Source organism: Wolbachia pipientis, assembly GCF_001752665.1.
Classification (GTDB): Bacteria; Pseudomonadota; Alphaproteobacteria; order Rickettsiales; family Anaplasmataceae; genus Wolbachia; species Wolbachia pipientis_A.
In genome coordinates this window covers 1-55159 of record NZ_MJMG01000007.1, presented here as the reverse complement: position 1 = coordinate 55159, position 55159 = coordinate 1, and the positions used below count along the sequence as shown (strand labels likewise).

At 31.6% G+C, this 55159-nt stretch carries 52 protein-coding genes, 3 tRNA genes and 11 pseudogenes; 32 read left to right on the top strand and 34 right to left on the bottom strand.

All coding sequences use genetic code 11. The features are described 5' to 3' along the window. From BIY23_RS03285 to BIY23_RS05520, 6 genes and pseudogenes are all read right to left on the bottom strand, one after another. Positions 1-1673: pseudogene (locus BIY23_RS03285) on the bottom strand (sigma-70 family RNA polymerase sigma factor); the annotation flags it as partial. An 85-nt stretch (positions 1674-1758) separates the two neighbouring features. Next, complete coding sequence (locus BIY23_RS03280) at positions 1759-2076, bottom strand: cation:proton antiporter subunit C (RefSeq protein WP_070065148.1); 318 nt, start codon at positions 2074-2076, stop codon at positions 1759-1761. Beyond that, positions 2063-2476 (bottom strand): Na(+)/H(+) antiporter subunit B, encoded by a 414-nt coding sequence (locus BIY23_RS03275; RefSeq protein WP_070065118.1) that lies wholly within the window; start codon positions 2474-2476, stop codon positions 2063-2065. The genes BIY23_RS03280 and BIY23_RS03275 overlap by 14 nt, the downstream gene beginning before the upstream one ends. An 89-nt stretch (positions 2477-2565) precedes the next feature. Then, positions 2566-3090, bottom strand: coding sequence for a DUF4040 domain-containing protein (locus BIY23_RS03270; protein ID WP_070065117.1), 525 nt, complete (start codon positions 3088-3090; stop codon positions 2566-2568). Continuing rightward, positions 3083-3361, bottom strand: a complete 279-nt coding sequence (mnhG, locus tag BIY23_RS03265) for a monovalent cation/H(+) antiporter subunit G (RefSeq protein WP_070065116.1) — start codon at positions 3359-3361, stop codon at positions 3083-3085. The genes BIY23_RS03270 and mnhG overlap by 8 nt, the downstream gene beginning before the upstream one ends. Beyond that, positions 3358-3480, bottom strand: coding sequence for a monovalent cation/H+ antiporter complex subunit F (locus BIY23_RS05520; protein ID WP_261722516.1), 123 nt, complete (start codon positions 3478-3480; stop codon positions 3358-3360). The genes mnhG and BIY23_RS05520 overlap by 4 nt, the downstream gene beginning before the upstream one ends. Here BIY23_RS05520 and BIY23_RS05515 point away from each other — a divergent pair. Continuing rightward, positions 3425-3586, top strand: coding sequence for a hypothetical protein (locus BIY23_RS05515; protein WP_261722517.1), 162 nt, complete (start codon positions 3425-3427; stop codon positions 3584-3586). The genes BIY23_RS05520 and BIY23_RS05515 overlap by 56 nt on opposite strands. Positions 3587-3611: 25 nt before the next feature. Here the strand turns inward: BIY23_RS05515 and BIY23_RS05680 are convergent. Both BIY23_RS05680 and BIY23_RS05125 read right to left on the bottom strand, forming a co-directional pair. Next, positions 3612-4477, bottom strand: a pseudogene (locus BIY23_RS05680) (ParB/RepB/Spo0J family partition protein). Further along, positions 4456-5158, bottom strand: a pseudogene (locus BIY23_RS05125) (ParA family protein). Before BIY23_RS05125 ends, BIY23_RS05680 begins: the two co-directional pseudogenes overlap by 22 nt. Before the next feature lie 272 nt (positions 5159-5430). On the opposite strand from BIY23_RS05125, the pseudogene glyA reads away from it, so the two are divergent. The 4 genes and pseudogenes from glyA to BIY23_RS03235 form a co-directional block, all read left to right on the top strand. Continuing rightward, a pseudogene (gene glyA, locus BIY23_RS03245) lies at positions 5431-5877 on the top strand (serine hydroxymethyltransferase); the annotation flags it as partial. A gap of 66 nt (positions 5878-5943) precedes the next feature. After that, the gene (locus BIY23_RS05500) at positions 5944-6069 is read left to right on the top strand and encodes a hypothetical protein (RefSeq protein WP_261722510.1); all 126 of its coding nucleotides are present in this window, start codon (positions 5944-5946) and stop codon (positions 6067-6069) included. Between the two features lie 64 nt (positions 6070-6133). Continuing rightward, positions 6134-6400, top strand: a complete 267-nt coding sequence (locus BIY23_RS03240; RefSeq protein ID WP_070065113.1) for a hypothetical protein — start codon at positions 6134-6136, stop codon at positions 6398-6400. A 511-nt stretch (positions 6401-6911) separates the two neighbouring features. Continuing rightward, positions 6912-7538: a protocatechuate 3,4-dioxygenase gene (locus BIY23_RS03235; protein ID WP_070065112.1), complete on the top strand. Its 627-nt coding sequence runs from the start codon at positions 6912-6914 to the stop codon at positions 7536-7538. Between the two features lie 340 nt (positions 7539-7878). Here the strand turns inward: BIY23_RS03235 and BIY23_RS05270 are convergent, their stop codons facing one another. Both BIY23_RS05270 and BIY23_RS03230 read right to left on the bottom strand, forming a co-directional pair. After that, positions 7879-8028, bottom strand: coding sequence for a hypothetical protein (locus BIY23_RS05270; RefSeq protein WP_222523873.1), 150 nt, complete (start codon positions 8026-8028; stop codon positions 7879-7881). 118 nt (positions 8029-8146) lie between these two features. Continuing rightward, entirely contained in the window at positions 8147-8746 is a 600-nt protein-coding gene (locus tag BIY23_RS03230) for a CvpA family protein (protein WP_070065111.1), read from the bottom strand. A gap of 118 nt (positions 8747-8864) precedes the next feature. On the opposite strand from BIY23_RS03230, the pseudogene BIY23_RS05495 reads away from it, so the two are divergent. Further along, positions 8865-9224 (top strand): annotated as a pseudogene (locus BIY23_RS05495) (transposase family protein); the annotation flags it as partial. 898 nt (positions 9225-10122) lie between these two features. Here BIY23_RS05495 and hslU read toward each other — a convergent pair. Beyond that, the gene (hslU, locus tag BIY23_RS03225) at positions 10123-11580 is read right to left on the bottom strand and encodes an ATP-dependent protease ATPase subunit HslU (protein WP_070065110.1); all 1458 of its coding nucleotides are present in this window, start codon (positions 11578-11580) and stop codon (positions 10123-10125) included. A 1-nt stretch (position 11581) separates the two neighbouring features. Next, entirely contained in the window at positions 11582-12151 is a 570-nt protein-coding gene (gene hslV, locus BIY23_RS03220) for an ATP-dependent protease subunit HslV (protein ID WP_070065109.1), read from the bottom strand. An 82-nt stretch (positions 12152-12233) separates the two neighbouring features. Between hslV and BIY23_RS03215 the strand changes: the two genes are divergently transcribed. Then, complete coding sequence (locus tag BIY23_RS03215; RefSeq protein WP_070065108.1) at positions 12234-12437, top strand: glutamate--cysteine ligase; 204 nt, start codon at positions 12234-12236, stop codon at positions 12435-12437. A gap of 34 nt (positions 12438-12471) precedes the next feature. On the opposite strand, the gene BIY23_RS03210 is transcribed toward BIY23_RS03215, so the two are convergent. From BIY23_RS03210 to BIY23_RS03190, 5 genes are read right to left on the bottom strand one after another with little or no spacing between them, the layout of a single operon-like run. Then, positions 12472-13881 (bottom strand): NADH-quinone oxidoreductase subunit N, encoded by a 1410-nt coding sequence (locus BIY23_RS03210; RefSeq protein ID WP_070065107.1) that lies wholly within the window; start codon positions 13879-13881, stop codon positions 12472-12474. Next, on the bottom strand, positions 13881-15257 hold the full coding sequence (locus BIY23_RS03205) for a complex I subunit 4 family protein (protein WP_070065106.1): 1377 nt from the start codon (positions 15255-15257) through the stop codon (positions 13881-13883). The genes BIY23_RS03210 and BIY23_RS03205 overlap by 1 nt, the downstream gene beginning before the upstream one ends. Positions 15258-15259: 2 nt before the next feature. After that, a complete protein-coding gene (gene nuoL / locus BIY23_RS03200; protein WP_070065105.1) occupies positions 15260-17062 on the bottom strand; it encodes an NADH-quinone oxidoreductase subunit L in 1803 nt (600 codons plus the stop codon). Between the two features lie 2 nt (positions 17063-17064). Next, on the bottom strand, positions 17065-17373 hold the full coding sequence (gene nuoK, locus BIY23_RS03195; RefSeq protein ID WP_070065104.1) for an NADH-quinone oxidoreductase subunit NuoK: 309 nt from the start codon (positions 17371-17373) through the stop codon (positions 17065-17067). Further along, positions 17364-17918 (bottom strand): NADH-quinone oxidoreductase subunit J, encoded by a 555-nt coding sequence (locus BIY23_RS03190; RefSeq protein WP_070065103.1) that lies wholly within the window; start codon positions 17916-17918, stop codon positions 17364-17366. The genes nuoK and BIY23_RS03190 overlap by 10 nt, the downstream gene beginning before the upstream one ends. A 376-nt stretch (positions 17919-18294) precedes the next feature. Here BIY23_RS03190 and BIY23_RS03185 point away from each other — a divergent pair, with 376 nt between their 5' ends. The 3 genes from BIY23_RS03185 to BIY23_RS03175 are packed head-to-tail and all read left to right on the top strand — an operon-like array spanning position 18295 to position 21354. Further along, positions 18295-19488, top strand: a complete 1194-nt coding sequence (locus BIY23_RS03185; protein ID WP_070065102.1) for a lipoprotein-releasing ABC transporter permease subunit — start codon at positions 18295-18297, stop codon at positions 19486-19488. Further along, complete coding sequence (locus BIY23_RS03180; RefSeq protein ID WP_070065101.1) at positions 19481-20173, top strand: hypothetical protein; 693 nt, start codon at positions 19481-19483, stop codon at positions 20171-20173. Before BIY23_RS03185 ends, BIY23_RS03180 begins: the two co-directional genes overlap by 8 nt. Beyond that, on the top strand, positions 20170-21354 hold the full coding sequence (locus tag BIY23_RS03175; RefSeq protein WP_070065100.1) for a hypothetical protein: 1185 nt from the start codon (positions 20170-20172) through the stop codon (positions 21352-21354). The genes BIY23_RS03180 and BIY23_RS03175 overlap by 4 nt, the downstream gene beginning before the upstream one ends. Positions 21355-21393: 39 nt before the next feature. Here BIY23_RS03175 and BIY23_RS05265 read toward each other — a convergent pair whose 3' ends face one another. After that, entirely contained in the window at positions 21394-21567 is a 174-nt protein-coding gene (locus BIY23_RS05265; protein ID WP_186820153.1) for a hypothetical protein, read from the bottom strand. A 163-nt stretch (positions 21568-21730) separates the two neighbouring features. On the opposite strand from BIY23_RS05265, the pseudogene rpsI reads away from it, so the two are divergent. Both rpsI and BIY23_RS03170 read left to right on the top strand, forming a co-directional pair. Next, a pseudogene (gene rpsI, locus BIY23_RS04955) lies at positions 21731-21901 on the top strand (30S ribosomal protein S9); the annotation flags it as partial. A 492-nt stretch (positions 21902-22393) separates the two neighbouring features. Further along, positions 22394-22469 (top strand) — tRNA-Ala (locus tag BIY23_RS03170). Between the two features lie 472 nt (positions 22470-22941). Here the strand turns inward: BIY23_RS03170 and BIY23_RS03165 are convergent. Then, positions 22942-23893, bottom strand: a pseudogene (locus BIY23_RS03165) (Rpn family recombination-promoting nuclease/putative transposase). Positions 23894-24012: 119 nt separating this feature from the next. Here BIY23_RS03165 and polA point away from each other — a divergent pair. From polA to BIY23_RS05490, 5 genes are all read left to right on the top strand, one after another. After that, positions 24013-26511 (top strand): DNA polymerase I, encoded by a 2499-nt coding sequence (polA, locus tag BIY23_RS03160; RefSeq protein WP_070065099.1) that lies wholly within the window; start codon positions 24013-24015, stop codon positions 26509-26511. Between the two features lie 68 nt (positions 26512-26579). Next, positions 26580-27623: a hypothetical protein gene (locus BIY23_RS03155; RefSeq protein ID WP_070065098.1), complete on the top strand. Its 1044-nt coding sequence runs from the start codon at positions 26580-26582 to the stop codon at positions 27621-27623. A 122-nt stretch (positions 27624-27745) separates the two neighbouring features. Further along, complete coding sequence (locus tag BIY23_RS03150) at positions 27746-28387, top strand: polysaccharide deacetylase family protein (RefSeq protein WP_261722509.1); 642 nt, start codon at positions 27746-27748, stop codon at positions 28385-28387. Next, positions 28359-29369, top strand: coding sequence for a penicillin-binding transpeptidase domain-containing protein (locus BIY23_RS03145; protein ID WP_261722508.1), 1011 nt, complete (start codon positions 28359-28361; stop codon positions 29367-29369). Before BIY23_RS03150 ends, BIY23_RS03145 begins: the two co-directional genes overlap by 29 nt. Beyond that, a complete protein-coding gene (locus BIY23_RS05490) occupies positions 29356-29682 on the top strand; it encodes a hypothetical protein (RefSeq protein WP_261722514.1) in 327 nt (108 codons plus the stop codon). The genes BIY23_RS03145 and BIY23_RS05490 overlap by 14 nt, the downstream gene beginning before the upstream one ends. 306 nt (positions 29683-29988) lie before the next feature. Here the strand turns inward: BIY23_RS05490 and BIY23_RS05330 are convergent, their stop codons facing one another. Both BIY23_RS05330 and tldD read right to left on the bottom strand, forming a co-directional pair. Then, complete coding sequence (locus BIY23_RS05330) at positions 29989-30162, bottom strand: hypothetical protein (protein WP_222523871.1); 174 nt, start codon at positions 30160-30162, stop codon at positions 29989-29991. Positions 30163-30257: 95 nt separating this feature from the next. Then, complete coding sequence (gene tldD, locus BIY23_RS03140; RefSeq protein ID WP_070065096.1) at positions 30258-31682, bottom strand: metalloprotease TldD; 1425 nt, start codon at positions 31680-31682, stop codon at positions 30258-30260. Positions 31683-31735: 53 nt separating this feature from the next. Between tldD and BIY23_RS03135 the strand changes: the two genes are divergently transcribed. The 8 genes and pseudogenes from BIY23_RS03135 (at position 31736) to hisS (ending at position 38339) form a co-directional block, all read left to right on the top strand. Continuing rightward, a tRNA-Leu gene (locus BIY23_RS03135) sits at positions 31736-31820 on the top strand. 78 nt (positions 31821-31898) lie between these two features. Next, positions 31899-32252 carry a hypothetical protein gene (locus BIY23_RS03130; protein WP_070065095.1) on the top strand — a complete coding sequence of 118 codons (354 nt, stop codon included), beginning with the start codon at positions 31899-31901 and terminating at the stop codon, positions 32250-32252. 806 nt (positions 32253-33058) lie between these two features. Further along, positions 33059-34015, top strand: coding sequence for a phospho-N-acetylmuramoyl-pentapeptide-transferase (mraY, locus tag BIY23_RS03125; protein WP_070065094.1), 957 nt, complete (start codon positions 33059-33061; stop codon positions 34013-34015). 1 nt (position 34016) lies between these two features. Beyond that, entirely contained in the window at positions 34017-34628 is a 612-nt protein-coding gene (locus BIY23_RS03120; RefSeq protein ID WP_070065093.1) for a ribonuclease HII, read from the top strand. A gap of 377 nt (positions 34629-35005) precedes the next feature. Further along, positions 35006-35508 (top strand): annotated as a pseudogene (locus BIY23_RS05120) (c-type cytochrome). Between the two features lie 84 nt (positions 35509-35592). Then, complete coding sequence (locus BIY23_RS05115) at positions 35593-36249, top strand: alpha/beta hydrolase (protein ID WP_148115221.1); 657 nt, start codon at positions 35593-35595, stop codon at positions 36247-36249. Between the two features lie 279 nt (positions 36250-36528). After that, on the top strand, positions 36529-37086 hold the full coding sequence (locus BIY23_RS03105; protein WP_070065092.1) for a NifU family protein: 558 nt from the start codon (positions 36529-36531) through the stop codon (positions 37084-37086). After that, on the top strand, positions 37086-38339 hold the full coding sequence (gene hisS, locus BIY23_RS03100; RefSeq protein ID WP_070065091.1) for a histidine--tRNA ligase: 1254 nt from the start codon (positions 37086-37088) through the stop codon (positions 38337-38339). The genes BIY23_RS03105 and hisS overlap by 1 nt, the downstream gene beginning before the upstream one ends. 659 nt (positions 38340-38998) lie before the next feature. On the opposite strand, the gene BIY23_RS03095 is transcribed toward hisS, so the two are convergent. Continuing rightward, a complete protein-coding gene (locus tag BIY23_RS03095; RefSeq protein WP_070065090.1) occupies positions 38999-39553 on the bottom strand; it encodes a hypothetical protein in 555 nt (184 codons plus the stop codon). A gap of 94 nt (positions 39554-39647) precedes the next feature. Here BIY23_RS03095 and BIY23_RS05675 point away from each other — a divergent pair. Then, a pseudogene (locus BIY23_RS05675) lies at positions 39648-39963 on the top strand (NifU family protein); the annotation flags it as partial. 59 nt (positions 39964-40022) lie between these two features. On the opposite strand, the gene BIY23_RS03090 reads toward BIY23_RS05675, so the two are convergent. Together BIY23_RS03090 and BIY23_RS03085 are read right to left on the bottom strand one after the other, a co-directional pair. Further along, complete coding sequence (locus BIY23_RS03090; RefSeq protein WP_070065089.1) at positions 40023-40247, bottom strand: hypothetical protein; 225 nt, start codon at positions 40245-40247, stop codon at positions 40023-40025. A gap of 10 nt (positions 40248-40257) precedes the next feature. Then, positions 40258-40851, bottom strand: coding sequence for a hypothetical protein (locus BIY23_RS03085; protein ID WP_070065088.1), 594 nt, complete (start codon positions 40849-40851; stop codon positions 40258-40260). Between the two features lie 378 nt (positions 40852-41229). On the opposite strand from BIY23_RS03085, the gene rimM reads away from it, so the two are divergent. The 3 genes from rimM (at position 41230) to BIY23_RS03070 (ending at position 43064) form a co-directional block, all read left to right on the top strand. Then, positions 41230-41742, top strand: coding sequence for a ribosome maturation factor RimM (gene rimM / locus BIY23_RS03080; RefSeq protein WP_070065087.1), 513 nt, complete (start codon positions 41230-41232; stop codon positions 41740-41742). A 61-nt stretch (positions 41743-41803) separates the two neighbouring features. Further along, the gene (gene efp / locus BIY23_RS03075; protein WP_070065147.1) at positions 41804-42370 is read left to right on the top strand and encodes an elongation factor P; all 567 of its coding nucleotides are present in this window, start codon (positions 41804-41806) and stop codon (positions 42368-42370) included. Between the two features lies 1 nt (position 42371). Continuing rightward, a complete protein-coding gene (locus tag BIY23_RS03070; protein WP_070065086.1) occupies positions 42372-43064 on the top strand; it encodes an inositol monophosphatase family protein in 693 nt (230 codons plus the stop codon). Here the strand turns inward: BIY23_RS03070 and BIY23_RS03065 are convergent. Together BIY23_RS03065 and mtaB are read right to left on the bottom strand one after the other, a co-directional pair. Continuing rightward, complete coding sequence (locus BIY23_RS03065; protein WP_148115219.1) at positions 43061-43891, bottom strand: outer membrane protein; 831 nt, start codon at positions 43889-43891, stop codon at positions 43061-43063. The two genes, BIY23_RS03070 and BIY23_RS03065, sit on opposite strands and share 4 nt — an antisense overlap. 46 nt (positions 43892-43937) lie before the next feature. Then, positions 43938-45158 carry a tRNA (N(6)-L-threonylcarbamoyladenosine(37)-C(2))-methylthiotransferase MtaB gene (mtaB, locus tag BIY23_RS03060; RefSeq protein ID WP_070065084.1) on the bottom strand — a complete coding sequence of 407 codons (1221 nt, stop codon included), beginning with the start codon at positions 45156-45158 and terminating at the stop codon, positions 43938-43940. Positions 45159-45476: 318 nt separating this feature from the next. Here mtaB and BIY23_RS03055 point away from each other — a divergent pair, with 318 nt between their 5' ends. After that, on the top strand, positions 45477-45968 hold the full coding sequence (locus BIY23_RS03055; RefSeq protein ID WP_070065083.1) for an ankyrin repeat domain-containing protein: 492 nt from the start codon (positions 45477-45479) through the stop codon (positions 45966-45968). On the opposite strand, the gene BIY23_RS03050 is transcribed toward BIY23_RS03055, so the two are convergent. The 7 genes and pseudogenes from BIY23_RS03050 to BIY23_RS05320 all read right to left on the bottom strand — a co-directional run. Further along, positions 45954-46631, bottom strand: a complete 678-nt coding sequence (locus BIY23_RS03050) for a VirB8/TrbF family protein (RefSeq protein ID WP_070065082.1) — start codon at positions 46629-46631, stop codon at positions 45954-45956. The two genes, BIY23_RS03055 and BIY23_RS03050, sit on opposite strands and share 15 nt — an antisense overlap. Before the next feature lie 12 nt (positions 46632-46643). Beyond that, positions 46644-47750, bottom strand: a complete 1107-nt coding sequence (gene mnmA / locus BIY23_RS03045; RefSeq protein WP_070065081.1) for a tRNA 2-thiouridine(34) synthase MnmA — start codon at positions 47748-47750, stop codon at positions 46644-46646. Positions 47751-47914: 164 nt separating this feature from the next. Beyond that, positions 47915-48508: an orotate phosphoribosyltransferase gene (gene pyrE / locus BIY23_RS03040; protein WP_070065080.1), complete on the bottom strand. Its 594-nt coding sequence runs from the start codon at positions 48506-48508 to the stop codon at positions 47915-47917. Further along, entirely contained in the window at positions 48505-49671 is a 1167-nt protein-coding gene (locus BIY23_RS03035) for a dicarboxylate/amino acid:cation symporter (protein WP_070065079.1), read from the bottom strand. The genes pyrE and BIY23_RS03035 overlap by 4 nt, the downstream gene beginning before the upstream one ends. A gap of 288 nt (positions 49672-49959) precedes the next feature. Beyond that, a complete protein-coding gene (locus BIY23_RS03030) occupies positions 49960-51198 on the bottom strand; it encodes a Tol-Pal system protein TolB (RefSeq protein ID WP_070065078.1) in 1239 nt (412 codons plus the stop codon). After that, positions 51199-52833, bottom strand: coding sequence for a ribonuclease J (locus BIY23_RS03025; protein ID WP_070065077.1), 1635 nt, complete (start codon positions 52831-52833; stop codon positions 51199-51201). A gap of 320 nt (positions 52834-53153) precedes the next feature. Then, a pseudogene (locus tag BIY23_RS05320) lies at positions 53154-53319 on the bottom strand (transposase); the annotation flags it as partial. Positions 53320-53513: 194 nt separating this feature from the next. On the opposite strand from BIY23_RS05320, the pseudogene icd reads away from it, so the two are divergent. After that, a pseudogene (gene icd, locus BIY23_RS03020) lies at positions 53514-54737 on the top strand (isocitrate dehydrogenase); the annotation flags it as partial. On the opposite strand, the gene BIY23_RS03015 reads toward icd, so the two are convergent. Further along, a tRNA-Arg gene (locus BIY23_RS03015) sits at positions 54736-54809 on the bottom strand. The pseudogene icd and the gene BIY23_RS03015 overlap by 2 nt on opposite strands. Before the next feature lie 60 nt (positions 54810-54869). Here BIY23_RS03015 and BIY23_RS03010 point away from each other — a divergent pair. Continuing rightward, a partial coding sequence (locus BIY23_RS03010; RefSeq protein WP_390903700.1) for a ribulose-phosphate 3-epimerase occupies positions 54870-55159 on the top strand: 290 nt, incomplete at its 3' end.

Here is a 55159-nt window from a genome sequence, read left to right as displayed (position 1 = left end):
TTGCCCACTTCTTCTAATGTATGTTCTTTACCGTTTTTACCTAAGCCAAAACGCATTCTTAAAATTCTTTCTTCTTTTGGCGTTAGAGTAGCAAGAATGTTTGTGGTAATGCCGCGTAGATCAGCAAGTATTGCAGCATCTTCTGGTTTAGAAACTCTTTTATCTTCTATACAGTCACCAAATGTGCTACTATCATCTTTTCCTGTTGGGGCTTCAAGACTCACAGGATCTTTTGCTATTTTCATAACCTTGCGTATTCTATCTATTGGCATCATTAATTCTACACTTAATTCTTCCAAAGTAGGTTCTCTACCCATATCATGTGACATTTTCCTCAATGCTTTATTAATTTTATTAATGATTTCCACCATATGAACTGGTATCCTTACTACCTTAGATTGCTCTGGTATAGCTCTTGTTATTGATTGTCTCACCCACCATGTACCATAAGTTGAAAATTTATATCCACGTTTATAATCAAATTTATCTACAGCTTTCATTAGACCAATATTTCCCTCTTGTATTAAATCTAACAGTGGTAGACCTCTACCTGAGTATTTTTTTGCAATAGAAACAACCAGCCTTAGATTTGCTTTAATCATTTCTTGTTTTGCTATTGCTATATCTTGCTCATGTTTACGTATTCTTTTGATAAGTTCTTTAAATTCTTGTACATCACTTTCTTTTACTTGTTGATGAATGTTACCTATACTTTCAAGAATATTACCTTCTATAAATTTTTGGAATTTATTTTGTGTCAAAGTTGCTATTGAATCTTGTTTTAAAAGAGCATCGTAAATTTCGTAAAACTCTTCTCTACTAATGCCATATTTTTTTGCCTCAGAAATGAGACTGGCTTCTTCAAGTGTAATATACTTATTTACATTATAAAGTTCTTGTGTGATTTGAGAGATTGCAGTATTACTGAGCTTGATTTGTAGCGTTATAGACCAAATTTGATTGTATAATTCTTCGCATTTTGATTGATTTGTAAGGACATTTTCTTTAAGCCTCGATATGTTGCCTGATAAAGTAATTATATCATCTAATGCTGCTATAACTTTTGGTAACAGGTCATTTTCCATCTCAAGTATAGAAACGTTAAGGCTTGCAGAATTTATTTCATCTTGTTCATCGTCTGTGTAATATCCTTCAACTTCTTCTTTAAGTATAACATTAAAATCAGAGTTATAGATGGCATCTAAGTCTATAATATCTCGCAATAAAAGATTTCCACTGTTAAGACTATCACGCCACATATTAATTATCTTAAATGTGATTGGTGACTCAATAATAGCACGTAGCATATTATGTTTTTCTGATTCTATTTTCTGCGCGATCTTGATTTCATCGCCTCTTGATAAGAGTTTTACAGAGCTCATATCTCGTAAATATATTCTTACTGGATCGTCGTTCTGTACTAGAGTATCTGTAACATCTCTATCATCAGGTTTATTATTATCATCAGTTGTTGAATCCTCATCTTCGCTACTTTCTAGTACATCGATTCCAAAATCTTGCAGTACAGAAATTGTGTGATCTATAAAATCAGACGAACAATCTTCATCTGATAACGTATCATTTAAATCATCAAAGGTAATAAAACCACCTTTTTTTATGCTCTTTGTTACAAGATCTTTAATAATTTTTTTTTCATCGTGAAGTTCTGCCATTGTTACCCTATAAATTTATTAACAAATGAACTTACATTNCATTCTCTGTTTACCTCATATTATTTAAAATACTATTAATGTGCATCTAATCCTGTTCGATCGTTCCATATTGAGCTTCTATACGTGCTGCTATAGACAATCCAACCGAGAATGTTGCTATACCAACAACTATAGCTGTTAGCATTAATACATGAGGTATTGGATTACTATATAAAGCGGAACCTTCAACTAGTATTGGAGGTAATGAATTCCTAATATATCCTAACGATATGTAAAACAGTAAAACGGAAGTTTGAAAAATACCTATCCCTATCATTTTTTTAATTAAATTTTTATCATTTATAACAATATATAACCCTAATATCATTAATATAATCACTATTATATAATTATATAAGTTTATCATTACTTTTTTTTCTAGTAAAACTAATATACATAGTAAGCATAGAAGAGCAAACAGTAAACATAACCCCAAATTCTACCAAAAATATACCTGCTTTTTGACCAATTATATCATAAGATAAAAAATTCTGTCCAAGTAGCATTGCTAGGATTCCTGTTCCTCCGTATAAAAAAATACCTAGTGCATTTATAAACTTGATATAGGAATATGGAATTGCTTTCAAAGTAGTAGGTATGCCAAACAACATTGCATATAATATTATACCAGAGGCAATAATAATCCCAGCTTGAAATCCCCCTCCAGGAGTATAATCTCCGTGAAATTGTATATATAAACCAAATAAGATTATAAAAGGTAGCATTAACAATGCTACTACACTCAATACTGTATCCTTAACCATACATTTTTTTTAAATATGTTCTATAATTTTTTGCATTGAAAGCGGTAAACTGAAAAAGAAGAAATGAAAGGAAACTATTTATTTCAGATTTAATCATCCCTTTCTCCTTTTAATATCAAAGATGTGCATAGTGCTGCAGTAAAAATTACTATGGTTTCCACAAATGTATCATAGCCACGAAAGCTTGCTAAAATCACTGTTACTATATTAGGAATACCTGCTACTATTGCAGTATTATTTATATAATATGGAGCCACATGATGATGAATAGGAGCGCCATAGTTGCCAAACTCTGGTAATTTATAAATAAAATATGATAAAAATGTAGCAAAAATCAACATTAAACAAAATATTGTAAAACTATGTGATGAATTCGTCTTATGATTTTTTATCAAGGATAAAGCTGCAAATGTAAAAATTGTGCTTAACCCTGCACCTACAGAGGCCTCAGTGATTGCAACATCTGGTGCATTCATATTTAAATATATGACCGCCATAAGTGAACTGAATGTGCACATTAAAATTGCAATATTAACTAGATTTTTTGAGAATGCTATAGAAAGTGCAACTATGAACAGTAATGAAAGTAACACGAGATTTAATATTTCAAACATTTTTATTGTTTGTCTTATAATACGTACGTGCTAGAACATAGCTGTTAGTTGAGTTTGCAACCCATATTATAACAATGAGCAATATTATTTTTAATGTATTGAATGAAAACTGACTGTGTAAAGCTAAACCTATCAATAACAGTGTTGCTCCACTAGAATCTGTAACACCTGCTGCATGAAGCCTTGTGTAAAAGTCTGGAAATCTTATTATCCCTATATTTGAAATTAATATAAAAAATATACCTGATAATATAAACACAGACCCTATCATAATAGCATTAACTTCATTAGTGCTATAGTTGAAATAAAACTAATGCTAGCATATAACAATGCTATGTCAATCAAAAAAAAATTATTTGTAGTTACAGAGATTATAGTTATTAATAACACCACTTGTGTTGAGAAATTATTGAATGCTATGACTTTGTCATATATGCTACATGCTGTGAAGACAATACGATATAGCATGATAGTCATGCCACATAATAATATATAGATAGCAATATAGATCATTTTAAAATTTATAAATGCAATTTTAAGTTGGTTAAAGTTTGTATTATCATTTCAAATTCTGCAAAACTATTATATTTTATGATTACGTTACCTTTATAATTACTATTATTTATAATTACTATCATTAATTTTTATATCAAGACCAAGTTTTGAAGAGATATTATCTTCTATTATTGATATATCATGGTTTTTATATCGTTTATTCTGTTTTTTTTGATCATGTAAATCTCTTATAAGTTTTTCAGTTTGTCTGACATTTAAATCGTGTAAAAATATTTTTCTTGCGATATCTTCTGCTTTTGTAACATTAACTAATGTTCTTGCATGACTCATAGATAGTTTTTTTCATTAATCATTGTTTTAACGTTATCAGAAGAGATAACAGTCTCATTATATTACTGATATAACTACGACTTTTTCCTGCAATTAAAGCTATTTCTTTGTGAGTATAAGAGAACTCATCAATTAACTTTTTATATGCTTCTCCTTCATCTATAGGACTAATATTTGCTCGTTGTATATTTTCAATAATTAATATTTCAAGGCATTTTTTGTCATCTAAATCTCTGATAATTACAGGTACACTATTCAAACCTGCAATTTTGCTTGCTTGCCATCTACGTTCTCCTGCTATTATTTCGTATTTACTATCGTCTGTGTTTTTACGTACTATTATGGGTTGTATAATGCCATTTTTTTCTATTGAGCTTGCAAGTTCTTTTAGTGATTCTTCAGAGAAATATATACGTGGTTGAAATTTGCCTGGGTATAATGATGAAATAGGCAAGAACTCTTGCTGATTATCTATAATATTAACAGTATTTCTAGCTATCAGGCCAGATAAACCTTGTCCTAGTCTATTATTGTTTTGCATGCTGCAAACTGCTTTTCTATAATCTCTTTTGCTAAATATATATGCCTGTGCGCCATGGCACTTCATATCATATATACTTGCCGGTTTGCCATAAGACGGAGCCTCTGATAATCGTACATTACGTGGTATAATTGTCTCATATACTTTGTCACTTAAATGTTTGCAAATTTCTATTTTGACCTGTTCACTTAGCCTATTGCGTTTATCATACATTGTTAATACTATTCCTTCTATTTTAAGAGATGGGTTCAGATGTTTTTGTATCAGTTCTATAATTTTGATCAAGTGGCTTAAGCCATCTAAAGCAAAAAATTCGCATTGCAGAGGAATAATAAATGTTCTTTTATTACTTTTAATACATTTTTTAATGTATGTTCCCTATTTTCAAATTGTGAAAGCCCGACTTCTGCTGCTGATAGATCTACATTAGATGTAATGAGTGATAAATTGGGTATGTCTGTATTCAAAATCGCTGATGATATAGGCTCATTATTTATGAGAATACTATATATATTTTTTGTACGGCTGCGATATGAGAAACCCAGGCCTGTGCTTGCATTACCTTGAGGATCAAGGTCAATTAGCAGTATTTACTGCAGCAAATGTTGTAGATAAGTTAATGCTGGTTGTGGTTTTACCTACTCCTCCTTTCTGGTTTACTATTGCAAGAATTTTACTCAAAGCTTATCTTGTGACGTATATCTATATATACAAACTTATATTATAATATACAAAAAACTTTTGCATCAGTTTCCTTTTTCAAGGTTAATTTTCTCGATTTCACCATGTGTAAGGCCTGTACTGCTGGCTATTATGTCAATTGCAACCTTTAAGTCAAGAAGCTTTTTTGCTATTCTTATTTGTTCTGCTTTGCCTCCTTCCGCTCTTCCTTTTTCCTCACCAATTTTTATTCCTTCTTCTTGTCCAATTTTTATTCCTTTTGCAGTTGCANTGCTAAAGCCATTGCATTTAAAGAAGCTTTAGATCCACAATTTAAAGTATATAGTAAAAAAGTCATAGAAAACGCTAGAATATTTGCTCAAGAGTTACAGACTTATGGATTTAATATTGTCACTGGAGGCACTGATTCTCATATAGTTCTAGTAGATTTAAGACCACAAAAGTTAACTGGTAAGGATGTAGTAAATAGCCTTGAAAGAGCAGGAATAATATGCAACAAGAATACTATACCATTTGACACAGAAAAGCCTACCGTTACTTCTGGATTACGTTTCGGTACAGCAGCAGAAACCACTCGCGGCCTTGAAGCAGAAGATTTTAAAAAGATAGCTAGCTTTATAAATGAAATAATAAATAGTTTGATTAATGGAAATAGCACAGATATTGAAAAAACAATCTCAGATAAAGTTAAAGAAATGTGCCTTAAGTTTCCAACGTAACTTTTTGTTGCAAAAGTGAGATCAATCTTAGTGTAATAATAAACGTAATTAAAAAATGTAGTAAATATGTTAAATTCAGGTCATGCCAATAGGACTAATGATGGGAGCTCAAATCGTACAGTTGAAGTTAATTGTTACCAGGTGTTGTATGTTTCAGCTGGAGTAGCTGCACTTGTACTTGGGGAGTATTGACATACCGTGGATTTATACTGCAGACAGATGCACGTCTACTGCTTACGATAGGCGGCGCTGATGCATGTTGTGTTGTCTCATTATTCTTGCAATCTTGGGCTATAAAAAGTATGATCAATATAATACAGTCAAAATGCTGTCTACACGCGACCGAGCAGTAAACAATAGCATCATCTCAAATATAAAGCATGTATATGAACAAGATGAGAGAGAAATGAGCACAAATGTAGCAAGTAATGAACTATTGACTGCAGGTACAGAGTTACATGCTACTACATTAGCTGCTGCTATAGATCAAGTCACAAGAAGAGGAGATAGCATGAAGCTTTAGGGCTAGCATAAGAAAGTTAGCTATTAAGTTTTGATCTATCAATTCAGCCCTTATGTCAATAGGTACAAAAAAGTGCCTATTTATCAATCGCATAGCGTAGACCTTTTGCGCAATTAATGCTCAGAAGATTTTCTGGGGTCCAAAAAACTATTAAGTTGGATAGCCTTTAAAACAAGAAAAATTTTATCAAAAAGATACATTTTTTACGCTTTTGCAATAATTTTCTGTTTCGCAAAAGGCTAATCATATATCTCATCAACAAGCTACTACACGGTTGAAAAACCCGGTGATCATAGCAAAAATCATCATAAAAGGTTTGTACCTTTTCAAGAAATGCCATATAAATAGCCATAAATTTTGTGATAACACATTCTTCATATTTTAGATAGTCTCTTTAATAGAAGAAGGGTATATAAAAATATGAGCAATTTCCATACAAAAATTTTGCATACCCTTTTATATTTGATAAGCAAAAAATTCTGCTATAATTTTAATAAAGATCGTAACAAATATGAAAAAATATTTTCTATTGCTATTACTAGCAGTGCTAATCTCTAATCTACAGACATTTGCCAATGATCCTATATTACTCAACTGTATAGAAACTCCATCAGTATATAGCCTTGATACATGTCCTAACAAACTTGGTTACTCAAATAATTTAAGAAGAAGGCCAGGGTCCTCAGATGTTGCATCTGGAGAATTAATTCACATAGTAGGTAGAGTAACCGATATAAACTGCTTACCAATACAAAATGCTGTGGTGCATATATGGCATGCAGATGCATGTGGATATAATGAAAATATGGAACAAAACGCAGAACCACATGATCCGAATTTTGCAGAATCAGGAAGATTTATTACAAATAACCTTGGTTATTACCATTTCATCACAATAATGCCTGGTACAAATGGTGAGAGGGCACCACACGTAAATTTTCTTGTACAACATCCAGACTTTCCAGAATTTACCACACAAATGTTTTTCGCTGACCTTAATTATACTGACCCCATCCTTACAAATCTACCTAAAGCACACCTTCTAATAGCAACATTCTCTTATAACAAGAAGAATATCAAAACTTATACATTCAATATTACACTTGGAGGATATAACAAGTTTTCTAGCACAAGGTAAGTAGTATATTTTGAAATTTTGGAGTTATTAACGTAAGACAGATAATTTAAGAGTAAAAATAAGGGATTGATAACTTAAGCTTAAGAGCAAAAATAGAGAGAAGACCTTTTGCGAAATTAATGCTCAAAAGATGGGGTCCAAAAAACTATTAGGTTAGCTCTGTAACAGCTTTTAAAACAAGAAAATTTTATCAAAAAGACACATTTTTTACGCTTTTGCAATAATTTCTGTTTTGCAAAAGGTCTGCTGCTTGAAAAAACACTTTAACTTCCACGCCTAAAATTGAGTATACACCGTTTTTCATGGCGGAAAATCATAGGGTAAATGGCACCAGGAACAATCAATCTGCAATAAATAAAAATAGCATTCCCATTTTCCCGTACCTAGGCTTCCGTCCTCGTCTATTTAGCTTGTTTTTTGTTAAAGGCTTGATACGCTTACATTTTTCACCACTCAGATCATCTAGATAGGCATTTCTTTCCTCCTGCATTTTTGTTTCCCATACAAAATTAACCAAGCTTACAGTCTATCATTTCTTATCCTGATTTTCAAGACACCCTATAAATATAAAAAATGTGTTAAAATTAAAAATTTAACCAGTTTACTGGCTATACCTTGTCTTCCGATTTAACAAATTTTTGACCTATCTTTTTTATTTTTAATATTAATGAATCTGGTATATAGCTGTTAACCGAATCATCCATTTTAGAAAATAGAATTTGGTAAGAGTATGAATGTGCTATTACATCAGGTAACACTTCTTTTCTGGTGATTTCTTTTGTTGTAATTTTCTTTTCATCGTCAGATGAGTCTTCTTTTTCTGGGTAAATAATATAACAATATAAGTTTATTACAGAAAATAACATATAAGATAACAACACTCCCTTTAATGTACCAACTACAACTCCTGTTAGTCTATCCATTAACCCTAACCTGATAGGTAATAATATATACATTATCCAGTTGTTTAGGGTTATGAATATTAAATTAAGTAGTATAAACACAGAAATTGTAGAAAGTATGTTAACTTTATTTCTAGAACTAAAATATTGACTATAATTTATATTAAAGAAATCATAGTAATCCACTGTTAGGCAAAACGATAAAAATAGTAACATTAAAGCACATAATTCTTTTATAAACCCACGTGTAATGGCAATTATAATGCATAACACAATAATAAAAATCACTATACTATCAAAAAGCATTTTTTATATTATTTTTAATGTAATAATAATGACAAATGACAGAGTTGTAAAATTTTTAGTGATTAGCTGATCAAGAAAATTCCATAATTTCTCGTAAACACAGTTTTTAAAGAATTGGAAGAAGAAAAAGAAGAGTTATTCTGGAAAAAAGAAAGCGCACACAGTAAAAACCGAGATTCTTATGGAAAGAAATGGAAAAAGTATCCAAGTCATATGCATGAAGCACACATGACTTTAAGCAAGAGCAGTTTTTATCTAAAAATAGTATAAAGTATGCAGATTCTGGATATCAAGGATGGTAAAAGTTACAGAGTAAAGTTGTTATTCCTTATAAAAGGTATCGTAAGAAACCTTGAACACCAGAGCAGAAAAAACATAATAAAAAATTTAAGATTAGGCAAATAAAGATTTTCAAAATTATGTACATATTTACCGTAATTTTCAGAAGAAACACAATATGAGATTCAATATCATTGCTGAACCTTCAATACTCTTTCTTATTCTTGCACTCATCTCATCCTTATTTCTTCTTCTGACATTTCGCAATGGGTCTAATATTTCACACTTGAGTCGGGTAATAAAGCAGTTAAATTTCCAGATGATGATATCATTGAACAAGTAAACAATCGTTTAAAATCATAGAAAGAATCACAATTAAGCATATTTCGCATAAATGATATGCAAAAGGCAAATAGTCTTTTAAAAGATATAATCTCTCATGGTGAGTTAAAAATCCACCTTACAACGTATAATAAAGGAAGGGGTAACAGATACAGGTGATATAATCATGGAATGTGTAACTGCTATAAATAAAGTGAGAGAAAGCTATAAATACAGCACTGAGGAAAAGCCTGTTAATGCAAATGTATAAGACATGGAAATAGAGGAAATAACACAGAAAATGAAAAAAAGCGTATAACAAAACTAGAAAATTAAAACTATTGTCTCATAAAAAAATAAAAAATGTGGAAGAAAAGAGGAAGCTAGGTACAATTATTAATGCTTTCCATGATCAGTTGTAGCACATTTCATAATAGTGCGAATAGATTATAAAAAAGCAGTATAACCTCCATTTCCTAGCTTTTTTGAATTGAAATCTACTGTTTCTTTCCTTCTTTGCTACCATTCCCATAAAGTAGCTTTTCCTATTTTAAACTTCTTTGCTACCATCCCCTGCTTTCTTCTGCATCCAAAACTTTCATTGCTTCTTCCTTACTATATGTTTCTGACATCTAATCCTCCTAAATACACATTTTATCATTTTCGGGCTATTCAGGAAAGGGCTATAAATCGTCACTATATACTGCTAGCATCTAACCTGCGCCTAAATACACATTTTATCATCTTCTTCAGGATATTAAGGAAAATGCTATATCTTATAATATAAATTTAGATAAATCTAGCTGTTTAGAAATTGATTCAAGTTTATTCTTAACATATTTACTATCTATAATGAATGTCTCGTGTTTCTTTTCAGAAGCAATAAAGCTTATTTCATCTAAAAGCTTTTCCATAATAGTATGTAATCTTCTTGCACCTATATTTTCCACTTCTATATTTACCGTATACGCTATTTCAGCTATTGTTTCTATACTATCGTCTGTAAATTCAAGTATTACGTTCTCTGTTTTCATTAAAGCTATGTATTGTTTCAATAGGCTTGATTCAGGTTCTTTTAATATTCTCACCAAATCCCGTTGAGTTAATGGCTGCAGTTCTACTCTAATTGGCAACCTACCTTGTAATTCTGGTAATAAATCCGAAGGCTTAGATAGATGAAAAGCTCCAGATGCAATAAACAGTATATGGTCGGTTGTTACAGGGCCATATTTCGTTGAAACAGTTGTTCCTTCCAGCAGTGGCAACAAATCACGCTGTACACCTTCCCTATTTACTTCACCCTTCACTTCGGTGCGTGCTGCAATTTTATCTATTTCATCTAAAAATACTATGCCATCATTGCCGGCAAGTCTAATAGCTTCTTTTATTATTTTATCTTCATCCATTAACTTTTCACTTTCTTCGTTAATTAATATTTCACGTGCCTCTTGTATCTTTACTGTAATAGTTTTTGTTCTTTTGCTTCCACCAAACATTTTACCTACTAATTCTGTCATATTCATAACACCAATTTGCCCGCCTGGCATACCAGGAATGTCAAAAGCAGGCAACATATTCTTATTTTCTCTTACATCAATTGAAATTTCACTGTCTTCCAGTTCTTTATTGTTTAACCTCTGCTTAAAGACTGTTCTACTTTCCTCAGTTGCATCTTCACCAACCAAAGCATCAATTATTATTTTTTCAGCCAAATATGAAGCTTTTTTTGCTAAAGCTTTACGTGCCTTTTCCTTCACTAACACTATTGCTGCATCAACCAGATCACGTATTATAGAATCAACATCACGTCCAACATATCCTATCTCTGTGAATTTTGTTGCTTCAACTTTTATAAATGGTGCACCTGCAAGTTTTGCTAGACGGCGTGCTATTTCAGTTTTACCAATCCCTGTATGCCCTATCATTAATATGTTCTTAGGTATAATCTCCTCACGTAAAGGAAGAGGTACCTTATTACGACGCCAACGATTTCTTAATGCAATTGCAACAGCACGTTTTGCATCATTCTGTCCTATTATAAATCTATCAAGTTCATGAACTGTTTTTTGTGGTGACATATCATCTAATAGTACACATATATTATCATGATAATCTTGAGTATCTTGTGCGACCTCAGAGCAGAAAGATTTTTCAGAGTCATGGTAAAAATTCTCTTTAGTATAATAGCAAATGTTCTTTCGTCTTTTTGCAAAATCTATAACTTGACTACCCATATTACTCCTTTTTCTCTTTCTCAGATATTTTTTCAATCACTACATTATGGTTTGTGTAAACACATATATCAGCAGCTATTTTCATAGCCTTTCTAGCAATTTTTTCTAGTGATATTCCCTTGACATCAATTAAAGCTTTCGCTGCAGATAAAGCGAAATTCCCTCCAGAGCCAATAGCTGCAATTCCGTCCTCAGGTTCAAGAACATCACCAGTTCCTGTTATCACTAAAGAGATGGACTTATCTGCAACAATCATCATAGCTTCCAATTTTCTTAAAAATTTATCCATTCTCCAGTCTTTTGCAAGCTCAACACATGCTCTCATCAACTGTCCAGGATGTTTATCTAGTTTCGATTCTAATCTTTCAAAGAGTGTAAATGCGTCTGCTGTTGCTCCAGCAAATCCAGCAATTACAGAATCATTAGAAAGACGCCTAACTTTTTTTGCTCCAGATTTAATGACAGTATGACCCAACGAAACTTGCCCATCACCTATTATTATTACATTGTTATTTTTTCTGATCGACAATATAGTAGTACCATACATTTTATCATGATGTTGATGAACCATATTCTGCACTTAAATGAAAAAATCTATTATACTGTAATTTTTAGTTAAATTCACCAAATATCTAACATGATTTCCTTATAAAATGCAAAACATAATTAACTTAAAATCAACAAAGAATTTAGATGACTGGTTTGCAGATAAGTTCAACAACTTTACGTTGCCATTTTATAGCTCTATAGATTTAAGAAATGCCCATTATAAGATTGCTCCAGTAGATGCTCACTTATTTCCTGTAGGAATATTTAAGCACCGCATCTCAAGCGTTGCCAGACCTTTTGCAAAATAGAAAATTATTGTATAATATTAGTAGCAATAAAACGTTAATCAGTACAGCCGAAATTACAATAAATGATATAAACTAATACTGGTGGCAATAAAACATTAATTAATACAGCTGAAATTATAATAAATGATAATCCTTTACCAGGATTAATAAGTTTATTATAGCCTGCTTTATCAAAATATATAACTTTTATTATACTTAAATAATAATAACATGATATAACGCTTGCTGCTATCATAATTAAAGGGACTACAATAAACTCAGAGGCTATTAAAAGCGTATATATAAAAATTTTTGTGAAAAAGCCTGCAAGTGGTGGTATGCCTGACATTGAAAATAATAAAATAGAAAGACCGAATGCTAAAACCGGTTGTATTTTACCAATACCAGATAAACTTTCAATTGTACAATCATCATCATCCATTACTATCAAATATGCAAATAGACCTATGCTTGTGGCTATATATATTACTAGATATACAAAAACACTTATTACTACTCCTAGCATGTATGTATCATAACCAATAGAAAGTACAGCAAACATGTGCCCTATATGACCTATTGAGCTATAGGCAAGTAACCTTTTCAAATTTCGTTGGCGTAATGCACATAAAGCTGAAATTAACACGGATAATGCTGACATGCATAGCATTGTGTATTGCCATACTAAATTAGATGTAACAAGATGTACAAATTTCATAAATAATGCTATAAGCACAGCTTTTGGTGTCGTAGAAAGAAAAGCAGTCACTATGGTAGGGGCACCTTGGTATACATCTGGAGCCCACATATGAAATGGAGCAATAGCTAATTTAAAACATAAACTGATAAAAATGCAGATTAACCCAAAAATCATTCCATCAGTCACCTTATAACCTTGCAAAACTTCACTCAATTTTGTAAAATCAGTTTCTCCTGTATACCCATACAATAGAGATATCCCATACAGCATAATACAAGAAGACAATGAACCAAGCGTGAAATATTTCACGCCAGCCTCACAGGCATAACGTGAATTTTGGTTGAAACATGCAAGTACATATAGCGGAATACTCATCAACTCAAATGCCAAATAAAATGAGATTAAGTTATTTGTTGATATTAGAGCTAACATAGCAAATAACGCAAAGGCAATAAGTATAGAAAACTCATATTTGTATTGCTGCTTTGAAAAATTAAGTAGCAATAACACTGCAATGCCTGAAGTAAGGACAAACACTTGCACTAATTCAACGTATATATCAAGTCTAAGTAGTGAATTAAAAAGAGTCAGATCAAGGTGTTTACGTCCTAACAATGTCTTAATTATTAACAAAACTAGCGTTATAACTGCACAGACAAGTACGAGTAAATGAATAATACGTGGCTTAACTACAATTCCCAACAATAATAATACTAACAAAGAAACAATAAAAAACGTTTCAGGAAATATATGTATATAATCCATCATAGCTTCAGCACAAATGTAGGATAGAATCCGAGGAATATTACCAATGCTGCAAGTAAAGTTAAAGTTAACAACTCTGCTGCATTTAAATCTTCCATTAATACGTTAGAATGATTTATTCCCCATATCATTTTTTTACACAAGTTTAACATATAGAGTGCACTTAAAATAGTACCAAGTGCAATGAATCCTGTAGCAAGTTTTATACTTTCAAATATTCCAAGCATAGATAAAAATTCACCTATAAAACCAGATGTACCTGGTAATCCTATAGAAGCCATTGAAAATAAAACAAACATGAAACTAAATTTTGGCATTATATTGACTATACCGTTATATTTTTTAATTTCTAGAGTTCCTGTTCTCGTGTACAGCATACCCACACATAAAAACAGCGCTGCAGAAATTAAACCATGACTAATCATGTGAAATATGGCACCTAGTGTACCTTTTTCGTTAAAGGAAAATAATCCTGCAGTCACCACACCCATATGGGCTATTGAAGAATATGCTATTAATTTTTTGATATCATCCTGAGCAAAAGCAACCAATGAAGCATATATTACTGCAATAATGCTTAATACCATAACCAGACTAGCAAAATATTCACTAGCAGCAGGAAACATTGGAATAGAAAACCTTAAGAACCCATATCCTCCCATTTTTATTAGTATGCCAGCTAAAATCACAGATCCTGAAGTTGGAGACTGAACATGTGCATCAGGCAGCCAAGTGTGAAAAGGGAACATTGGAATCTTGATTGCAAATGAAATAAAAAATGCAAGCCATAGCAGTATCTGCACTTTGAAATCTAAGGTTGGTGTTAATGCAGTTAATACATGTATATTGGATGTACCAAAAGTATTACAGATATATATTAACCCAAGCAAAAATAATAGTGATCCAGCAAGTGTGTAGAGAAAGAATTTAAATGCAGCATATACTCTGTCCTTGCCACCCCAGATTCCGATAATAAAAAACATTGGGACTAATACAGCTTCAAAAAATATGTAAAAACTAATAGCATCAAGCGAGACAAAAAAACCAACTATAAAGCTTTCCAGCAATAAAAATAATGCCATGTATACCCTGGCATTTACATAGTTTGTCGTACAGTCATAAATTATACAAATAACAAATAAAAAGGTTGTAAGTAAAAGGAAAGGTAACGATACCTTATCTATCCCTATACTCATTCCCATAAAATATTCAGCAGTCGTCAATGCTGAACATCCATAAAATTCTGACACAACCAGAATACTTAGAAAGAATGTTAATATCGAAAAAATTAAGGAAATAAATTTATGATAAACTCTTACTATAGATAACACTAGAGCTCCTATTAAAGGGAGCAAAAATATACTCAGTAACAACACTTTTACTTTATTCCAACAATATATAAAGAAGCGATTATTAACATAACCAGCATTACAAATACATAATCAAATATATAACCAGTTTGCAGTTTTACTGAACTTTTTGAACACATATTAACTAACCCGGCAATACCGTTTGGTCCCAAAAAATCAATCACTTTAATATCATATTTCAACAAAAGATTAGACAAAAACTTTACTGGCACAATTATAATGAATTCATATATTTCGTCAAAGTACCATTTGTTTTGTAGAAATTTTATGGGAAATTTTTGATTTATTAGCTTAAAGTGATAAACTAGATACGCACATAGTATCCCACTTACACTCATTAGTGTTGGTAAAAATGCTATAAAATGGCTAGTCTGTAGGTGTTTTTCTTGCATTACTAAACTTGCTTTCCAAAATGCATCACTCGTGATATTTAAAATATCTATTCCCCATATTCCTGATAAGAATGAGCCTAAAGCAAGAATAATTAATGGTATCAACATAATTTTTGGCACATCATGTACATTATAACTGGTACGTTCTTTGTTATGAAAAGCTAGCAGAATCAATCTCCATGAGTAAAACGCAGTAAGTAATGCAACAATTAAGCTCACTATAAAGGCAAATTTATTTACATCGTAAGTATGTTCAATGATTAAATCCTTTGAATAAAAACCTGCAAATGGAAATATCCCAGATAATGCAAGGCACCCTATCCACATAAATGTATAAGTACATGGCATTTTATTCCAGCAATTTCCCATTTTATGAATATTCTGCTCATGATCCATAGCATGTATTACATTACCTGCACAGAGAAATAACAAAGCTTTAAAAAAGGCATGTGTCATCAAGTGAAATATAGCTGCATGATAAGCGGAAATACCACATGCTATAAACATGTAACCTAGCTGGCTACATGTTGAGTATGCAATTATTTTTTTTATATCATTTTGAGTAGTTGCAACTGTCGCTGCAAAAAAAGCAGTTAACGTGCCAATAATTACCACTAATGCTCTTGCTATATCAGATAATTCAAATAATGGAGAACATCTAGCTATTAGGAAAACTCCAGCAGTCACCATAGTTGCTGCATGAATTAACGCAGATGCTGGAGTGGGACCTTCCATCGCATCTGGTAACCATATATGTAATCCAAGTTGAGCAGACTTTCCGATGCAGCCTATGAAAAGTAATACACATATAAGATTAAATTTACTATAATAAGTAATTTTACTAAATATCTCTGTGAATTCTAATGAATCAAATGTATAGTAAACTAAAAAAATTCCAAGAAGAAGAAAAAAGTCTCCGATTCTATTTACAATAAAAGCCTTGAGAGCTGCATTATTTGCAGAATATTTTTTAAACCAAAATCCTATCAACAGATAAGAGCATAACCCCACTCCTTCCCAGCCAAAAAAGAGTTGAACAAAATTATCACTGACTACTAATACAATCATACAAAATGTAAAAAGTGATAAATAAGAAAAGAATCTCGGTATTGCATTTTTCATATATCCGATAGAATATATATGTACTACCAATGAAACAGTAGTAACAACAATTAGCATGGTCGCCGAAAGCATATCTATACTGATGGCCCAATTTGCCTTTATAGCTTCTAAGGAGAAGATTGGCAGTATGTTTAGGTGATAATTTTCGGAAAAAGTTAAAAATAGATACCAAGATAACATTGCGGATATCCCGATTCCTACAGTTGTCACTAATTGACTAAATCTATCTTTTTTGACAATAGCAGAAAACAAAGAACCAAGTAATGGTAGTAATACTATCAAACTTGGTACACCCATTTTTATTCCTTCATTAAATTTGCTTGCACAACATTTATATTACCACGTTTTTTATAGTATATTACCATTATTGCAAGCCCTATACCAGATTCTGCAGCAGCCACTGTGAGCACAAACATCACAAAAATTTGCCCTATTATATCATTAATAAAAACAGAAAAAGCAACTAAGTTTATATTAACTGCTAGCAGCATTATTTCTATCGATAGCAAGATGTGAATTATACTCTTACGGTTAATACAAACACCACATATCCCGATTGTAAATAGAATAGCAGCTACTATTAAGAAATGATTTAATCCTATTTCCATTCTATACCTTTTCTAAACTCTCCTTTAACTAGTTTTACAAATGAAGATGATGATTTTTTGACGATTTTTTTCTTTTCTGGTAAAGTGAGAGCTATTGCACCAACCATTGCAACTAATAACAAGATGCCAGATATGTGGAAAGCATACATGTAATTAGTATACAACAAATCACCAATTGCTCTTATATTATTAATTTCATACTGGTTCGCAGTCATTGGCAAAGATGAGTTATAAATTATGAAACTCATCGCAAGAAAAAATATGCCGCAAAGTAATATAGTAAATACATAATGCTTTGCAAACCCTTGTTCTAACTTGAAATCAAGCATCATAACCATAAAGAGAAATAATACTGCCACTGCACCTATATATACTATCAATATCATCATTGCGATAAATTCTGCTCCAATCATGATAAATAATGCAGATGTACTAATAAAAGTAAGAATTAAAGATAAAACAGAATGTACTGGATTTTTTGTACTTATTACACAAACGGAAGACAAAATTGTAAAAATTGCAAAACAGTAAAAGAAAAAAACCATTATATCTTAGCAACAATAGTTATTAATTAAAATAAATGTGGGTATAAAGTCAATAACCAATTTTACGTAGGCTTACACAAACCTTTAAGTTTTATGCTGACTGCTTTTCCTAAGAACCCTATTCATAATCTTTTGAGAAGTAAAACAGCAAAAGATTATGAATAGGTTCTAAGAGCAGATAATACCTCACCTCGTGCACTATTATACTCTTCTTGACTTAAAGTTTTCATATTTATACCTCATTATTTTTTAATATAACATTACTTCGTGTTATCCGCAATCTCTTATAAAGCAAGTTATTTTCGCATAAAAAGTCTAGTTTTCAAAATAAAAAGGCCTTATGATAAAATATTTATATTAAGTATTCTAATCACTAATGTCTATTTATTTTGAACTAACAATGGCTCTGCATTATTTGCGAGCTAAAAATATAAGATTTTGCTCTGTAATGACACTGTTTTCTGTAATGGGCATTGCTTTAGGCGTTGCAACATTAATAGTAGTCATGTCCGTAATGAATGGTTTTCAAGAAGAATTACTTAATTTTATACTGGGCACTAATGGTCATATAAAAGTATTTCTCGACAAGAATATTAATCCAAATTATAAAGAAGTGGCAGAGTCAATTGAGAAAATACCTGGTATTGCAAAAGCTATACCTGTTACTAGTGACCAAATTATTATTGAAGCGAGTGGTAGTGTTACAGCTGCTATAGTTAAAGGTGTAGAAAAACCCATGATTCAAGATAATATTATTGCTGGTAATTTACAAAATTTTGATAATGGAATAATTATAGGAACACATCTAGCAGAACTTTTAAATGTTTACTGTGGTGATAAAATTACATTTATCTCACCTGAGGTAGTTCTAGGAGAAATTCCAAAAATGCAACAATATGAAATCATAGGAATATTCGATGCTGGTAAATTTGAGGATTATAACATTCTAATCTATATGCCTTTAAAGATGGCTCAAGATTTTTTGGATTATACAGACAGCATAAGAAATATAGAAGTATTTGTGGATAATATTGATAAATCTGACCGACTAGCAGAAATTATAGAGCAAACAACACAAATGAAAAGTGAGAGTTGGCAATCACACCATCGCGATTATTTTAATACCATTACAACCGAAAAAAATGTAATGCTTTTAATTCTTACTTTAATTATAGTAGTAGCTGCATTTAACATTATATCAAATTTAATGATAATAGTTCAGACAAAAAAATCTGCAATTGCAATCATGCGTACATTTGGAGCTACAAGCTGGAGCATAATACGTATATTTTGTATTTGTGGTTTGATGATCGGTTTTGTAGGCACGTGTTTTGGCTGTATTATTGGTGTCACTTTTGCTCTGAATATTGAAAATATTAAAACACTTTGTGAAAATATTCAGTTTTCTACCTCAATAACTCACTTTTTCTCTAATTTGCCGGTAATATTAGTGACTTATGATGTTATATACGTGGCTATATTGGCATTGTCTTTATCATTCTTGGCTACAATTATCCCTGCATTACAAGCAGTCAGACAAGATCCTGCTGAGATATTACGTTATGAATGATAATCAGAAAAATTATATAGCTTGGTTTGTAATTATACTTCTAGCATTCAGCTGCAATTTTCTTAAAATAAACAATCAAAACGATACAAAAGCATTATTCGATAAAATTGAAATATTGATTAAGAACAATCAGGTAAAACTAGAAAGAAAAATAGCTGAGTTTAGGCGTAGTCTACCTACTGAACCAAAAGAGATAAAGTGTAAAAATCTAGCTAAGTCTCTCCTATTAATAGTGCAAATGAATAACAAGTTATTAAATGATGTGAAGTTTAGTGACTTTCGTAACTATGTAAATGAAATAAAATTACTAACGTTAGAATGTGACAGCACAGAGATAGAAAATGCACTGCATATACTAGAGAATATAGAAGAGATAGATACTTTAAACGAAGTAAAATTATCATTTGAGCATGCCATAGATAGAGTACATAATAATGAATATTCTCTATTTAAGAAAATTGTTTCAAACTGGATAAAAATACATCATAAAAATGATTCTATGAGAACTCAGTGGATAGAGATTGAAAAGTTGATTAACATTGGAAATTGGCAAGATGTAGATATTATAATTAAAAATTTTACTAATCCAGAATTTAAACCGTGGGTCAGAAAAATATGTAATCTTATTATAGTTTTGGAAAATATTTCAATAGTGTATAATAGCTTGTTACAATATATACCATGATTTATTTTCTAATATTTGTTTTGTCATTTCTACTCGGTACTTGGATAAAAATAAACGGTGAAACAATCAGGCTAGAATCAGAAAATTATACCATAGTTATTAATTTATATTTTATCATTATCGCTTGTGTAATTGTGTTATTTTTTTTGATTATTACACTAAACTTTTTTTCTTATATATCATCAATATTTGTCAACATAAATCATAGAAGAAAGAAAAGAGAAGAAATGCTAGCATTTGAGAACGTGTTAAGCATGGATTTAGATTACTGTCAAAATAATTCAAATGATAAGACACAGATAGTAAAAATTTTTAATTCGGGGAAATCAGGTAATTATAGCTTTTTTACTTGCAATTTAATACAACTCTCAAAAAAAAGCCATAACTTATCTCTGCTTATATCTTATAAGCTAATCAATTATTTAAGGAAAAATCGCATTCTTTTTAAAAATTTCATAGAGTATTGTTCTAGCTCTATTAGTGATAAGTTGCTATCTTTACCTTTTCAGGTAGAATATGCAATTTTACAAGGTGATTGGTGTAGTGCAATTGTTAAGTTAAAAGAAGCTACTAAGTTAAACATATTGCTTCCTTTCGATTGCAAAGAAATGTTTACAGTTTTTTATTGTGGTTTAGCAAGAGAATATGAAAAAATTGGTAACTTTAAAGAGGCCATAAAATCTGTTTGCAAAGCACAAACAACTTTTCAACCAATTAATTATCTTAAAGCTGAATTTTATATCAAGCTTGGACAAACAAAAAAGGCTTCTGCAATACTAGAAATAGAATATACAGCAAATCCCACCCCCCAGGTAGCTAAATTATATTTTGATCTTAACAATCAAAATGCTGAAAAATTATATAATTTACGCCAAGATTATTATTTTAGTTATTGTATCTTAGCTTTATCTGCAATTAATTCAGGTAAATATGACCTTGCAGATCAATATTTAAATACTGCGCTGACAAAGGCTAATTACTTATCGATTTATCTTATCATGATACAGCTAAAAACTATATCACAAAACAGTGAACATGTAATTTATTGGTTAAATCATCTATACTCTCACGCTCTACCTGATCCATGCTGGAAATGTAAACACTGTAATGAGACAATGAACCAATGGGAGTGTAAATGTGCATATTGTGGAGAATTTAACTCTATAGTGTTAAGTAAATAACTTAAAAAATAATTTATACGCGTAGTTATTGCAGCAGTTTCACAGTACAGTGTTTACTAAATTCTCTAACAAGCTTTTAATTTCTTTAACGGTTAAACCTGTACTTTTAACTATTGTCTCGATAGAAATTTTTGCCTTAAGCATATTTTGTGCAATTTCTATTTTTTCCAACTTCCTTCCTTCCGCTCTTCCTTTTTCCTCACCAATTTTCATACCTCTTTCCTCACCAATTTTTATTCCTTTATCAGTTGCATCATCAAGTTTTTGCGCTAAAACAGCTTTTTCATCACGTATTCTTTTCTCTTCACTATTATACGTTCTTTGTTCCTCATCAGACTAGTAATAGCTATCTAATTCCCTATATGCATCTTTANGTCAAGCAGATGCTTTAGCTTACGGCATCAGCAAAGCTTTAAGCAATATAAGCCCTGATTTGCATTCTGTATTACGTAGTAATGGCTTCTTAACACGAGATTCACGTGTCGTCGAGCGTAAAAAATATGGCCAGCATAAAGCTCGTAAAAAGTGTCAATACTCTAAGAGATAGCCATTATCTGCTCTCCCCTTAATTATTTTCCCATTTTCGTGATCCAAATTTCCATAATCCAGTAAGATATTGTGAACCTTTTCTATTCTAGCTATTGCCCACTCATGCCTATAGAATTGACATACATTATTATTGCTTTTACCTTTTAAATGCTTTACTACTTAATACACTACCACAATTCTTGACTTATATCTGTATATACTTTTCTGCAAGCCTCTGATTTACATTTTTTACATCCTTTCCATATATTTGGCATAACACTCCTTATACTACTTTTATATACTCTAGCCTGTTAATTCCCTTTATGCAATACCCATTATAATAACTAGGATTACTAAGATAGCTTGAGAGCAAATTATTATAAAACTACTCATATGAGCAATCCATCTGATTTGTGTTAGCCATATACGTTTCGCAAAGTTGTTTTATATATGTTATAGTGAAATACCACTTGCATTTAAACATAAATGGTTTATTATTCAGTATAACAGCGGGGGTATAGCTCAGCTGGTAGAGCATCTGTTTTGCACGCAGAAGGTCAGCGGTTCGATCCCGCTTGCCTCCACCAATACCACATATCCTGTAGCTTTTCGTTTATATTTAAAGGTTTCTAGTTAATTTGACTCTCAAAATGTTACATCAATTTAGTTTTTATAGTAGCTATGCAGTTTGGGAAATGCACCATTGATTGAACTTATGTGAGGATGTGAAAGTTCAGTACATGAGTTATAATTTTCTAAATTATCGATATAGTACTTTAAAATTTCACCATAGACCTTTTGTGAAATTAAAGATTTTCTAAGCTAAAAAACTATTAAGTTGGATAGCTTTTAAAACAAGAAATTTTATCAAAAAGATATATTTTTACGCTTTTGTAATAATTCTCTGTTTCACAAAAGGACTAAACAAGAGGTGTTACCTTATTTTTTATATTATTGTATCTTCCTGATTCTATAAGTGTACGCTACCTAGAATCCATTCTATGAGCAATAACTGAAAATAGCACTTCTACAGATTGATACACAGTTACTTTACTAATTTCACAGTATATTGTTTGTTTCATTCCCTAACAAGCTTTTAATTTCTTTAACGGTTAAACCTGTACTTTTAACTATTGTCTCGATAGAAATTTTTGCCTTAAGCATATTTTGTGCAATTTCTATTTTTTCCAATTTCCTTCCTTCCGCTCTTCCTTTTTCCTCACCAATTTTTATACCTCTTTCCTCACCAATTTTTATTCCTTTTGCAGTTGCATCATCAAGTTTTTGTGCTAAAACAGCTTTTTCATCACGTATTCTTTTCTCTTCACTATTATACGTTCTTTGTTCCTCATCAGACCAGTAATAGCTATCTAATTCCCTATATGCATCTTTAATTACTTTATCATCTCCTATCTAAGTCATCATATCCTATGTCAGGTCCATATTTGAAAAAGTACATCCACTTTTCTACTATATTATTTAAGCTATCTTCTTTCTTCTTGGGAAATTTTGGTAATTCAATAAATACAAAGTAAAAATCTTTTAAATCTTGCTCATGGCTATTGATATCTAGAATAGAATGATATGAAATATATTCTGCTTTATTTGGAAATACTATATAGTCTGCAATTGCAATAAAAATAATCTCCTTTAAATCTGCGTATTGGTCACCTTGACTAGCTTGATTTGTATAGGCCTTAGCCGCATAATATTGGGCACGTTTCTCAAAACCTTTAGTCTTGGCAACTTGCATCTCAATAATATATTGAACTCCGTGTATATCTTTGCATAGAATATCCACTATACTCTGTTTTTTTGCAGCAATTTCAGGATCTTGCACAGTGCGTAGAAACTCTACTTCTGTGATCGTAGCTAAATCAAGTGATTTGAGGGCATCATTAAGTAATATGTCATTGAGAAAGTGGATGAGTATATCCTTATTTTTCTCTGTACCAAAAACACGTTTGAATGCAATGTCGTTTTTAATATCAAAGAATTTAGAAAGAGTCATAATAGTGTCGAGAGAATATCAATGCTTAATTATATATTATTAATGGAAATTAAACAAGACTTATTTGCTTGCAAATTTAAAACAACAAGAACTATACTTTTCCTTTTATATAGCACACGATGGCAGAAAAAATTTTAACGATAATTGATGGTTATGGATTTCTTTTCCGTGCTTATTATGTGTTGCCTCACTTAATTACTACATCTGGTATGCAGGTGGGTGGTGTATATGGATTTTTAAATATGATATTAAAATATATTACACGCTCTGATTATTTAATTATCGCATTGGATGCAGGAAGAAAAAACTTTAGGCATAATTTATATTCTGCATATAAAGCAAATAGGATTGTTCCACCCGATGATTTAGTACCACAATTTACTATATTGCGAGAAGCAGTGACAGCGTTCAATTTAAGTTATGAAGAAATAGCAGGTTATGAGGCAGATGATATAATTGCCACTTTAGCTATAAAATACAGTAACCATCAAGACTTAAAAGTGGTTATAGTGTCATCAGATAAAGATTTATTTCAGCTTTTAGAGCATAACGTTTTAATCTTTGACCCTATTAAAAATACTTATATAGATGAAAAACAAATATTAGAAAAATTTGGAGTGAACTCAAGTCGGTTACTCGATTTATTTGCTTTAACTGGTGATTCTTCTGATAATATTCCAGGTGTACCTGGAATTGGTCCTAAAACCGCATCTAAATTACTTGATACATTTGGCTCATTAGATAATATCTTAAAAAATTTTGATAAAATTGAACAGGTCAGGGTACGTAATATGCTTACTGAGCATATAGATAAAGCATTGATCTCAAGAAAACTGGTATCATTATGTCATACAGTGGAGTTACTATCTTCTATAGAAGATTATAAAATCAGTACTCCTAATATGGAGATACTGCTTTCGTTTCTAAAAAAGTACGAATTTAATTCTTTAATACTAAAAGTAGAAAAGCTTTTTTTTTACAGTACAGAAGGAAAAGTTGCACATAACAGTGATGAACTAGATAAATTCTTAAAACATTGCAGATATGAGGGAATAATTGCAATTTATTACCATAGTGAATCACAAAGAATTTCTTTGTCTTATAGTGAAAATAGTCTTGTCTACATAGAAGAATTTGATGTATTAAATCGGCTGATACTTGCAAGTGGAGTACGCAAGATAATTCACGGCATCAAAGAGATAAAAAAAGTTTTACCAGTAATAGGTAAGGCATTGGACTCAACTGATGATTTAATGTTAATGTCGTATAGTTTAGATACGGGAAAACATGACCATAGCATTCTAAACCTCATATCACATAATCTAAGTGAGTATATAAATAATTTCTCTGCACAGACCTTAATAATTCTTTATCAAAGATTAAGGCAAAGGCTACTTCAAGAAAAGTTATTTACAATCTATGAGCGCTTTGATAAGCCGCTTATAAAGGTAATATTTGATATGGAGAATAATGGAGTACTGCTGGATATAGTGAAGCTACAAAAATTATCTGATGAATTTCAAAAAGCGATCAGTTTACTTGAAAGTGAAATATACAATTTAGCTGGAGAAAAGTTTAATATTGCTTCACCAAAACAATTGAGTGACGTTTTATTTAATAAAATGAACTTAAACAATAAAAAAAAGTCAAAATCAGGTGCATATAGTACAAATTTTGAAGTATTGGATCAACTTGCAGCTGAAGGAGTAGAAATTGCAAATAAAATTTTAAGTTGGCGGCACTTAAGTAAATTAAAGAACACTTACACAGATGCATTAATAAAGCAAGTGGATAATGCGGACGGTAGAATACATACTAGTTTTTCAATAACAGTAACTTCGACAGGAAGGCTAAGTTCTAGTAATCCTAATTTGCAAAATATTCCTATAAAAGGGAATGAAGGGAATATAATTAGGCAAGCATTTATCGCACCAAAGGGATACAAAATAGTCTCTGTTGATTATTCTCAAATAGAGCTCAAACTATTAGCACATGTTGCTGACGTTGCAGCATTTAAAGAAGCATTTATCAATGATCAAGATATTCATGAAATAACTGCAAGACAGGTCTTTAGCGTATCAATTGTGGATGAACAGCTAAGAAGAAAAGCTAAATCCATTAATTTTGGCATTATATATGGAATAAGTCCATATGGATTAACAAAGCAGCTAAATATTACTATGAGGGAAGCCACTGAGTATATCGATTACTATTTTTCTTGTTATCCTGAAATAAAAATTTATATGGAAAAGATGATTGCTACAGCAAAATTGAATGGTTATGTGGAAACTTTATTTGGTAGAAGGTGTTTTATAAGAGATATAAATAATAAAGTTTCATACATACGACACTTTGCTGAAAGAGCAGCAATAAACGCACCACTGCAAGGCACGGCTGCAGATATAATAAAACGTGCAATGATACAACTTTTTGACCAGTTAGTAGTTGGCAAAATGATATTACAGATCCATGATGAATTATTGGTTGAAGTAAAAGAAGAAAATGTCCAAGAGGTAGTAGCATTGATGAAAAATGTAATGGAAGATGTAGTCAAGCTTTCTGTACCACTTAAAGCAGAAGTGAAAGTAGGAGATAATTGGGGGTTTAAAATTTCTTAATGAGAGTTGCATTTTGTAGAAAATATATTTAAAATATGTTAAAATCTAGTAATTAGAAAAGGTTCTTTATGATAAGCGCACTAAAGCCACAACATGAACATGCTAAAATCTATGAGAGATTTGGAAGATATTTACAGGATCTAAAGCAATCTGAACCAGATATAAATGATGTAGATGTTGAGAATATATTAAACAGTATAAAGGATATAACAAGAGATCCTGACTACCTGAGAAAGATACATATGCTAAACGGGAAGAATTTCTGTCATTTTGTATTTTTTGTGTTGGCTAAAGTCAAAGGAAAAGATTTATATAAAGAAAATAACGGTACCGAGTGCAATATGGAAAAATTTGCTCCTATAGTTGTTTTTTTATCTAGTATTTTATTATTTTGCTTTGTTCTTTCAGTATTAATTGCTGGTATGATACTTTCTCTAGTGGGTTTTGCAGTGTTAGTGCCTATTCTTTGTATATTGATTAGTGTGTTTCCAAAAAGTAAAAAAAATCCCGAGGGTGACATATCAAAAGTAGTAAAGGAGTGTGTTAATGATAGCTTATTTAGGGAGCTTTTTTCTCTTAATGGTCGTATAGTTAATTCTTTCAATGCTTTGACTAATTTAATGCCTGGAAAAGATTTATTAGCAAAGATGCCTTTTTTTCAAAACATTTTTACCAGCAGCAAAAAAGTAAAATCCAAGCCTAAGAGCGAAGCAGAATTTATTCTTGCCGGTATTTGTGCTGTATTTGCTGCATTTATTCCTCTTGCAGGTGTGGTTATCATGTCACTACTTACAGGAACAACATTTTCTTTCTTTGGCGGTTTTTCCGGTATATTTGCAGTATTAGGGTTGTTGGGTGCTTTAGCTCAGTGTGTGTGTAGTCTTTATAAAGCAGTAAGTGGGCTGTCTAATTATGATGCAGTAAAAAGCGAACAAGAATATCAGCAGGAACAACTAGAAGAACGTCAATATCAGGAAGAAGTAGATAAAGGAGTAGAAACAGAATTTAACAAATATGTTAATAGGCTGTGGCCATCACAAAATGTTACTCATATACAAGATGTTGAGCCACTATATACTACAGATGAGCTAACTCCAGACTCTGCTGTTTAATGTTAGTTAGGATAATAACCTTTTTCTTACTATATTCAGATATAGCCTTATGTGCCACATGTAGTTTCAATACTCCATATGAGGGGTTAAGCTGCAATCTAAATTTAGCATATAACAATCTGATGAATATAAAAAAGCTGTTGCACAATAATGAGGATAGATTTATTGCACTGACTTTTGATGATGGTCCATCTTCTTTAGCTAGAGTGAATTCCATTCTCAATGTTTTAGAAGAACATAATGCAAAGGCTACATTTTTTCTATTAGGTGAGCGTATAAATAGTAGCAGCAGAAATAAAGCCGTGAAAAAAATTTATAATGCAGGTCATGAGATAGGCAATCACTCATGGTCTCATAGGAAACTCACTACTTTATCCAGCGAAGAACAATTTCAAGAATTAGAAGGAACAAATATAGCTATTGAAAGGATAATAGGTAAGGGTGTAAAGTGGTTTCGACCTCCAGGTGGATCTCATGATGAAAGTGTTATAAACCACGCTAAGCAATTGAATATGTGTTCCATATTGTGGACTATAGATTCCTTAGATTGGCGTGGTGAAAACCCTGAGGTGTTAGTAGAACGAGTGATAAGTAGCGTGCATAATGGAGCAATAATACTTTTACATGACCATCATAGGCAAAATACAGTTGAAGCTTTACCTAGAATTATTACAATATTAACAAAGTTGGGTTACAGTCTTGTTACTTTAAGCGAATGGGAAGAGAAAGTTTGTGATGCGCTTGGTAAAAAACAAAGTTTTTAACCGTAGAGCGCTTATACTTGGTTGTATTCAGTTAACTGTTTCTGTTATTTTTGGTTATAGAATGTATGTTCTGCAAATAAAAGACAGAAAAAAGTATGAAATATTATCTAACAAAAATAAGGTAAGAATTACTAATATAATACCTCAACGAGGCAAAATTTTAGATAGAAACGGTGTTGAACTTGCAGTAAATGAAGTAGCATATATTCTCATTTCTTCTGGGCATGATAAAGAAATTAGTTGGGAAGAGATTGAATTTCATGCATTAAAAAGCAACATAGTTGCATTTTATAAACGTGCTTACCCTTTTGGTTCAGTATGTTCACATATTCTGGGATATACAAGAAGAGATGCTAACAAGCAAATAGGAATAAGTGGTATCGAGTATACACATGATCATTTATTAGTTGGTATACCTGGAAAAATTGAGCAAGAAGTGAATTCTAGGCAACATGTTGTAAGAGAATTATCAGATACTTCACAACAAGATGGGCAGAATGTACAATTAACAATAGATATTAATTTACACAAAAAAATTTCAGAGCTGTTTCAAGATCATAAAGGTTCAGTAACGGTGATTGATGCCAAAAACGGAGAACTTCTTGCACTCTATAACTCACCATCATATGATAATAATCTTTTTACTAGTACACTGCCACGTGATACTTGGCAGAGCTTAAATGACAACTCATTGCCATTAGTCAATCGTGCATTATCATATCAGATTTCTCCAGGTTCAATTTTTAAAATAATTGTTGCGCTTACAGCTTTGCAAGATGGTGTAATAACTCCAGAATATAAATTCTTTTGTGCAGGTTATATGAAAATAGGTGAGAGAAAATTTCGGTGTAGGAAAAGTGATGGTCATGGATATCTCTCTTTAGGTGAAGCAATAACTTCTTCATGCAATATTTATTTTTATAATATAGGTAGAAAAANCATTACAACTTGCAGTATTTGCAGCAAGGATTGCAACAGGTAAAGCAGTTGTACCTTGTGTTGAACCGCATAAAGTTACATTCCCTAATATTAATATATCAGAGCTGCATCTTGATATAGTAAGGCAATCTATGTTTGACATGGTTAATACCAGAGTGAATGCTCCAAACTTACCTCAAGAGATATTTATTGCTGGAAAAACAGGAACACCTATAGTAGATTCTAAGGGTAATAGCCAAAAACTATTTGTTGCATACAGTTCTTCTCACTATGCAATGTCTGTATTTATAGAGCATAGCAAATCACCTTGTCAAGACTGCTTAATAGCTAAAATATTTAATTACATGGCAATGTAGAGAGATAAAACCCTTGCTTTTAATTGATTTTCCTTGCAACTATATTCCTTATCTGTGCAACTATAGGTTCTACAATAGAGCTTTTGCGAAATAGAAAATTATTGCAAAAGTGTAAAAAATGTGTCTTTTTGATAAAATTTTCTTATTTTATAGCACATTTCATAATAGTTTGAATTGCCTTTCTTCTTACTCTATATGTTGCTGGCACTAACTCTCTTAAATACACATTTTTTATTACTTCGGGCTATTTATGAAAGGGTTGTAGCTCTAGGATCTACTGTGCCCTATACACTTATGAGATCTTACTTATACTGCTTTAGCTTTAACATATTGAACTGCTACATGTAACCCTATGTAGCCATTTTCCGTACACGCGTTCACGTCTGTTTCTGATAAAAGCAGCTTATTTTTTTCGTCGCCATTATGTATCATGAAATGCAGAACAGCTCCCTCGTGAATATTGAAAGAAAATCCTTGCATCTATACTCCCTATTACACTTAATAAAACTGACATTACATACTGCGTATATATACATATGCGCTGCTTGTCAAATCAAAACCTGCCTTAGCCTTATTTACACTTCTGTCCCACCTACAGTTATTGAATCAATCTTAAGTGTTGGTTGACCAACTCCAACTGGTAAATCTTGTCCATTTTTAGAACAAGTACCAACTCCAGTATCTAATTTTAAGTCATTTCCAACCATAGAAACCTTTTTTAGTACTGTTGGTCCATCCCCAATCAAAGTTGCTCCTTTAACAGGTTGTGTAATTTTACCATTTTCTATTAAATATGCTTCTGAAGATGAAAAAACAAATTTCCCTGATGTTATATCAACTTGTCCTCCACCAAAATTTACCATGTATAAACCTTTATTTACACTTGATACTATTTCTTCTTGTGTATATATTCCTGGTAGCATATATGTATTTGTCATACGTGGCATTACAACTTCTTTATAACTTGCGCGTCTACCGTTGCCTGTAGGATTAATACCCATAAGTTTAGCATTCATTGTATCTTGCATATAATTACTTAAAATTCCATCTTCTATTAATATATTATAGTTAGATGGAGTGCCCTCATCATCTATATTAATAGACCCACGTACATTAGGTATCGTTCCATCATCAACTACTGTAATACCTTTAGCAGCTACTTGTTTACCTATAGAATCTGAGAAAACCGAAACTTTTTTACGATTGAAATCTCCTTCTAATCCATGACCTACAGCTTCATGTAACAAAATTCCTGGCCACCCTGAACCTAATACCACAGTCATTTCTCCTGCTGGAGAGGACACTGCTTCAAGATTTATTAAAGCTTGTTCAAGTGCTTGATCTGCAATACTTTGCCATTTATTTTCAGAAATAAACTTACCGTAGTAATCTCTACCTCCATGTCCTGCAGAACCTCTTTCAGTTCTACCATTCTTTTCTAAAATAACCAGTACATTGAAACGTACTAAAGGTCTAATATCACTTAATCTCTTGTTATTTTTTATTACTTGTATAACTTGGCATTCTCCACTAAGTGTAGCTTTTACTTGTTTAACATAGCTATTTTTAGATCTGATGTATTCATTTACTTCATTAAGTAATTTTATTTTTGCAGTGAGATTTGTCTCACCTATTGGATTAATGCTAGGGTATAAAACATCTGAACCTTTCTTTAAATTAATTAAATTAGTTTGATTTGCATGTACTGAGCTTCTTACTATAGAAGCTGCATTACTGATTTCTTTTTCACTAATTTCTGAAGAACATACAAAAGACACACTATCGCCACAAAAAGAACGCAAGCCAAATCCTTTTCTTGTATTTAAATCTATATGTTTTAACATGTTATTATCGAGGAACAAAGACTCAGATTGACAGAATTCTAAAAATAATTCTCCACCATCACTATTTTTCAAAGCATTATTGACTATTTTGTGGATACTATTAATATCAACATTATTTTGAGTAAAAAATATCTGATCTAGGTCCATTTTATTCATGACTGATAACTGTTTAAAGTATATTGCTTTATTTTAAGATAGTAAAGATATAAGCCCGTGTGGCGAAATTGGTAGACGCGCTAGCTTCAGGTGCTAGTAACTTTTTAAGTTGTGGAAGTTCAAGTCTTCTCTCGGGCACTCTTTAATTGCATAGAAAATAAGTTATTGACGTGATTAGTAAATACTGTATAATCATTCATTTAATGAGGTATAATTATGTTAGACATTATTGATAGTGCTCCTGAATTCTTTCAAGATGGTAGCGAGTACTCTATTTCTATAGGTGAAGATAATAGCACATATTCACTTCAACTAAATCAAGCAGAGGAATTAATGGTATTCAAAAATTGTACTGCTGATTTGAACGTTGATGAAGGAGAGTTTAGTAAAATAGTGCTTAATCCAGTAGCAAATAAGTTGGAAATCAGTGTCAATAAAGGCGATCACTATGTTTTCGATGCATATGTTATAGATAACAAAAACACATATGATAATAGGGTAGATTATATAGTTTCAAAAGATGGAGAAGATAACAATCTAGTTTCTATTTGTATTTCTAAGAATAGCTAAATTTTAATCATAATAGGAGATATAAAGTTATACTTTATGCCTCTTATATGTCTTAATATATGTATAGCTGCAATTATGTATGGTTTGTTCTAATAATGGTATGGTAGTTATCAGCTACAATGTGCATGAACGATAAGTTTTTTTGAGGATGGTGCCTTAGTATTCTGTCTATATGGATATTACATAGTGATATGCGTTGCGCAGTATGATAATGCACGATCCGATAAAAACGGATATTTGGTCTTTAAAAGTGATTGATCATGATATTCATATTGGACAATATATTTTTGGTAAGGTATTTAAATGTTCGGTTTATTAGATAATGGATTTTATGAAGCAGATACCGTGTATTCAATAGATCTTTTGCGCAAATGAATTAAAATTCGGTACAGTATCAAAAGGTAATTTGTGGGGCGAAAATAGAGACCCTATAAGTATTCGTAAGATATAGTAGCACTAAATATTTATTCCACAAAGTTACTTATATGGCATGAATATTCATTTTATGCTCTTTTACAGTTTATTTGTCGGTAGTTTTGTTACTACAAAATCAAATAAGATCAATATGAGCACATGGCTTGATGTTTGTTATTTTGTTAAGTATATATACTCAAAGAAAATTATCTTTTAAGATTATAATGAAGATTGTAGCTGTATAAAAGGTAGTCTATAAGTAACAAATGTTATAGTTAATAAGATACTTTTGGTTATGCAGAACGAGATATATACAGTAAAAATTATGATAAAGAATGGTCTTTGCTATCAGCACTGAAGCATAAAATATATATATAATTTATATTAGAACAATGGTTGCAATATTTTTGATTTCTTTGATTACTAGTTTCATTTTTTTGCCTTATTTCATTAAACTTATGACAATAATAAATGTTGACGGGCAACCCATTAGGTCGTTTTGCCTACAAGATCATTTTATTACAAAAAAGGGTACACCCACTATGGGTGGAATAATAATACTAGCTTCTGTATTATGTTCAATCCTGTTTTATGTAGCATTGAACATCAAGGTTTTATTGCTTCTATTTATTATTACCTCTTTTGCTGTAATTGGGTTTTTAGATGATTATTATAAACTCACAGTAAAGAGCTATCATGGGCTTAGTGGTAAGGTCAAAATACTTATTCAGTTTTTTGTAGCAGCTGTAAGTGTGCTGATACTGAAATCGTATTCTGAGAGTAATTTTACACACGTATACTTGTTGAATGGTTTTACAATTGATCTTAGTTATTTATATATTCCATTTGCTGCATTTATAATAGTGGGTGCAGCAAATGCTGTAAATCTTACTGACGGATTAGACAGTCTTGCTGCAACACAATCTATTACTTCTTTCGCTTCTTTAGGATTGTCTGCATATTTAGTACAAGCAGATGTCAATATTATACTTTCCTGTATTGCGTTTATAGGAGCAATTTTAAGTTTTTTATGGTTTAACGCTCATCCAGCAAAAATATTTATGGGGGATGTTGGCAGCTTAAGTATAGGCGCTGCTTTAGGTTTTATTAGTATCTTAATCAAAAGAGAAATATTGCTTGCAATGATTGGAGGAATATTTGTTATGGAAACTTTATCAGTAATTATTCAGTTTATATATTTTAGGTATACAAAAGGTAAAAGGATATTTCTTATGTCACCAATACATCATCATTTTGAAAAAAAAGGATGGTCAGAAACTACGATCGTTATAAGATTTTGGGTAATTGCTGTTGTTCTCTCAGTTTTAGCTATAGCGTTTTTCCTATAACATGTACCCAGATTTTACATTAGAAGATAGTTTATCAGGAATTATAGCAGGTGTAGATGAGGCAGGTAGGGGGCCTCTTGCCGGCCCAGTAGTATCTGCAGCTGTTGTTTTTTTTGACAGAAATGTTGTGATTGATGGAATTAATGATTCAAAGAAGTTAACTGTACGAAGTAGGGAGTTTTTATATAACAAAATAATTTCAATTGCAAAATATGGTATAGGAATATCAAGTGTAGAGGAGATAAACTTGTATAATATATTAGTAGCTACAAAACTTTCAATGAAGCGTGCATTAACAAATTTAAATATAGAGCTAGATTATGTCTTAGTCGATGGTAATCAGCCCCCTACAGTGAAATGGCAAGTTAAACCTATTGTTAATGGTGATAATCTCAGCATATCAATAGCTGCTGCATCAATTATTGCGAAAGTTACAAGAGATCAACTTATGCAGACACTACATTATCAATATCCAAAATACAACTGGTATAAAAATAAAGGGTATGGCACAAAAGAACATATCAATGCTATTAATTATTATGGTATTACAGAACATCATAGAAAAAATTTTGCTCCTAATAGTTTAAACACTATTGGTCAGAAACATTATTAGAGTTCTTTCCAAACCATTAACAATATAGTAAAATCGTTTTTATATAAGTCATGGAATGGAAGGATTTTAATGAAATGGGAAGCAGTCAATAAATTATCAATAGAGGAGTTTCGTCGTTAAACGTTTTTGCTGACAAATATCGAAATCGACGAAAGCGATTTGGCCTTAGATTTAATTTAATCACTGGATATGAACTCTAAAAATAAGGGTTGAAAAGAACTCTATTGAAATGAGTAGAGATTGTATTGCTTATTTTAAATGTTTTTCTTAATAAATTATTGATTAAAAAACTCATCTAAAACTCCTGGTAAATCTTTAAGTTGCTGTTTACAAAAATACTTGCATAATGGGTAACGTAATTTAACACAAGTTACCATATGGAGCTTAATAAAATTGCAGCATCAATTTTGCTATCTGCACTGATCATTATGATAATAAGTAATGTAGTTAATATGTTATATAACCCCACAGTACATGAAGTAAGGCGTCAACCTGTAGACACTATTGTTGGTAGCCAACAAAAGCTTGAACAAGTAGTACTAGATACCGCAACACTCATGCAAAATGCTAATTTCGAAAGAGGAAAATTAATAGCAAAGAAATGTATAGCGTGTCACAGTTTTGAAAAAGGCGGTTCTAACAAAGTAGGACCAAATTTATGGAATATAGTGGGTGACAAAAAAGCAGCTTGGTAAATACATTTAATTACTCGAAAGCAATGCGTGAAAAAGGTGGAATCTGGGGATATGAAGAACTATCTGCGTTTTTAAGAAATCCACAAATCTATATAAAAGGCACGCGTATGGCATTTGCAGGGATCTCTAATCCACAAGATATAGCAGACATAATAAGCTACTTACAGAAAATGAGCGATAAATAACATGAATTTCTGCAAGCTTCTTTACAACAATAAAGATTAGGTAAAAAAGCTTCTATAATTTTTTTGGGTGGATTTGCATCTAATATGAATGGTACAAAAGCAACCGCCATTTACCAATTCTGTAAAGAAAATGATATCGCACTTATACTATTTGATTATCTTGGCCATGGTGACTCAAGTGGTAATTTTATTGATTATACAATAAGCGATTGGTGTAATAATTGTATCAAAGTAATTAATGAACTGACGACAAACAGTAAACAAATAATAATAGGTTCAAGTATGGGAGGGTGGTTAATGCTATTAACTGCTTTACAATTACCAGAGAAGATTTTGGCGTTAATTGGAATATCATCAGCACCTGATTTTACTGAAGATTTGATATTTCAGCAGTTATCAAACAAACAAATGGAAATACTAATTTCTCATGGAATAATAGATTTTGCTTCTTCTAAGGAAGAGTATCACAATTGCACGTATCAAATAACAAACAATTTAATTTTAGATGGAAAGAAAAATTTATTACTCAACAAAGAAAATATAGATATAGAATGTCCTATACGTTTGCTGCATGGTATGAACGATAGAGATGTGCCATATTATACTTCATTGAAAATAGCGGAAAAGGTCAAATCAAATGATGTAAAAGTACACTTAATAAAATCAGCAGAACATAATATGTCCGATGATTATTCACTAAATGTTCTATTTTATACCATTAAGGAATTTTGTGTAAATTAAAAGCAATAGTTAAAGGCTTAAGAATAATAGTTGTAATACGTATGTAGAGATGGTAATTACATTTTTGGTTTTATGCATTTTGTCACAAAAAATTCTAAAAGAATCACAATGCTATTTACGAAAAAATAAAAAGTAAATGTAGTAGTGGGCGTATTAATATAGAAAAGTGGTAAGAACAATCTGCTTATTTTAAAGTCAAACGATTTAGTTGGTATAAAAACTAATAGCATCTGTTTTACTATTATTTTATAATTAGACAAAATAATATAAAATACTGATATGTTCATTCAAATTGAAGAAACACCAAATCCTAATACTCTCAAGTTTCTTCCTGGCTTTACTATTTTAGATGAAGGAAAGAATGCTGATTTTGCAAGTATAGAAGAAGCAAAAAACTCTGAATTAGCAGAAGGTTTATTTAAAATAGAACATATAACAAGAGTATTCTTCGGCCACGATTTTATTTCAGTGACAAAGTCTAATACAATTAATTGGGATGTATTAAAAGTAGAAATTTTAACTACTATTATGGACCATTTTACTTCTGGTAAAAAAGCACTAGACGCAGGAGAAGAGATTACGTATGAAGAATTTTTTGATGAGAATGATATAGAGATTGTAAATAGAATAAAAGAATTGATGGAAAGTTATATAAAACCTGCTGTAGCTCAAGATGGTGGCGATATTAAGTTTCGTGGATTTAAGGATGGCATAGTCTTTGTTGAATTGCACGGTGCTTGTTCAGGATGTCCAAGTGCTGCTAGTACTTTAAAAGGAGGGGTGCTGAATACGTTAAGATATTATATACCTGAAGTTGTAGAAGTAGAAACTGTGTGATGACTATCCAGACAGTCAGAGGAACAAAAGATCTATTATCTGATGATTGGTATAAGTTTAAATATATACAAGACACTGCGCATAATGTTTCTAGATTATATGGCTTTATTCCTGTAGAGACTCCAATACTTGAGTACACAGAAGTTTTCATGAAAACCCTTGGCGAGAGCTCAGATATTATTACTAAGGAAATGTATACTTTTGAAGATAAAAGTGGAAAGAGTATTACTTTACGCCCAGAATTTACTGCAGCTATTATGAGGCTCCTAAAGCATAAAAAACTACAGATTCCTGTTAGGTTATTTTCATCAGGTCCTCTTTTTCGTTATGAAAGGCCGCAGAAGGGTAGGCAGAGACAGTTTAATCAAATAAATTTTGAAGTTTTTGGTTTAGCAGATCCTAGATCTGATATTGAGTTAATATCTCTTAGCCAGCACTTGCTGATTAAATTTGGTATCAATGATAATGCTAAGCTTGAAATTAATTCGTTGGGAGACAATGAAACAATAATTAGATATAGAAAAGCTCTTGTATCATATTTTGAAAAGTATACCGATGATTTATCAGAAGATAGTAAAAATAGGTTGACTAAAAATCCGATAAGAATATTAGATTCTAAAGATAAGAAAGATCAATTAATAATTCATGATGCACCTAAAATTGATAACTATTATACAAAAGAATCTCTATCTTTTTTCGATAAGATATTAAATGGATTGCAATGTTTAGGTATATCTTATACTATAAATAGTAAGTTAGTGCGTGGTTTGGATTACTATTGCCATACTGTATTTGAATTTGTTACTCAAGATCTAGGCTCTCAAGGAGCTGTTTTTGCTGGTGGAAGATATGATACCATAATAGCAGGAAAATATACTCCAGCTGTAGGATTTGCAGGTGGAATTGAACGTATAATGGAATTAATAAACTTTTCTTCAAAAGAACCAAGGCCTATCTATTTAATCCCGATAGGGGCACAAGCTGAAGTATACTCTTTGGTGCTTACAGATAAATTACGTAAAAGTAGGTTATATTCTAGGTATGATTACGACAGCACGCTGAAATCTAAAATGAAAAAAGCACACCAAGTAAATGCTAAAGTTGCTTTAATTTTTGGTGATGAAGAACTAGGTAATAAGACATTTAAAATCAAAGATATGGATACCGGTACGGAAGAAATAATTATGAGGGATAATATTATAGAAAAATTAGAATTATTAACCCAAGATAGTAGGATTACTCACTCAAGGTAGATAGTCTAAGAGCAAAAATAGAGATGATAATTTCATCATATATCTTGGAGCTTTAAACTCTATCTTGCAACATTACAATCTTTATTATATGCAACTCATACACATAAGGAAATACAGAATTTACAACGGTAGTCGTACCAGCAGCAACTACTGTATACAGCAAAATATCTACGAGTGCTTTTGCTTTTTCTTCATTACAGTGATCAGATCTTACTATTAATGCAGTAGGGAAAACAGATAGTGCCAGCCATTGATGGAGATAAAGATGCGGAGCTTAGAAGTAACCCTAATACACAACTAGATAAAGCAAGTACATAGCAGCAGACTAGAACGTCAGGAGTTTTCATTTGCCGTAGGGAAGTTGAGCATGAAATACACACAACTGATAGATAATAGTGCTACAGGTCCTATAATCAAGTATACCTAATTTAAGGTAATCTTTGGCTCAAAAGATCTCTTTTGCCTACATAACAACTAATATAATAAATAAACTCCAAATGCTATAGTGATTGAAGCAGCGATAATTAAGTTAATTGCTAAAGGCGATAGAGATAAAGCTGCAAAATATTTTAACCTTAGAAATAGAATTTACAGCACATCCTACAGTGCACTCCACCTCATAAAATCTATAAAATATGCTGTTTTAAACCCTGCCACATCTACCTCAGATCAAGTTTAATATATTTAGTCGTATCGACTTTACGAATACTAAACTTATCTCTATTTTCGCCCCACAATTTACCTTTTGATACTGTATCGAATTTCAATTCAGTACCGTCACAAGATATGCTTTCTGCATCTACTGAAAGTTTATATTCATTATAATTATGTTCTGGCGGATAATAATTAACGGATGGGATGGAAGCAAAACCAGTTTTTAAAGCAATACCGTAGTTTTTACTAAATTCAGCTCCACACATTACTTGATAAGTATGACTGTTTACATGTTCTTCAGGAAAACTTTTGTCCCTTGTAAGCTTGAAATTGTCCAAGTCTAACGTTAATTTCATAGATCCTGGATCAGATCGATCGTAACCAGAAATTTTGATATTATCAAAATGCATTACTTGACTTTCACCATTATTATACATAGTACCGTGATCATAATGACCATAACAGTCATGTTGATAAGCAGGAAACCATCCATCACGCGTGATAGACATGTAATACTCTGCATCCTCTTCATAAAATCCATTACCTAATAAATCGACCATTTAAACACCTCATCAAAAATATATTATATATACTTAATAGTTCATTGTGATCAACTACTTGATCATTACTTTAGTGTACCATCAATTGGGATTATTAAAAGTAGAAGTTTTAACTACTATTATAGACCACTTTACTTCTGGTAATAAAGCTCTAGATGCAGAAGAAGAGATGATGTACGAAAAATTTTTAAGTATGATATAGAGATTGTAAAAAGAATTATTGGAAAGTTATATAAAACTTGCTGTAGCTCAAGATGGTGGCAATATTAAGTTTAGTGGATTTAAGGATGGCATAGTCTTTGTTGAATTGCACGGCATGATGTCCAAGTGCTGCTAGTACTTTAAAAGAAGGAGTACTGAATACGTTAAGATATTATATACCTGAAGTTGTAGAAGTAGAAACTGTGTGATGACTATCCAGACAGTCAGAGGAACAAAAGATCTATTATCTAAAGTGTAGTGAGTGAATTTATGTATTTTCTACATTTTGCTTAAAATGAAAAACTAGACCAAACTCTGCCCCTAATGTACCGAAAAAACTATTCTGTATCTCTATTTCTTCTTTTATTTCTTTTTCTTCTACCGGTCGTGTGACTCTGTCAACAAAACAGCGCTGATAAGTCCGTCTTACCTTGTCAAGCTTACAGTTAAATTTACCACCAATAATACCAACATGCCTTGCCCCAATATACATATCTATATTTTTATTTTTGGGAACTTGAAACGATACCCCAAGTTTCAACTGGTAAGTAGGCTTGAGATAGCTTTCTGTGTATATATACAGCACCAACTCCTGCACCAATATAAGGATTTATAAGTGAAAAACTATTTAACTGCCAAGAAAAGTAAGCATTTACTATGCCAGATAAGTTATGTATATTAGTCTGCATATCAGGCGTATCAATATGATTAACACGATATGTACTATATGTACTATTACTCTGATATGATATTCCTTCTAATTCTACCATATAACTCACAGTATTATTAATTTTGCTTTGATGACCTAATCTGGCACTATAGAAATGTGGATGTAGTATAGAGATGCTATTATCATTCGTGATTTTCTTAGTATCAATATTGATAAGAACAGCGAGATTTCTTGCGTCAAATGTGTAATTGGTTTCAACAGCTCCAGATTCTTTTACTGTGACTGGGCCTGTCCACTCAAACAGTGGCTTGTGGCAATCTAATCCAAAATAAAACGTGTTAGCCATAGACTGCTGTGAAAACAGTAACATAGCGTAAATAACTACAAATGATTTGCAAAACGATGACTTCTTGCATTCTATACTCATATTAATACCCCATTACTTGAGTGCCWTTGCACGTAAACTCTTCTACTCTTACAACATAAAACATTAGCTACACTTTCTAGCTATAAAATCAGGAGAAAGTATTTACACGTATGTTAATACGATATACCATTGGGTAATGTATGTCAACAATAAGGTTCAACCTGTATGATTCTTGTTATTGTGGCAGCAATAGTGATTTCTTACAATATGGGAAAAGCGTATTGTAGAAAGTAAAAAGTGAGTTATGAACGCTGAAATCGGAAATTCATGCTTGGGCTAATATGAGCAATATAAAGTGTAAAGCAGCAGTAGGAAATGTAGAACAAAATATGGCAAGTTTATTTTTTCTTTTTAAGATCAACTGCTAGTTCTTTTATTATGGTAACTTTAACAAAAGTATGTTTGGGAATTATTCTCTCTCCGCATGGAATCAAAGGAGCTGTGAAGATCAAAACTTTCACAGAGAAATCTGAAAATATTAGTTTATATGGTGAGTTAATAGATGATGATAATAGGGGTTATACAATAAATTTACTGTCTGTAGTTAGTAGTAATTTAGTGATAGCTACAATAAATGGTATCACTTCTCGTAATGAGGCTGAATCAAGTAGAAATAAAAAGTTATATATAGCCAGAGATAAGCTACCAATGTTAGATAACTTGAATGAGTTTTATCATAATGACATTATAAATATGGAGGTTAGATTAGAAAGTAATGAATTGTATGGTCATGTACAGTCTGTGCACAATTTTGGTTCAGATGATATATTGGAAATTCAGATGGTCAATACAAAAAAAAGTATTATGATGCCTTTTACACAGGAAATATTTCCATATATCAATATGATGGAAAGATATATAGTATTAAATATGCCTAAGTTTATTGATTAACAAAAGCTTTGATATACACATAAACCTATTTATAATACCTAATAAGTTTATAAATAATGATATGGCAGAAAAAGCTAACGATATAAGACCCGGTCATGTACTTGAGTATAATAATGGTCTATTTTTAGTAGTAAGTATTATGCATACTCAACCTGGCAAAGGTGGTGCGTATATACAAGCTGAGATGAAAAATATAAAAACTGGTGCTAAACATTATGAAAGGTTTCGTTCTGATGCATCAATCAAAAGGGCAATCTTAGATGAAGAAGAATATACTTATCTTTTTACTGAAGGCAGTGTCATGAATGTAATGCATCCTGAAACTTACGAGCAAATCATCATAGATTTAGATCTATTAGGGGAAAACAAAATATATTTACAAGATAACATGAAAATTAAAGTTATAACCTATCAAGACAAAGTAATTTCAGTACACGTACCTGATTATATTACTCTTACTGTAAATGATACTGAATCTACAATTAGGGGGCAAACTGCTACTGCTTCTTATAAGCCTGCAATTCTAGAAAATGGTATACGTATTAATGTACCACAGTTTATAAAAGAAGGAGATAAAGTTGTAGTGCATACACTTAGTGATAGTTATTATGAACGAGTAAAAGAGTAAAATGTCTATTTTATCACCAAGAATCGATGCAATGCTCGATTCTATACGTCGTGCTTCCAGGCAAGTGATGCGTGATTTTAACGAATTGCAGATCTCTAATGTTAAATCAGCAGATTTTATTAACAAAACTTATTCGAGATCTAAGGAAACTATATACACTACACTATATAACTATAGAAAAGATTATCAAATTGTATCTGAAGATGATGACTTCACAATCAATGAAGAAGATTATACTTGGCTTACTATTCCAATAGAGGGCAGAACAAATTTTATTAATTGTATAGTTTATTTTACAATATCAGTTTGTCTGTTACACAAGAATAAGGTTATAGCAGCTGCAGTAGATGCTCCAGCTCTGAGAGAAACTTTTTGGGCAGAAGAAAAGAGGGGCGCATTTTTTGAGGATTCTCGATCTCGTTGCATAAAAATGCGTGTAAAAAATCGTGAAGAAGGCTTAATAGATGTAAGTGGTAACTTACTTAATAAATTGTCAATAACTAATGTATGTTCTCTTGGTTCAACGGTTTTAGGATTTACATACCTTGCTGCAGGTAGACATAGAGGAATAATTTATGATGGCAGCACTAATAAATACAAAATTTTGCTTGGCGGGCTTTTTCTACAAGAAAGCTGTGGTGGCAAGGTAAGAGAAGATAATGGATTGGTAACTGCTGGTATCTCGTCCTTCTAAAAATGCAATCTTATTCCAGCTTCAATATTATGAGTAGATATACGGTTTGCAAGAGGTATAGGAATATTAAAATAACGGTAACCAAGAAAAACGCTTAGATCTTGTACTACGACATAATCAATACCAAGCCTTACTTGGTATGCATACCAAGGCAGATTTAACGGTACTATTGTGTTAGTTGGTTTATTAATCCTTTGAAGTCTAAAGATTGTTGGTCCTATACCAAAACTGATATATGGAGAAAGCTTTGTGTCCTTGATGTGTGGGCTATAATATAGGTTGAATAAAAATGCAAATATGCTTGCTGACTTATCAAATATAAGCTTATTGTCCTGAATACTCATCTTAAAATTTATTATCTCATAGTCAATTCTTCCATTTTCTCCAATATGACATCCTAGAGATGTATGACCAAGCCATTGAAAATTAATTTTACCATCAAATTGACTGATAGCATTAATTTCACCAGTGAGTATATTTTTTATGATAGAAGACCAACTGTTGCCATCTATAAGAGTTAACATCCTATCTCCTATAGCTCGTATACCATTCACAAATACTTCCGAATTGTCATCATATGTTTTACCTCCACTAAAGCTAACATAAAAGTGATTCTTATGGTGCAGTTTTATTTTTGAAGAGACCGGCAGCTCTTCTCTAAACTGTGTGGCAGATGATAGATCTTCTGAAATACCTGAAACATTGGATCGTAAATCTGCTACTCTTTGGTCTACGTCAAGGGTAACCCTCTCTATGGAGGCATTGAGATTATGGTAACCCAATAAACATAAAACAACCAGATAGCGCCTAATTGACAGAATCTTCACGATCTTTTAACTATATTGTAGTATTATAACAGGTTTTGCTAGAAAATTAAACAGAAATATTTCCTATTAAAAAATTATCTTGTGTTGCTCTTATATTACTTTTTATCATGCTCTTAGCAGGTAGTGTTGATGCTAATTTTACCAATGCAAAGTTTTCCGCCCTTCCAATGCAATTTTGCTCAATTAAAACACTTTGTGTAGTACCTACTAAAGACTGTAGAAAGTTGCTCATTATTTCTTTATTCATTTCTCTTAAATATTTTGTTCTCTCTTTACGTATATTTTCTGGTACTTGTGGCATCCTTGCTGCAGGAGTGTTTTTACGTTCAGAATATGGAAAAACGTGTAAATAAATTACATTTATTTCTTTAAGCATATCAACTGTATCTTGAAACATTTTTTTGGTTTCTGTGGGAAATCCAGCAATGATGTCAGCTCCAAATACTACATCAGGTCTTAAATTTTTAACTTTATGACACAATTCTATTGCTTGTATTCTATTATGCCGTCGTTTCATTCTTTTTAATATAAGATTATTACCTGATTGTAAACTGAGATGAAAATGAGGCATTAATCTAGGTTCATTTACCATGAGATCAAGTAATTCATGGTCAATTTCAGAAACATCTATGGAAGAAAGTCTTAATCTATTTAATTCAGGTATATCTTTTAATACTCTTGTAATCATCATGCCAAGAGATGGTTTACCAAATAAATCGCTACCAAAATCGGTTATATCAACTCCTGTCAGCACTACTTCTTGATATCCGTTTTCCACAAAAATCTTTATCTGTTCTATAATATTATTTATTGGCACAGAACGATTATTTCCTCTAGCATGAGTAATTGAACAAAACGTGCAACTATGATTACAACCATTTTGAATCTCAATAAATGCTCTTGATTTTTCTTGAAATTGATTAATTATTAGGGGTTTTTGGTCATCAGAAAAAGTACTAGTATTATCTATTATATAGCTTTCAATTTTCAATTTATTTTGATTATCTAATACTTTGCTTACACCGGGAATATTGATATAAGCTTCAGGATCTAATTGAACAGCACATCCTGCCACAATAATTTCTTTGTCTGGATTATTTCTATGAATTTTACGTATTTTTTGTTTAACTTGACGTTCTGCTTCATTTGTTACTGCGCAGCTATGCACAACAACAACATTTTCTCTTTGTGCTTTCTTTAATGCTTCTTTAATTAATTCGCTTTCATAAAAATTTAAACGACAACCAAAAGTAACAACCTCATTCATACTTGTAATTAAATAAATAAATTATATCATCTATTTTTTGTAAAGAAATGCAAATACATACTTAGGGTCTTTCCACTATTTAGCGCATTGATTGTAAAAAAGTTCTTTACTTCCTGTCATAGTAGAATATAGTAGTAGTAAATATAATCAATTATTCTAATATAAATAGAATAAAATGCAACTACTATAAAAAGGGGGAATAGCTATGCGTAATCGTAAAAAAGTAAAACTGTCAGTAACTCAAACCATATTTTATTCACAGAAATTAATATGAACATGGCGATATAAAAAAAGAAAGCCTGTTTTTATAGGGAAACTATGAAATATACTAAACATAATTTAAAGACTGTACTTAAAGAATTATCACAAAGATCATTTCAAGGGATAAATAAAAAAGACACAAAAGGAGATACAGTGTTGCACTTAGCTGTTAAATTTACCTATGCAAAAACAGTAAAATTATTAATCGCAAGAGGTGCAGACGTAAATAGCAGGGGAAGCGAAAAGGAGACACCATTACATAAGGCAACGCTTTTAGGAAGAGTACAAAATGTAAAATTGTTAATAGAAAAGGGAGCAGATGTTAATGCTAAAAATCACAATGGATATACGGCAATACATTTAGCATGTATGCTGAATTATGAAAATGTAGTTAAGGAATTACTCAAAGCAAATGCAAACGTGAATATTTTAAGTAACCTTGGATTTAGCCCTTTATTCCTTGCAAAATCTGCTGAAAGTACTCCGGCTAACTATAGAATAATAAAGCTGCTGGAAAAGAAACTTGGCTACAGGCTACCCACTTTTTAATTCATAATTTTTAACTATGAATCTAAAAGGTGTAACCCTGTTCAGGGTTTCTTGTATATTTGATAGAGTAAAGTTAACTTCTACGGTTTGTTCCATAGTTTTTTTATTTTGTTCAGTGATAAAAGTGACTGTGGCATTACCAGTAAACATTTCAAGATTAAGAATTGGCTGCTCAACAGATAATTTTCTTACCTCTGTATGTAGAACTTTTTTTGGATGTGTACTTACTTCATTAAGCATTTTTTCATGAAAATTTTTATGCACCTGACGTATAGAATGATTTTTTATAAAGTTTTCTTGCAATGACGTTTCTACAACTTGATAAGCCTCATATAGTTCAATATATTTTTGTACTAAATACCTCGCTATAGTAACATGTTCATTTTCTTTGTGACTAACACTGAGCTTTTTTTTTAGAGAGAATTCATCATCTGCGTGAGCCGCATATATGACAAAATTTGGATGTTTTGTAATAGGAAATAATAAATATATGTTCATTGTTAATAAAGATACACATACTAATAAAAACAATACTATTAGCAATAGCCATGCTCTTTCTGTAATACAGAATAAGTACCTATGGTAGTACCATTCTTTTGCTTTGTTGAAGTAACTTTTATCTTTTATTGACTCCAACAGTTTATTTTTTTCTACATTATTCATATTTTACAAGTCTTATCTACAAATCCAGCCACCACCAATTACCTGTTCATCATTATATGCTACACAAGCTTGACCTGGACTAATACCAAAGTAATCATCATTTAAAACAACACATACTCTGTTTTTCGTATCAGTTGAATATATATTTGCCTGGCTTCCAATATGTGATGACCTAAGTTTTACAGTTACCTTCTGTCCTTCTTCTGGCAGTTCTAGCCAATTTAGTGCCTCGACAAAGATTTTTTTCTGTACTAGCGCATTAACAGGACCAACTACTACTTCATTATTTTCTGCATTAATTTTTACTACATMTAATGGATCACTATGTGAAATTCCCAAGCCCTTTCTTTGCCCAACTGTAAAATTGATTATGCCATTATGTTCACCTAAAATTTTACCATTCATATTTACTATATTACCTTTACGTATAGATTGTGGAGCTAATATAGCTATTGTCTTATTATAGTTTTCAGAAACAAAACATATATCTTGGCTATCTGGTTTATCAGAGACTGTAAGTCCAAAGTATTTTGCACTCTCCCTCACACTGCTTTTATGAAACTCTCCTAATGGAAAACGTATAAATTTTAATTGTTCTAAAGTTGTTGCAAATAAAAAATAACTTTGATCTTTGTTTTTATCAATACTTTTACACAGTTTTATTTTACCGTTGTATTCTACTCTTCTTGCATAGTGTCCTGTAACTAATACGTCAGCATCAAGATCTTTTGTAATTTTTAACAAATCACGAAATTTTACTGTTTGATTACATTTAACACACGGTATAGGAGTTTTGCCTTGCATATAGGTATCTACGAAACTTTCTATTACTTCCTGTTTAAATATTTCTTCATAATTTAAGGTATAATGTGGAAATCCTATACTTTCAGCGACACGTTTAGCATCATATATATCTTGTCCAGCACAACATGTACCTTTTTTTTTACTATTACTACTACTATATAACTGCAACGTTATACCTATTACCTGATAGCCAAGATTGCATAATAGAGCTGCTACAACAGAACTATCTACTCCACCAGACATGGCAACTACAGCTTTGGTTTCAGATGGAGACTTATCTTGCAATAAAGGTTTAATTTGAAATTTCTCTAACATACAAGTTTATCCAATTATTAATTATACAGAAATAATGTATACTTTAAAAGAATAAGAGTAGAAGCTACAGATTAAGAACTCACCCAATTATAAAATGGAAATTTATAGTTCAAATTTAAGCATGAAGCAAGACCGGAGTGCTCTAAACTAAAATAGTTTCTAACTCAAGTATTCCCTCTCAAGTATTCCCTGCTTCCTGGTTTACTGATAGGTAACTTCTTTAATGTATCAGGAACATCTGTCTCGTTATAATCGTTTATATTCAGTTCAATAAGTGGAATAATAGGGAATGGCATCTTTATTTTACTTTTTCTCTGTATTAATGCTGCTTCAGCAACAATGTGACCACCTTGTGCCTCTGCACATTTTACAGCTTCAAGTGATGATTTTCCTGTAGTTATTACATCTTCGACGAGTAATATTTTATTGCCTTGTTCGATTTCAAAGCCACGACGTAGCTTAAAATTGCCGCTCACACGTTCGCAGAACATTGTTCTAAGGTTAAGCTGTCGTCCAATCTCATAACCTACAATTATTCCACCAATAGCAGGTGATAGTATCAGATCTACCTTATCATGTAATGCACTTTTTATTTTATCTACCAGCATTGTGCATAGTCTGACAGCCCTTTCTGGGTATTCAAAAATTTTGGCACACTGTATATATGTACCGCTATGTAATCCAGATGATAACACAAAATGTCCATGTAGAACTGCATGACTTTCTTCAAGTTCTTTTATTATTAAATTTAATGTCATATTTTATTATATTTTTTATTAATTACTTGAACAATGCAAATATCAGACCACACATTTATTGCTGTTTCAAACATATCTATTACCCCATAAATTGGTAAAATAAGTCCCATAATATGTACAGGAATATTCATGGCTACTAGATAACTAGTAGCCATAAAATAACACCCCATAGGTACTCCTGCATTACCAACTGCTGCAGCTGTTGCAAGAAGAATCCATTTAAACATTTCACCTAAGGAAAATATATAGCCATTAGTTTCTGACACAAATAGAACAGTAATAATAATAAATGCAGCACATGCATTCATGTTAATTGTTGTACATATAGGTAACACAAATGATGATAATTTTTTTGGTATATTAAGCTTACTGTATGCACATTCTATGGTTGTCGGTAATGTTGCACTTGATGATTTAGAAAAGAATGCAAGAATTAATGCTGGCATTACCCCTTTTAATGTATGTATTGAAGAAATGCCTTTGTACCACATAAGTGCTGGTAGCACTACAAATGCTTGAATAAGATTTGCAGACATTATACAAACAAAATACCATAAAAGGCTATAAAATTCATTGCTACTTTTTAAGTCATAGAGAAAACATGTAATGAAAGACCACATGGCAACAGGTATAAATGTTAACAGCATCTGAACAATTTTGAGTAGCATATCGAAAAGTGCGGAAAATACTTGCTGTAATATATGTTGTTTCTCTTGAGGTAGCGCAATAATAGCAAAGCCTACTAAAAAGGCTATAAATGCACTACCAATAATATTATTTTCCAGAAAGACTTGAATAAAATTAGAAGGCACTAGAGATTTTAAATGTGATAAATAATTATAATTATTTATGTTTACTTTTTCCATAGTATCACTTGTGGAAATCTTTGGGTTAATAAGTAAGTATAATACTAATGCTATGGATGCAGCTATAATTGTTGTCAACAAGGTATAAAATACTACCCACCTTAATAAACTTTTTATTTCGGAAGAGTCTTTTAATGCTGAAATCGTAGAAACTATTGAGAAAAAAACTAGCGGTACACTGATTAATTTGAGCAAACTGATAAATACGTCACTAAATAACTTTGCTGTTTCAAGTATGATTTGATTAGTGAGAGTATAAGCAATAATTGCAAATAATACAGCTATGAGTTTACTCATTAACAATAAAATATAAAACAGTAATTATAATGTTATTTACTAATTTTAAAATGATAATTTATAAGTCAAAAAGGGTTGATGTCGCTTTATAAAAGGATTTATGCACTGTGCATCAGCAGCAATAAATAATGCAGGTGGTTGCTTGCCACCATTATCTAGAGCATTTTCTTCTTGTTATTCAATCCTTTTTCTCTAGCAAATGTACCATTTTTTGAACAGTTCAGTGTAAACTCATACTTGGGTTTAAGAACTTTGCTTTTGCATAAATTTTTCACAAAAAAACAGATTTTAGAAATGTGACCAATCTGCTAAAAAAGCATTTGTTTGAGTAGAAATAATTTTATGCTTCTGTTTGAATAAATCAATTAAACATAATTGAGAGATATTACTGGGCTCTGTCTTTGTAAAAATCATTTCCCTTCCATTTGGTAACCATGCTGGTGACTCAATCTTATATCCCTCTGAAAGTAAACGTTCTTTTTTGCCATCAGGCTTCATTACACCTATATAAAACTTTCCTGCTTTACTTTTTGTAAAAGCAACTAAATCACCATTTGGTGACCAAACAGGAGTAGAATAGTTTCCACTATTAGAGCTTATCCTTTTGGTTTGCTGATTTACCATATTCATTATATATAACTGTTGACTCCCGCTACTATCAGAACTAAAAACTATATAATTTTGATCTGGAGAAAAAGACGGAGAAGTATTGATTGATGTATTGTTAGTAATTTTGCTAATACGGTGATTGGCCAAATCCAGAGATAATATATTTGTACTGCTTCCAGATGAACAACAAACAAGTAGAGATTTCCCATCAGGTGCAAACCGTGGGCCAGAAAGTACACCTTCAAATGCACTAACTACTGATTCTGTATTGTTTTTTAAATTCTTTAATATTATATAACTTCTGCCATTATAGTACGATATGTACACAATATTTTCACCATTAGGAGAAAATCTTGGTGTAGAGACAAATCTATCACCATTTGTTAAGTATTTTACGTTGCTTCCATCTTGGTCCATCACAACAATTTTCCGTATACATTTATTGTTTTGACCTCTTTCTTCAGCGATATAAGTTATTTTTGTATTAAAATGTCCCTTTTCACCAATTAACCTGCTATAGATCATATCTGAAATAAGATGAGCCATTTTTCTCCAATCTTTTTGGTATAAAATCATTGTTTTATTCATTAATTCCTTTTTCATGAAAAGATCAAACAGGGAAAATGATAGCTCTAATTGTTGATCTGAAAATTTACTTAAATTTATAGTGAGTGATATATCTCCTACCACTTGTGAAGCAGTAGCACGTTTTACTTTAAATAAACCGCTATTTAACAAGTTGGCCTCAACAACATTTGTAATCTTTTCGCTAAAATTTTTCTCGAGATCTGTCTTGTATACAGCAGAAGATATAACAATTTTAATATTATCAATACTGTTTTTGCTCACAGTAACATATAAAATATCCTGAGCAAAACAAATAATAGGTACTAAAATAAATAATATTATCCTTTTCATTTATATTCGTTCTACTTGTATTTCAATTACCGGTTTCTTTGATAAATACTGATTTAATACACTGTACACAGAACTTCTAATTTTTTCTCTTATCTTTTCTACATTATATGCGTTGAACGCTAATTCAACTTTCTCGATAATTTTTTGTACAATAAACATATCATTAGGTAACTCGAATACACCAGGTGCATATACTCTAGGTTTGTTAAGTAATCTATTTTTTTTATTTGTAATTACTGATATTAGTATAATACCAGCATCTCTCATTTTTCTACGCATGTGCATGACTGAACTATTTGGATGACGCAGCAACTTACCATCAATACCAAAATAATCAACATTGGTTGCGTTAATTTTCTCTCCGTTTTCAAGATCAATAACATATCCTGGTTTAACCATTATTGCCTTTTCCACACCACACTCTTTGGCAAACTTTATATGTGCATGCATATGAATATATTCTCCATGAACCGGTATAGAAATTCTAGGCTTTACTAAGGTATACATTTCTTGTAATTCTTCACGCGTTGGGTGGCCGGATGCGTGTACGTGCGCCGTTTTTTCAGTGATAACTTCTACTCCCATTTCAACAAAAGCATTAAGTATATTATGTACTTGTGTATCATTTCCAGGAATAATCTTAGATGAAAATATAATAGTATCACCATGTTGCATCTTGAAAGCCTTATGACTTTTTGATGCAAGCTTTGCCGTTGCTGCAAGTGGCTCACCTTGACATCCAGTACATATTAATACGACTTCATTTCTAGGTAAGTTAGCTGCTTCCTTTGCTTCTAAAAATTCAGTAAAGTGTGTTAAATAACCACTATCATGCGCAACTTTGACTATTCTCCATAATGATCTTCCTAATAAAGCCACTTTTCTATTGAGTGCTTGTGCAACTTGTATGATCGTTTCAATTCGTGCTACATTAGATGCAAATAATGATACAGCGACCAAGCTTTTAGAGCTTTTTATTATATTATAAATATTGTTGTAAATTCCGCCTTCTGATTCAGGAGAGTGTCTACCTAACACGTTTGTCGAATCACATATTATAGCAAGCAGATCACCCTGTTTACCAATTTCCTGAAAACGTTCTATATTAGAAGTCGGACCAATAACTGGTGTTGGATCAAACTTCCAATCACCTGTATGTAATGCTTTCCCTACCTCAGTAGTGATCAGCAATGAGTTTGTTTCTGTGATCGAATGTGTAACATTAATAAATTCAATAGTAAATGGAGATAAGTTAATTGTACCATGCACATCTATTTGTTTTAATGGTACTTTTTCTTCTAGTTGAAATTCCTTTAGCTTTTCCTTTATAAAATTAACTGTAAATCTTGTGGCAAAGATTGGACATTCTAATGCTTCCCATAAATAAGGAATTGCACCACAATGATCCTCATGAGCATGCGTAATAATTATTCCAAGTAAATCTTTTTTTCTCTGAGCAATAAAGCTTATATCGGCAATCAATAACTCAATACCGGGCATAGTCTCATCTGCAAAACCTATCCCGAGATCTACCATGATCCACTTGCCTTGGTAATGGTACAAACTAACATTCATCCCAATTTTCCCTACTCCCCCGAGTGCAAGGAATAAAAATTTGTCTTTTGGTATATTCATCAATTTAAAATCCTTTAAAGTTTCAGAATAGCAAAACTCTGCTTTCTAATAAAGACATTTTATATTAAATCTTTTAGAACCTGTTCATAATCTTTTGAGAAGTAAAAGAGCAAAAGCTAAAACAACCATTTGCAGGCTAGTGTTGAACTGTTTCTCGCAGTTTTTCCACCTCAACAGTTGCATACATCATCTCTTTTATCTTAGTTGCAAAATTCTCTCCCTGAGTCAACTCTTGATCTCTAAAAGGTTTCCTCTTGCATCATTTCTATAGTACTGCTCCGATCAGTTATTCCTGCCACTTCTTGAAGTAATTATAACAACTTTGGAAATTCTTTCGGTAACATTCCCCATTGGCAACCACTTCTCAAAACATACAACACTCCACAAAATACATCCCACCTTCCTTGGTTTTCTCTTCTTGCTACAAGATTCAAGCTCTGGCAATATGATTGCGAACTGCTCTTTACTTATATCGCTTGGACTTATATTCTTTTCTTACCTTTTCTTTTAGACCGCGTACAGGTTCTAAGAAATTACCACTAGATAATGGCTTTGGAATAAGAAAACTTTTATTAAAAATTTGTATTACATAATGTTGTGTTACAGAAGTTTAGGATAATATCGTACTTGTGTTATTCTACTGTTTAAATTAGTATTTAAGTATTTATTACAAGTAAACTATGTCTATACCAATCACAGTTGCGTACGGGGATGGCATTGGGCCAGAAATAATGGAAGCAGTATTATCAATATTACGAGAGTCAGAAGCAAAAGTATCAGTAGAAGTTATTGAAATCGGTGAACGTTTGTACAATAAAGAGTGGGTACATGGAATTTCTCCTAGTGGATGGCAATCAATTGAAAGAACAAAAATATTATTAAAATCTCCTATAACCACCCCTCAGGGTAAAGGCCATAAGAGTTTAAATGTAGCATTAAGAAAAAAACTTGAATTATATGCCAATATAAGGCCGTGCATGTCATATTCTCCTGTTATAGAAAATAAATTTAATAAATTTGATATTATAATAATACGTGAAAATGAAGAAGATGTGTATACAGGAATAGAATATAGGCTTACACAAAATTCTTATCAGTGTACAAAGATTATTACTAAATCTGGCTCACAAAAAATATGTAGGTATGCTTTTGAATACGCGAAAAAGCATAACCGTAGCAAAGTAACTTGCCTAACTAAAGATAACATAATGAAAATGACCGATGGTACTTTCCATACAGCATTTGACAGTATTGCAAAAGATTATCCTGATATACAGGCTGAACATTATATTGTTGACATTGGAATGGCAAAAATTGCAACAAGACCGGAAGATTTTGATGTGATTGTAACAGAGAATTTATATGGTGATATCTTATCAGATATTGCAGCACAAGCTTCTGGGTCGGTTGGATTAGCAGGCAGCAGTAATATTGGTGCTAATTATGCTATGTTTGAGGCTGTGCATGGGTCTGCTCCAGATATTGCGGGTAAAGATATTGCTAATCCTTCTGGACTTTTAAACGCTGCTATACATATGCTTGTATATATAGATCAAGTTGATACTGCAACATTGATTTACAATGCATGGCTCAAAACTTTAGAGGATGGCATACATACGATTGATGTATATAATAAGAAAACAAGCAAGAAAAAAGTTGGAACGAGTGATTTTGCAGATGCAGTCATAGATAACCTAGGACACAAACCACAAATATTACCTGATTTCAAGGTAAGCAATATTATCAGTAATAAAGAGTTTATAGATGATAACAATTATAGTGAAGTCAAAAGATTGGTTGGTAGTGATGTAACTCTTGCTTGGAACCAAAAGGATAGTTTTGATTGTGTGATTGATCTATTTAAATCTGACAAGATTTATATTGAATCTATATATATAAAAGGATGCCCGGAGGGATTCGAACCCACGACCCGCAGCTTAGAAGGCTGCTGCTCTATCCAGCTGAGCTACGGGCACGTGATATAAAGATGCTATTTAACATGAGCAAAGTCAAGATGTATACTGAAAATTTTAGAAATGAGCATTAAAATTGCACCTTCTATACTCTCAGCAGATTTTGCCAAACTTGGACAAGCAGTTAAAAAGATAAGTGGTTTTAATATCGACTACATACATATAGACGTTATGGATGGGATTTTTGTGCCAAATATCACTATAGGTCCAAGTGTTATTGCTGCAGTACGTAAATACAGTAATCTACCGTTTGATGTACACCTCATGATTTGTTCTCCGAAAAACCATGTTGAAAGTTTTATTAATGCAGGTGCTGATATAATTACTATACATATAGAAACTGAAGTACACAT

Bases quoted from the DNA above. Each gene is read 5' to 3' on its own strand.
- mraY (WP_070065094.1), top strand. From the start codon at position 33,059: ATGGTTGCAATATTTTTGATTTCTTTGATTACTAGTTTCATTTTTTTG.
- BIY23_RS03105 (WP_070065092.1), top strand. From the start codon at position 36,529: ATGTTCATTCAAATTGAAGAAACACCAAATCCTAATACTCTCAAGTTT.
- BIY23_RS03095 (WP_070065090.1), bottom strand. From the start codon at position 39,553: ATGGTCGATTTATTAGGTAATGGATTTTATGAAGAGGATGCAGAGTAT.
- BIY23_RS03090 (WP_070065089.1), bottom strand. From the start codon at position 40,247: ATGTATATTGGGGCAAGGCATGTTGGTATTATTGGTGGTAAATTTAAC.
- rimM (WP_070065087.1), top strand. From the start codon at position 41,230: ATGGTAACTTTAACAAAAGTATGTTTGGGAATTATTCTCTCTCCGCAT.
- BIY23_RS03185 (WP_070065102.1), top strand. From the start codon at position 18,295: ATGTCTATTTATTTTGAACTAACAATGGCTCTGCATTATTTGCGAGCT.
- BIY23_RS03235 (WP_070065112.1), top strand. From the start codon at position 6,912: ATGAAAAAATATTTTCTATTGCTATTACTAGCAGTGCTAATCTCTAAT.
- hisS (WP_070065091.1), top strand. From the start codon at position 37,086: ATGACTATCCAGACAGTCAGAGGAACAAAAGATCTATTATCTGATGAT.
- BIY23_RS05270 (WP_222523873.1), bottom strand. From the start codon at position 8,028: ATGCAGGAGGAAAGAAATGCCTATCTAGATGATCTGAGTGGTGAAAAA.
- polA (WP_070065099.1), top strand. From the start codon at position 24,013: ATGGCAGAAAAAATTTTAACGATAATTGATGGTTATGGATTTCTTTTC.
- efp (WP_070065147.1), top strand. From the start codon at position 41,804: ATGGCAGAAAAAGCTAACGATATAAGACCCGGTCATGTACTTGAGTAT.
- BIY23_RS05115 (WP_148115221.1), top strand. From the start codon at position 35,593: ATGAATGGTACAAAAGCAACCGCCATTTACCAATTCTGTAAAGAAAAT.
- BIY23_RS03210 (WP_070065107.1), bottom strand. From the start codon at position 13,881: ATGGATTATATACATATATTTCCTGAAACGTTTTTTATTGTTTCTTTG.
- tldD (WP_070065096.1), bottom strand. From the start codon at position 31,682: ATGAATAAAATGGACCTAGATCAGATATTTTTTACTCAAAATAATGTT.
- pyrE (WP_070065080.1), bottom strand. From the start codon at position 48,508: ATGACATTAAATTTAATAATAAAAGAACTTGAAGAAAGTCATGCAGTT.
- BIY23_RS05330 (WP_222523871.1), bottom strand. From the start codon at position 30,162: ATGCAAGGATTTTCTTTCAATATTCACGAGGGAGCTGTTCTGCATTTC.
- BIY23_RS03175 (WP_070065100.1), top strand. From the start codon at position 20,170: ATGATTTATTTTCTAATATTTGTTTTGTCATTTCTACTCGGTACTTGG.
- BIY23_RS03050 (WP_070065082.1), bottom strand. From the start codon at position 46,631: ATGAATAATGTAGAAAAAAATAAACTGTTGGAGTCAATAAAAGATAAA.
- BIY23_RS05500 (WP_261722510.1), top strand. From the start codon at position 5,944: ATGTTAAATTCAGGTCATGCCAATAGGACTAATGATGGGAGCTCAAAT.
- BIY23_RS03025 (WP_070065077.1), bottom strand. From the start codon at position 52,833: ATGAATATACCAAAAGACAAATTTTTATTCCTTGCACTCGGGGGAGTA.
- BIY23_RS03190 (WP_070065103.1), bottom strand. From the start codon at position 17,918: ATGGTTTTTTTCTTTTACTGTTTTGCAATTTTTACAATTTTGTCTTCC.
- BIY23_RS03230 (WP_070065111.1), bottom strand. From the start codon at position 8,746: ATGCTTTTTGATAGTATAGTGATTTTTATTATTGTGTTATGCATTATA.
- BIY23_RS03150 (WP_261722509.1), top strand. From the start codon at position 27,746: ATGAATATAAAAAAGCTGTTGCACAATAATGAGGATAGATTTATTGCA.
- BIY23_RS03215 (WP_070065108.1), top strand. From the start codon at position 12,234: ATGCAAAACATAATTAACTTAAAATCAACAAAGAATTTAGATGACTGG.
- nuoK (WP_070065104.1), bottom strand. From the start codon at position 17,373: ATGGAAATAGGATTAAATCATTTCTTAATAGTAGCTGCTATTCTATTT.
- hslV (WP_070065109.1), bottom strand. From the start codon at position 12,151: ATGGTTCATCAACATCATGATAAAATGTATGGTACTACTATATTGTCG.
- BIY23_RS03085 (WP_070065088.1), bottom strand. From the start codon at position 40,851: ATGAGTATAGAATGCAAGAAGTCATCGTTTTGCAAATCATTTGTAGTT.
- BIY23_RS03120 (WP_070065093.1), top strand. From the start codon at position 34,017: ATGTACCCAGATTTTACATTAGAAGATAGTTTATCAGGAATTATAGCA.
- nuoL (WP_070065105.1), bottom strand. From the start codon at position 17,062: ATGGGTGTACCAAGTTTGATAGTATTACTACCATTACTTGGTTCTTTG.
- BIY23_RS03180 (WP_070065101.1), top strand. From the start codon at position 19,481: ATGAATGATAATCAGAAAAATTATATAGCTTGGTTTGTAATTATACTT.
- BIY23_RS05515 (WP_261722517.1), top strand. From the start codon at position 3,425: ATGTCAATCAAAAAAAAATTATTTGTAGTTACAGAGATTATAGTTATT.
- hslU (WP_070065110.1), bottom strand. From the start codon at position 11,580: ATGGGTAGTCAAGTTATAGATTTTGCAAAAAGACGAAAGAACATTTGC.
- BIY23_RS03155 (WP_070065098.1), top strand. From the start codon at position 26,580: ATGATAAGCGCACTAAAGCCACAACATGAACATGCTAAAATCTATGAG.
- BIY23_RS03130 (WP_070065095.1), top strand. From the start codon at position 31,899: ATGTTAGACATTATTGATAGTGCTCCTGAATTCTTTCAAGATGGTAGC.
- BIY23_RS05265 (WP_186820153.1), bottom strand. From the start codon at position 21,567: ATGAAAATTGGTGAGGAAAAAGGAAGAGCGGAAGGAAGGAAGTTGGAA.
- BIY23_RS03035 (WP_070065079.1), bottom strand. From the start codon at position 49,671: ATGAGTAAACTCATAGCTGTATTATTTGCAATTATTGCTTATACTCTC.
- BIY23_RS03270 (WP_070065117.1), bottom strand. From the start codon at position 3,090: ATGTTTGAAATATTAAATCTCGTGTTACTTTCATTACTGTTCATAGTT.
- BIY23_RS03030 (WP_070065078.1), bottom strand. From the start codon at position 51,198: ATGAAAAGGATAATATTATTTATTTTAGTACCTATTATTTGTTTTGCT.
- BIY23_RS03275 (WP_070065118.1), bottom strand. From the start codon at position 2,476: ATGGTTAAGGATACAGTATTGAGTGTAGTAGCATTGTTAATGCTACCT.
- BIY23_RS03070 (WP_070065086.1), top strand. From the start codon at position 42,372: ATGTCTATTTTATCACCAAGAATCGATGCAATGCTCGATTCTATACGT.
- mnhG (WP_070065116.1), bottom strand. From the start codon at position 3,361: ATGATAGGGTCTGTGTTTATATTATCAGGTATATTTTTTATATTAATT.
- mtaB (WP_070065084.1), bottom strand. From the start codon at position 45,158: ATGAATGAGGTTGTTACTTTTGGTTGTCGTTTAAATTTTTATGAAAGC.
- BIY23_RS03240 (WP_070065113.1), top strand. From the start codon at position 6,134: ATGTTGTGTTGTCTCATTATTCTTGCAATCTTGGGCTATAAAAAGTAT.
- BIY23_RS03055 (WP_070065083.1), top strand. From the start codon at position 45,477: ATGAAATATACTAAACATAATTTAAAGACTGTACTTAAAGAATTATCA.